This window comes from Microbacterium aurugineum (assembly GCF_023101205.1).
Taxonomy (GTDB): domain Bacteria; phylum Actinomycetota; class Actinomycetes; order Actinomycetales; family Microbacteriaceae; genus Microbacterium; species Microbacterium aurugineum.
On sequence record NZ_CP078078.1, the window covers coordinates 3,377,936 to 3,434,097 of the forward strand.

The window sequence follows — 56,162 nt, forward strand, 5'->3', positions numbered from 1 at the left end:
ACGCTCTCGCTCGCTTCGTGCGGGTTCGGCGGATCGTCCGGAGACAGCGGAGGCGGAGACGGTTCGACCACTCTCGACCTCCTCGTCCCGAGCTACTCCGACGGCACCAAGGCGAACTGGGAGACGGTGATCGACGGGTTCGAGAAGGCCAACCCCGACATCAAGGTCAAGCTCGAGGTGCAGTCGTGGGACAACCTCGAGAAGGTCGTCTCCACCAAGATCCAGGCCGGCGAGGCACCGGACATCTACAACGGCGGTCCGTTCGCCGGGTTCGTCGGCGACGAGCTGCTCTACCCCGTGAAGGACGTCGTCTCGGAGGAGACCTACTCCGACTTCCAGGACTCGTTCCTGAAGAACGCCGAGGTCGACGGCACCGCGTACGCTCTGCCGCTGATCGCATCCGCCCGCGCCCTGTTCGTCAACAACGCCCTGCTCGACCAGGCCGGTGTCGAGGCTCCGACCGACTGGGACTCGCTGCTGGATGCCGCGACCAAGGTGTCCGCGCTCGGCGGCGGCGTCGCCGGTTACGGGATGCCGCTCGGGTCCGAAGAGGCACAGGCCGAGGCGGCCGTGTGGCTGTGGGGTGGCGGCGGATCGTTCGGCGATGCGTCCGAGATCACGATCGACACCCCGGAGAACCTCGTGGGTGCCGAGCAGATCAAGAAGATGATCGACGCCGGCGCGACGCAGGCCGACCCCGGCTCGACGCAGCGTTCTCCGCTGATGGACATCTTCATCCAGGGCAAGATCGGCATGCAGGTCGGCCTCCCGCCGACGGTCGGCCAGATCGCCGAGGGCAACCCCGACCTGGACTACTCCATCGTCCCGATCCCGACGAAGGACGGCTCGCCGTTCACGCTCGGCGTCATGGACCAGCTGATGGCGTTCCAGAACGACGATGACAAGAAGGAAGCGATCACCAAGTTCTTCGACTACTACTACTCGGCCGACGTGTACGTGCCGTGGGTGCAGGCCGAGGGCTTCCTCCCCGTCACCAAGTCCGGTGCCGAGCAGCTCTCCGGCGAGGAGGCTCTCAAGCCGTTCCTCGACGTGCTGCCCGACGCCCAGTTCTACCCGTCGACCAACCCGAAGTGGTCCGCCGCCGACGGTGCGTTCAAGTCGCTGTTCGGCCAGCTTCAGACGAAGCCGGCACAGGACGTGCTGACCGAGATCCAGGCGCAGGTCGACGCGGGCTGAGCCCGCTGACAGGAGAGGTTCGGGTACCCGAATGAGCCAGAAGACAGAGTCCTCGAACCTCGCGGGGGCGGCCACCGGCCGCCCCCGCACCCGGAAGACCCCGGATGCCCTTCGCGGCAGGCCGGGTGGAAAGGACCTTCTCCAGGCGCTGCCCTGGATCGCCCCCGCACTGCTGCTGATCATCGGCGTGGTCTTCTTCCCCGCCGGGGTGATGTTCTTCAACTCGACGCGCGACATCTCCCTGTCCGGCCTCGACAAGGGATCCGTCGGCTTCGACAACTTCGTCACCGTCTTCACGTTCGCCGAGTTCTGGCCGATCTTCTTCCGCACGATCGTCTGGGTCGTCTCGGTCGTGCTGTTCACGGTCGTCATCTCGCTCGGACTCGCGCAGATCCTGAACAAGGCCTTCCCCGGACGCCAGCTCGTGCGCATGGCCGTCATCGTCCCGTGGGCGGCGTCGGTCGTCATGACGACGATGGTGTTCTACTACAGCCTCGAGCCGTACTTCGGCATCTTCAACAAGTTCCTCTACGACATCGGGCTCTCCGACGATGCCGTCGGATACGGGTGGACGAAGAACCCCACGACGGCCTTCCTCTGGTCGATCGTGATCGCGATCTTCGTGTCGCTGCCCTTCACGACCTACACCATCCTCGCGGGCCTGCAGTCCGTCCCGGCCGACGCGATCGAGGCGGCGAAGATGGACGGAGCCGGCCCCGCCCGCACCTACTGGTCGATCGTCCTGCCGCAGCTGCGCAGCGCGCTGGCGGTCGCCGTCCTGATCAACATCATCAACGTGTTCAACTCGCTGCCGATCCTGAAGGTGATGACCGGCTCGATCCCCGGTTACGGCGCCGACACGATCATGACGCTGATCTTCAAGTACATCGAACTGCAGAAGAAGGTGGATGTCGCCAGCGCGCTCTCCGTCGTCGCCTTCCTCATCGTCATCGTGATCGTCGCCGCGTACGTGAAGATCGTCAAGCCCATGAAGGAGGTCTGATCATGACCGTGACCGAGACCGCCCTCGTGACCACCGCCGGCTCCTCGCCCGCACCGCGCATCCCCGGCCGCAAGCGCCGCTACACCGAAGACCAGGTCACGCTGCCCCGTGTCATCCTCCGCACCGTGGCCGGGTTCCTCGTGCTCGCGATCTTCGTGCTGCCGTACCTGATCATGTTCTTCGGCTCGGTGAAGACGAAGCCGCAGATCCGCTCCGTCGACCCCACGTATCTGCCGACGGAGTGGCACTGGGAGAACTACATCACCATGTGGTCCACCCCCGAGACGCCGCTGCCGTACAACCTGATCTCGACGATCATCATCGCCGTGTTCGCGACGCTGCTCGTCCTGCTGGTCGCCCTGCCTGCCGCGTACTACACCGCCCGGTTCAAGTTCCCCGGCCGCATGGTGTTCCTGTTCCTGGTCATCATCACCCAGATGCTGCAGCCCGCGGTGCTCACCTCGGGCCTGTTCCGGCAGTTCACGACCCTCGGGCTCGGCGACACCTGGGCCGCCATGATCTTCATCAACGCCGCGTTCAACCTGTCGTTCGCGGTGTGGATCATGCACTCCTTCTTCGCCGGCATCCCCAAGGAGGTCGACGAAGCCGCCCAGATCGACGGCGCCGGACGCTTCACCGTGCTCTTCAAGATCAACCTGCCGCTCGTGTGGCCGGGCATCGTCACGGCGATCGTGTTCACGTTCGTCGCCTGCTGGAACGAATTCGCGGCCTCGCTCGTGATCCTCTCGACCGACAAGAACCAGCCGCTCTCCGTCGCGCTCACCAAGTTCGTCGGTCAGTACGAGACCAGCTGGCAGTACGTGTTCGGAGTCTCGATCGTCGCGATCCTGCCCGTGGTCATCCTGTTCATGCTCATCGAGAAGCGCCTCGTCGGCGGCCTCACCGCCGGCAGCGTGAAGTAGGAGCCCCCGCGAAGCGGTCCCGTCCGGAGCGGTCCTCCCGGAGCGGTCCTCCCGGAATGAAGGAGTTCTCACGGTATGAAGGAGTGCATATGGAATCCGCTCCTTCATTCCGTGAGAACTCCTTCACAACGAGAGGGACATCGGTCACAACGAGAGGGGCATCGGGGATGAAGAAAGCGACGAGCGGAGTCTCCGTCTTCGCAGCCCTCGCGATCGTGCTGGTCGGATGCACCGCGATCGAGCCCGCGCCCGCAGCGACACCGACACCCTCGGGTTCGACCACCGTCGAGCTGATCATGAACGGCCCCGCGGTCACCGGCACCGGGCCGACCGCCCCGTACCCCGGCATCGACTTCCCCCTGCAGGAAGGCATGCACTCGGTGACGATCGACATCGAGTGCGCCGGCGGCGGACTCTTCCACGCCGAGCTCGGTGACTCGATGGCGCTCGGACAGGCTCCCCTCCGCGGCACGTGCGACGGCACCACATCCCTGGTCTGGCCGATCACCGAGGCCACGGGACCGACCTTCACGATCTGGGTCCCCGACGGTGTCGAGTGGACCGCGACACCGCACTTCTCCACGGCGGAGTTCGTCCGTGATGAGAAGATCACAGCCGAGTGTGAGGCGTTCGGGAACGTCTACAGCGCGCTGTGGAACGCCGATGCCGGATACACGACCTACCAGGCGTTCGACGAGACGGAGTGGAAGACCCGCGTCGAAGCGGCCGCGGTGGAACTCGAGTCGCTCGTGAAGGCATCCGATACGGGGATGGCCGACTCGTTCGCCGAGGTTCTGGCCGCGATGCAGGGTGAGAAGTCGGCTCCCGGCGCCTGGCTTTCCGAGACCAACCTGCTCGACCCGATCACCGACACCTGCAACAAGAACCACAGTCAGATGATCCTGCGCGCGGAGTTCGGTGGCTGACGGCTGCTCGCCCGCGGAAGAGGAGAATGGGGACATGACTCCTCTCGGACGGATCGGTCAGGTCGTCGCGACCACATCACTCGGCGCCATCGGAGCCATCCATCTGCTGTGGGCCTCCGGCGCGTCCTGGCCGGCGTCGAGCCGGAAGCGGCTGGCGCGACAGGTCATCGGCAGCGATGAGATGCCTTCAGCTGGCGCATGCCTCGTGGTCGGTGGAGGAATGCTCACCGGGAGCGCGATCATCGCCGGCGCAGGGGGAACTCACACGCTCGCCAAAGCCGCACGCGTGGCGGCGGCCCTGGCGTTCCTCCTCCGCGGCACGATGGACGGGGCTCGAGTGACCGCACTTCTCGGGCGGCCGGGTCCCCATCGCCGATTCGTCGAGCTCGATCGGCGCATCTACCGTCCGCTGTGCCTCATCACCAGCGCCGCGATCACCCTCGCGGTGCGGGGAGACCGACGACGCTGACATCGAGGGGCGTTCAGAGGCTCGATGCGGATGCGGCGCGCAGCTGCTCCGGGTTCCAGCGCACGCCGAGCGCCGACGTGAGCGCGGCCTGAGCGGCGCCGGCCGCGAGCGACACCCGAGGGTCGGCGTAGCGGACCGGGACCTGCGCCGTGCCGCGGGAGGGGTACTCCGTCTCGCGGCGGACCCGGTCGAGGAAGCGCGGCCCGAGCTCGGTCGCCGGCCCGCCGATCACGACCTCGGTCGGGTCGAGCAGGGCGCTGATGAGCTTGACGGCCCTCGCGAGCGCGCGGGCCCCCTCGTCGAGATGGCGTTCGTCCGCGCGGGCGGCGAGAGCACGGATCTCGGATGCGTCCATCGCATCGGTGAACTCGTCCCCGATCATCGCGCCCAAGGCTGCCGCGGACTCGAGACAGCCGCGCTGTCCGCACCGGCAGATACGCGCCGCCTCACCGAAGACGACTTGCACGTGCCCGATCTCGCCGGCGCGATCCCGTGGACCGGGCGCGAGTTCGCCGTTCAGGGTCACCGCGGCGCCCACGCCGCCGCCGAGGTGGATGAAGAGCCGGTATCCGGACGGGGATTCCTCCATCCCGGCTTCGGCGATGGCCTCGGCGTCGACGTCGTTGACGAGCAGCACGGGCGCCCCCAGCACGCGCTCGAACCTCTCGGCGAGGGGCACGTCCTCCCACTTGAGCTGCACGCTCTCGAGCACCGAGCGCCCGTCCGTCGTGCCGGGGAGCTGGATCCCCGCAGCGAGCACCCGCGGTCCGAACTCGGCGGCCACCGCAGCCACGGCGTCGTCGAGTGCGCGGTCACGGGTCTCGGGAGTGTAGTCCGCGCGACGGACGTCGACCTCGGTACCGTCGAGCGCCACGAGGGCGATGTATGCGTGCAGGGGTTGGATCACCAGGACGAGGATCAGGTGGTGACTCGCATCGACGCTCAGCGTGGTCGCCCGCTTGCCACCGGTGCTCGCGGCCTGCTCCCCTTCGACGATCAGTCGGTTCTCGATGAGCTCGGCGACGAGGGATGACGCCGTGGCTGCGGTCAGACCCGTCGCTCTCGCGATCCCCGCGCGCGTCTGGGTGCCCGGGTTGCGGAAGACGAGTTGCAGCGCGCGCCGGAGGTTCGCGCGCCGCACCGACGCTTGGGTGTCGAGGCCCTCATCCGTGCTCAGCATGTGCGTCCGTTCCGGAGCTCGCTCGTGGCGAGCGGTTGACAGATCGTGGCGTGATCCGTAGTCTCTCCGTAAGTTTATTCATTGAACTTAGTTGGTCGATGAATCTCACAAAGGCTCCGGACGGGCGAGTGCTGCACACACCGTCGCCCGTCCGGCACCTCTCTCAGCGGCTCTCCGCCGCTTCCGTGTGGTGGCGGATGACCTCCGCCACCACGAAGTTGAACCACTTCTCCGCGAACTCGGGGTCGAGATGCGCCTCCTCTGCGAGAGCGCGCAGACGGGCGACCTGCTGCTCCTCCCGATTCGGGTCGGACGCCGGCATCTCGTGCTCCGCTTTCAGCTGCCCCACCTGCTGGGTCGCACGGAAGCGTTCGGCCAGCATGAAGATGAGTGCGGCGTCGATGTTGTCGATGGTGGCGCGAAGTCGGAGCAGTTCGGCCTTCGGGTCCTCGGCGGCGGTCATGCCCCTACTCTAGAGCCGTCGAACACCCGGATTCCGACCCGCGGCACCGCTATCGTGAGCACATGAGCAACGAAGAGTCGCCGGCGCCCACCCCCCTCGATGACACCGCGCCCGCCCGGAAAGCACCGCGCACCGACGCCGCAGCCGCGAGCGCCGACTCTCCCACCGCAGAGCCCGCCGCGACCGGCGCAGCGCGCCCCGTGGTCATCGAGCCGATGACGCCGAGTCGCTCGTTCTGGACGCGCATCGACCGTCCGTTCGTCTTCGGCTTCCTCGTGACGCTCGGCGGACTCGGCGCGCTGGTGATCGGCCTCGCCCTGACGAGCCTGTCCACCGTGCTCATCTACATCGCACTCGCCCTCTTCGGCGCGCTCGGACTCGACCCGGCCGTCCGGTTCCTCGAGCGTCGCGGCCTCTCCCGCTCGATCTCCGTCGTCATCACGATCCTCGCGCTCATCCTCGTGTTTGCCGTCGTGCTGTGGATGATCATCCCGATCGTCGTCGAGCAGATCGCGAGCTTCGTCCGTTCCGTCCCCGGGATGATCCAGGACTTCACCCGCAGCGACATCTACGCCACGCTCGACGCGCAGTTCGGCGATCAGTTCCAGGATCTGGTCGCCGAGGTCCAGAAGTTCCTGACCGACTTCGGCAACCTCGCGACGATCGGCGGCGGTGCTCTCGCGGTCGGCGCGTCGATCGCGACCGGCATCTCGGGCGCCATCGTCGTGCTCGTGCTCACGCTCTACTTCCTCGCGACCCTGCCCGCCATGAAGCAGGGTCTGCTGCGTCTGGCGCCGGCCCGTGACCGCGCTCGTGCGAGCGACATCACCGAACAGATCACGGACTCGGTGGGCGGATACGTGATGGGGATGGTCGTGCTGGCCTTCTGCAACGCGATCCTCGCCCTGACCCTCTACTCCATCCTGGGCCTGCCCTTCCCGCCACTGATGGCGGCGATCGCCTTCTGTGTCACCCTGATCCCGCTGGTCGGATCGGTGCTGTTCTGGATCATCGGCACCGGGCTCGCGCTCTTCACCAACCCGATCGCGGCGCTGATCTTCGCAGCGATCTACCTCATCTACATGCAGATCGAGGCCTACGTGCTGACGCCGCGAGTGATGAACCGGGCGGTCGCGGTCCCGGGGTCGCTGGTCGTGATCGGCGCCCTCGCCGGTGGCACGCTGCTCGGCCTCCTCGGGGCGCTCGTGGCCGTGCCCGTCACCGCTTCGATCCTCATCATCATCAAGCAGGTGCTGGTGCCGAAACAGGATGCCCGCATCTGACCCTCGCCCGTACGACGAAGCGCCCGGACCCCTGAAGGTCCGGGCGCTTCTGTCATCCGACTCAGATGAGGTCGTTGTCGGTCAGCCAGGCCTCGGCGATGTCGCTCGCCGACTTCTGGTCGACCGTGCTCTGCACGTTCAGACCGACGAGCTCTTCGGCGGTGAGCTTGGCGCTGATGGCGTTGATCACGTCGGCGACCTCGTCGGCGACGTCGCTCGAGACGATCGGCACGACGTTCGAGGCCAAGATGATGTTCTCCGGGTCTTCGAGCGCGACGATGTCTTCGGTCTGGAACGCGGGGTCGGCCGAGTAGATGTCTGCGACCTGGATCTCGCCGGCCAGCAGCGACTCCAGCGTGGTCGGGCCGGTCGCCGAGAACGCCAGGTCGACGCCGTAGACCTCCTTGGCGGCCGCGGGCCCGTACGGGCGCTGCTCGAACTCCGGTGCCGCACCGATCGTGACCGGGGTGGTCACCTTCGAGAGGTCACCGATCGAGGTGAGGCCGTTCTCCTCGGCGAAGCTCTTGAGCACCGTGTAGGTGTCCTGGTCCGAGGCCTCGGCGTATTCGAGAGCGGTCAGGCTGTCGGGCAGCGCGTCCTGCAGCGCGGCATAGACGTCTTCCGGGCTGGTGGCGGTCGCGCTGTCGTCGAGGTACTCGAGCAGGTTGCCCGTGTACTCCGGGAACACGTCGATCGCGCCGGACTCGACATCGGGCATGTAGGCGTCGCGCTGTCCGATGTTGAACTGCTCGTCGACGTCGAAGCCAGCAGCTTTGAGCGCCTGGGAGTAGATCTCGGCGATGATCTCGTTCGAGTAGTAGGCCTGGGAGCCGACGACGATCGTGTCGCCGCCGGAGCCCGCGTCATCGGTCGGAGCGTCGAGCGGGTTGCTGCTGGCGCACCCGCCGAGGACGAGCACCGCGGCGAGCGCGGCGCCACCGGCGAGGGCGAGTCGTGACTTACGTGCTGTGAACATGGGGAGTTCCTCTTCTCTGGGACAACGGGATGGGTGCTGTGGGACGGTGAGGGGTTGTGAGCGTGTCAGGCGGTGGCCGGCGCGGGTGAGGCTGCAGCGGTACGCGACCGGCGGGTCGTGGTCGGCGCTCGCACCCCGGCGGGGACGGCGGCATGCTGGAGGAGGGCGAAGATCAGATCGACCGCCAGCGCGAGGATGGCGACGAGGATCGCACCGCCGAGCACCTGGTCGAACTTGCGCAGGGGGATGCCCTGGATGATCGGCCAGCCGAGACCACCGAGGTTCACGTAGGCGGCGATCGTGACCGTGGCGATCACCTGCAGGAGGGCTGCGCGGATGCCACCGACCAGAAGGGGCAGCCCGAGGCGCACCTCGACCTTCCAGAACACCTGCCACTCGGTCATCCCCATCGCGCGCGCCGAGTCGAGCACACGGCGGTCGATGGCCTCGAGCCCGGTGTAGGCGCCAGCGAGGAGCGAGGGGATGGCCAGCAGCACGAACGTGATGATCGCGGCCTCGGGGATGCGGAGCACACCGAGCAGCAGCACGAGCAGCACGAGGAGTCCGAAGGACGGGATCGCGCGAGCCGCGCCGGAGACAGCGACAGCGATCTCGCGGCCGCGGCCGGTGTGACCGATGAGCCATCCGATCGGCACCGCGATGATGGCAGCGATCAGCACCGAGATCAGCGTGTAGTACATGTGCTGGCCGAACAGGATCGGCAGCGAGTACGGCCCCTCCCACCGGTCGGGGGAGAAGAGCCAGGCGATGGCGTCGGTGAACACGTTCATGCGGCGGTCCTCAGCGTGGCCGCCTGTCGTGCGGCTGACGGTGTCTTGGCGGCGCGCGTCCACGGCATCAGCGCGCGGCCGAGGAGCAGGAGCAACAGGTCGATCACCAGCGCGATCACCACGACCGCGATGACGCCCGCGAACACCTCCGCGAGGATGCGGCGCTGCAGACCGTTCTCGAAGAGGTAGCCGAGGTTCGTCACACCCACCAGGATGCCGACGGTGGCGAGGGAGATCGTGCTGACAGCCGCCACACGCAGCCCGGCGAGCACGACGGGTCCGGCGAGCGGGAAGTCGACGGTCCAGAACCGGCGGAACCCGCCGTAGCCCATCGCCGTGGCCGATTGCCGGATGGCCGGATCGACCGAGTCGAGGCCGTCCGAGACCGCACGCACCAGGATCGCGACCGCGTAGATGGTCAGACCGATGATGAGGTTGATCGGGCTGCGGGCGGGATACCCGGCGACGGACGGCAGGAGGATCAGCAGTGCGAGCGACGGGATCGTGTAGAGCAGACCGGTGAGGACGATGACCGGCCCTTTGACCAGCTGATAGCGCCAGGCGACCCACCCGAGCGGCACCGACAGCACGAAGCCGAGCACGATCGCGATCGCGCTCTGCTGCAGGTGGATGGCGGTCAGCTCGAGGATGAGACCGACGTTGTCGACGATCCAGTTCACGGAGCGCCCTTCGTCACGCTCTCCTCGCTCAGGAGCGCGTCGCTGACAGCATCGGGCACGTCGACGATCGAGCCCTGGGTGCGCCCCTCCGAGTCAACCACCACGGTGCCCCGCGGCGTCTGCTTGAGGTGCAGGGCGCGGCGACCGCGATCGGCGCCGATGAACGCCGAGACGAAGTCGTCCGCCGGGTTCTCGATGATCTCGCTCGGACTACCGACCTGCACGATGCGCGCGCCCTTGTCGAGGATGACGACCTGGTCGCCGAGCAGGAACGCCTCGTCGATGTCGTGCGTGACGAAGACGACGGTCTTGTCGAGCTCGCTCTGCAGGCGCAGGGTCTCCTGTTGCAGGTCGGCCCGCACGATGGGGTCGACCGCGCCGAAGGGCTCGTCCATGAGCAGGATGTTCGGATCGGCGGCGAGTCCGCGGGCGACACCCACACGCTGCTGCTGGCCGCCGGAGAGCTGGCTCGGGTAGCGCTCGGCCAGCGCCTGGTCGAGGCCGACCGTGTCGAGCAGGTCGCGCGCCCGCTGGTGGGCCGCAGCCCGCTTCACCCCGGTCAGCCGAAGCACCGTGGCCACGTTGTCGATGACCGTGAAGTGCGGCATGAGCCCGGAGTTCTGCATGACGTAGCCGATGCGTCGGCGCAGAGCCACCGGGTCGCCTTCGAGCACGCTCTCCCCGTCGATCTCGACGTCGCCGGAGGTGGGCTCGACCATGCGGTTGATCATGCGGAGCAGGGTGGTCTTGCCACAGCCGGACGAGCCGACGAACACGGTGGTCTTGCGTGACGGCAGCACGAGGCTGAAGTCATCGACGGCGAGTGCACCGCCGGGGAACCGTTTGGTGACGTTGCGGAACTCGATCATGGGCTGGTCTCCAGTCGGTCGATCGATGTGCGAGCGGACGAGTCTTGGCTCTTCTGGTGGTTACGGGCCGACCTCGACGCGCGGATCGAACGCCACGAATCCGGAGAAGTCTTTGCCGACACGATCGAAGGCCGACGGATAAGGAGTCGGATACGACCAGGCGTAGTCGGTGTGCAGCTCGCCGTCGGTCTGCACGGAGTAGTACTGAGCCGCGCCCTTCCAGGGACAGGTGTAGGGCGTGGGGCTCTCGACGAGCACCCCGGGTGTGATGGATGCGGGCGGGAAGTACCAGTTCCCTTCGATGCGGGCGAGATCGCTCTCGTCGGCCTCGGCGATGACGGTTCCTGCGAGTACAGCCTTCATGGTCCTGCCTCCTCGGATGTGTGTTCGAGCGTATAAGACGGTGGGGACATCGGGCTCGAGGGTTGCGCGCGGGCCGTCAATGTGAGAAACAATCCCGAAACTGTTCGGCCTGCCCGCGAAAACGGATTGCCCGCCACGATGGTCGGACTCAGGCGGAATCGCGCCCGTAGCCCTCCAGGAGTCGCAACCAGATCTCACTGACGGTCGGGTACGACGGCACCGCATGCCAGAGACGGGCGATCGGCACCTCGCCGACGATCGCCACGGTGGCGGCGTGCACGAGTTCCGCCACCTCGGGGCCGACGAAGGTCGCACCGATCACGACATCGCGATCGGTGTCGATCACGAGCCGCGCCTGCCCCTCGAAACCGTCTTCGTAGAGGCTCGCCCCCGCGATCCACCCCAGGTCGTAGTCGATCGCCTTCACGGTGATTCCTGCCTCGACCGCCTGCGCCTCGGTCAGACCGACGGAGCCGACCTCGGGGATCGAGAACGTGACCTGTGGGACGGCAGCCTGGTCGGCGGTCGCGACGTGACGACCCCAGGGGCTGTCATCCACATCGTCGCCCTGGGCACGCGCGACGATGACGTCGCCTGCCGCCCTCGCCTGGTACTTGCCCTGGTGGGTGAGGAGCACGCGCCCGTTCACATCACCGACCGCATACAGCCAGTCGGATCCGGGGACCCGGAGGGTGTCGTCCGTCTCGATCCAGCGGCCGGGCTCCAGGCCCACGACGTCGAGGCCGATGTCTCCGCTGCGCGGCGAACGACCCGTCGCGGCGAGAACCTCGGTCGCGATGATCTTCTCACCGCCGTCGAGCGTCACGGTCACGCCGTCGGCGCCACGGTGCACGGATACCGTGCCCGTGTCGGTGCGCACGTCGACGCCGAGCTCCTTGAGACCGGCTGCGACCCGTTCCCCGGCGAAGGGCTCCATACCCCCGAGAAGACCGCTGCGGGCGATGACGGTGACCTGCGAGCCGAGTGCCGCGTATGCCGTGGCCATCTCGACCGCGACCACGCCTCCGCCGATCACGGCCAGGCGCTCCGGCAGCTCCTCGGCACTGGTCGCCTCTCGACTCGTCCAGGGTGCGGACTCACGGAGCCCGTCGATGGGCGGGATGACGGCGTCCGATCCGGTGCTGATCGCCACCGCATGTCGGGCACGGAGCACGCGCGTCGCCCCGTCGGCATCCGTCACGGTCACCTCCCGCTCACCCGTCAGCCGACCGTGCCCGCGCGCCAGATCGATCCCGGCGGAGTCGAGCCACTTGACCTGCCCGTCATCGGACCAGTTGCTGGTGAAGGAGTCGCGTCGTTCGAAGACCGCCCGCACATCGAGCTTCCCGGTCACCGCCTGCGAGGCGCCCGCCACGTGCTGCGCTGCCCGCAACGCCTGTGCCGAACGCAACAGCGCCTTCGACGGCATGCACGCCCAGTAGGAGCATTCACCTCCGACGAGCTCGCTCTCCACGATGATCGCGGTGAGTCCGCCCTGCACGGCGCGGTCGGCGACGTTCTCGCCCACCGGACCTCCGCCCAGCACGATCAGGTCGTATTCGTCGGTCTTCTGCGCTGCGTTCATGCCTGGCACCTCTCCGTCGGCCGGTTCCGTCGCCCAGTCTCGCTCAAGACCAACGCCGAGTCACGGGTGAGTTGTTCCCTCCGGCGTGGCGCGGGCGGGGTGCGGCGGTCAGGCAGCTCAGGCGGTCGCGAGCTCCCGACCCCGGCGGGAGTCGGCGAAAGCGCGGGGATATGCCCGGCGCAGGGTGACGACGATCAGCGTGGCCGCGGTCACCTTGATGAGGTCGCCCGGGAGGAAGGCCAGGCTCGACAGAGCAGTCAGGTCGAGCGGAACTCCGGTCACGAGTGCCTGGACCGGGATGCCGAACGCGTAGACGACGAACACGCCGCCGACCAGAGCGGCCACCGCGCACCGCCACCAGGTGAACCGTCCGGTGCGCATGAGCAACCCGATCACCACGACGCCGGCGATCCAGCCGATCAGGTAGCCCACGGTCGGTCCGACGAAGACACCCAGGCCCCCGCGTCCGCCTGCGAGCACGGGGAGTCCGACCGCGGCGAGCGCCAGCACGAGGGCGATCGACCAGGGCGCGACGCGCGGACCGAGCACAAGACCCGCGAGCATGACGCCGAGCGTCTGCCCGGTGATGGGCACGCCGCCGGGGAGCGGCACGACAACCGTTCCCAGCACGATGATGAGGGCGGCGAACACGGCCACCCGACCGAGGGTCGCACTGGAGTCACGGGTCGATGCGGTCATCGCTCATCCTTCCTGAACGGTGTTCACCTGAACACCGTTCATCAGCGTACGGATGTAGCTACCCCCGCGCAAATCACCACCCCGCAGTCACCAACACGACCTTCCCTCGCTGACGCCGTTGCGCGATGGCATCATGTGGGCCCGCAGCATCCTCCAGCGGGTAGTCGCGTCCCGGCTCATGACGCACCCTGCTCCCGCGATTCGTCTTCGGCGGATTCGACACGGACCCTCGGGGAGAGGACCGCCGCCGCGAAGGCCACGACCGCAGCCAGCACGAACACGCCGAGGAACGGGTCGGCGCCCGCGAGCGCGGTGAACAGCGTGCCCGTGACGGCCAGGGCCAGGGCGCTGCCGAACGAGTCGGCGACCGTCATCGCCCCGCTGTTGAAGCCCTGATTCTCCGGCGTGGACATCGCGAGCGTGAGGGCGCTGGTGCGCGGACTCATCAGCCCCATCCCCATACCCGCGATGACCCAGGCGAGCGCAATCAGCAGAGCGTCTCCCCGGAAGCCCGCGGTCGCGACGGTCAGCACGATGCCGGCGAACACGAGGCCCGTCCCGAGCCGCACGGCCGTCACGCTCGAGAGGCGCGCGCCCAGCCGCCCCTGGACGGTCGCGGCGAGGGACCACGCGAGCGCACCGCCGGTCAGCGCGAGTCCTGCCAGAGTCGGCGACAGTTCGTACCTATCGGTGAGCAGGTAGGGCAGGTAGACCTGCGCACCGAAGAACGCGGCGGCCGCGACCCCGCGGACGAGGATGACGGACGGAAGCCCTCGGCGCGCCCGAAACGTCCCGCGCGGGACCAGCGGCCGCACCGCGACGAGGGCGACCACGATAGCAAGGACAGCGAGAGCGGAGCCGAACCCGGGGATGTCGCCGACCAGATTCAGCGCGAGAACAGCAACGGCCGCGAGCACCGACCATCCGAGTCGCCCGAACGCCCAGGGAGTCGTCGCATCGCCGTGGTTCGCGAGCCCGCGAAGTGCGGGCACGACCATCAGCAGCGCCACCAGCACCAGGATGACCACGCCGAGGAAGACCCAGTGCCAGCTCCAGAGTTCGGTGACGGCACCCGCGACCGTCGGGCCGATCAGTGAGGGGATGACCCAGGCCGCGGCGAAGCCGGCGAAGATCGCCGGATGGAGCTCGTGCGGGTAGACGCGGGCGACCACCACGTACAGGGCCACCATCAACCCTCCGCTGCCGAGGCCCTGGGCGAACCTCCCCGCGACGAGGATCTCCATGCTCGGCGCGAGGCCGGCGATCAGCAGTCCGACGATGAACAGGGCGACCGCGGTGTACAACGGAGCGACCGGTCCGCGACGATCCGCCCAATTCCCGGCGAGCACCATGCCGATGACCCCGGTGGCGAGAGGTCCGGCGAAAGCGAGCGCATACAGCCGTTCTCCGCCGAGATCGGCGCTCACGGTCGGCATCACCGTGGTGACCGCCAGGGATTCGAACGCGCCGAGGAACACGAGCGCGCAGGCGCCGATCGTGATCCAGACGTAGTCACGGCTCAAGATGCGAGGTGCGGCCGCGCCCGGCGTCGACACCTGCTCGGTCTTCGAGGTCATGATGATGACCGTAGAACCTCAAGTAAGGTCGAGGTCAAGCGCCGGTTCGCCGACGAGGGTTCAGCCGCCGAGCAGGACCTCATGGAGGGCGTGCCACACGCCCTCCACGTTCGGTTCCATGACGGTCAACGCGGTGACGTCAGCTCCGGGAAGAGGAGGTCGACGGCGCTCGGCATCGTCTCAGCGCACCGGAAGGAAATGCGTCGGCGTCGGCACCTGCGCCTCATGGCGGATACCGAGGGGCGCGCCCGTGCGCTCATCGAGGTCGAGCAGGGTGATGGTATCGGAGCGCTGCCCCGCGACCAGCAACTTGCCCTCATGCACCAGGTGGTGGCGCGGCCAGTCGACCCCCGCGTCGGCGAGCGCCACGGACTCCAGGGCCTCACCCCCGCCGCGCACGCGCAGGACCGCGATCGTGTTGCTTCCGCGCAGGGCCGTGTAGAGGAAGTGTCCGTCGCGGCTGCGGGCGAGTTCGGCGGGGAAGTCTGTGCCCACCTGGGCGATCGGACTCGACAGCGTCGACGACACGACGCTCCACGTGCGGTCGGACGCCTCGGCGAGCGTGAACACCTCGCACGAGTACTCGGTCACCACGTGCAGGTGCCCGCTGGGGTGCAGCACCATGTGCCGCGGCCCGGTGCCGAGTGGCAGCACGACCTCGTGGTCGAGCACGAGCCCGCTGCCGACCTGCCGCCAGAACCGCACGAGGTCGAACCCGAGGTCGGTCGTGGCGATGCGCCCGTCGGGAAGGAACACGGCGGCATGCGCGTGCGAGACACGGTCACCGCCCACCCCGTACGGGTCGACCGCGGCGATGCCGTCACCGGGAGTGGGCGGCACCCCGGGGGCCGTGTCGTCGCCGAACAGTGCCGCGCGGAGTTCCGCCGCCGCATCCGGCCGTGCGGGGACGATCCGCCCGTCCGCATCGAGGCCGAGCCGCACCACGCGGCCGTCGCCGTAGCAACTGGCGACCAGGGCGGAGCCGTTCGCAGCGACCGCGACGTGACACACGTACTGGCCCACCGCCGCCGGTGCACCCATCGGGGAGAGAGCGCCGTCCCCCGTGCGCACGAACGCCTGCACGGCGGAGTCGCCCTCGAGCGCCGCGTAGACGACGTCGAGCGTCGGATGCTGCGCCAGCCACGACGGCGAAGGGGCCTCTGCGACCACGCCCCGGTACGCGAGCGTGGTGGCCTCCCGGCCTGCATCCCCCGCGAGCAGACCGATGCCGTCGGCAGAACCGTCCATGCCGGGGCCGTAGCCGCCGAGCCAGAATCGCGTCACGACAGGCCGGATCAGTCGAGCAGGTCGTGGCGGACGATGACCTGGTCGCGCTCGGGGCCGACACCGATCACCGAGATGCGGGTATTGCTCATCTTCTCAAGCGCCAGCACGTAGTCCTGTGCGTTCTGCGGCAGATCCTCGAAGGTGCGGGCGACGGAGATGTCCTCGTTCCAACCCGGGAAGTACTCCAGGATCGGCTTCGCGTGGTGGAAGTCGGTCTGGTTGACGGGCACCTCGTCGAAACGCTCGCCATCGACGTCGTAGGCGACGCACACCGGGATCTCGTCGAGTCCGGTCAGGATGTCGAGCTTGGTGAGCACGAGGTCGGTGATGCCGTTGATGCGCGTCGCGTATCGGGTGATCGGCGCGTCGTACCAGCCGACCCGACGCGGACGCCCGGTGGTGGTGCCGAACTCGAAGCCCTGCTTGCGCAGCCAGTCGCCCTGCTCGTCGAAGAGTTCTGTCGGGAAGGGGCCCGATCCGACGCGGGTCGTGTACGCCTTGACGATGCCGACGATGCGGTCGAGCGCACCGGGGCCGACGCCCGCACCCGTCGCGGCTCCGCCTGCGGTCGCCGACGACGAGGTCACGAACGGATAGGTGCCGTGGTCGATGTCGAGCATCGTGGCCTGACCGCCTTCGAACACGACGACTTCGCCACGATCGAGGGCCTCCGCGATCAGGTAGCCCGTGTCGGCGACAAGGGGGCGCAGGCGGTCCGCGTACGACAGCAGATCATCGACGACCTCGTCGGCGGTGATCGCGCGACGGTTGAAGATCTTCACCAGCAGGTGGTTCTTCTGATCCAGAGCGCCTTCGACCTTCTGGCGCAGGATGTTCTCGTCGAAGATGTCCTGCACACGGATACCGACGCGGTTGATCTTGTCGGCGTAGGCCGGACCGATGCCTCGACCGGTGGTGCCGATCATCCGCTTTCCGAGGAAACGCTCGGTGACCTTATCGAGCGTGCGGTGGTACTGCGTGATGATGTGCGCGTTGGCGCTGACCTTGAGACGCGAGACGTCGATGCCCCGGGCGGCGAGCGCCTCCAGCTCGAAGAACAGGACCTCGAGGTCGACGACGACGCCGTTGCCGATCACGGGAGTCACGCCCGGAGAGAGGATGCCGGAGGGCAGCAGGTGCAGCGCGTACTTCTCGTCTCCCACGACGACGGTGTGCCCGGCGTTGTTGCCGCCGTTGAACTTCACCACCCAGTCGGTGCGCTCACCGAGCAGATCGGTGGCCTTGCCCTTTCCTTCGTCGCCCCACTGCACGCCGACGATAACGATTCCTGGCATGGGTAACCCCCTGGCTTTCGCCGGGTTTGCACCGGCCGATGAGCTGGCCCTCTTCGGGCCGTCCCATCCTATCGGGAGCCTCTCGGCCCGCCCTCCGAGTGCGATATGTCACCTCCGGAGGCGTCTGAAGGTGACATATCGCACTCTGCAGGGGCGGGGGGCGGGGGGCGGGGGGCGGGGGGCGGGGGTGGCGGAAAACGTGCGGATCATGGCGCTCCGGCGGCTCGTCCGGTGTCGGAAGCCCCTGCCAGGATCGAAGGATGTCACGAGCAGCATCCGGCGAGCCCGGTATCCGCACGACCACCGAGGCGCCGAAGAGTCAGGGCGCGCTCGTGCTCGTCGCCGCGCTGGTCACGGTGGTGCTGTGGGCCTCGGCGTTCATCGGCATCCGTGGTGCGGGCCCTCACTACGACCCGGGCGCTCTGGCGCTGCTGCGGATGGCGGTCGGCACCGTGGTGCTGACGATCATCGCCGTGCGGCACGGGATCCGCATCCCCGCCCGTCGCCACTGGCTCCTCGTGGCGGTGTGGGGCATCGGCTGGTTCTGCGTCTACAACCTGGCCCTCAACAGCGCTGAGTTGACACTCGATGCGGGGACGGCCGCGATGGTGGTGAACCTCGCGCCGCTCATGGTCGTCGTCTTCAGCGGACTCTTCCTCCGCGAAGGCTTCCCGAAGCCCCTCATCATCGGCGCCCCGATCGCGTTCCTCGGGGTCGTGCTGATCGGCATGAACTCCTCCACCAGCGCCGGCCCTGACATCACCGGTCTGTTGCTCGCCCTGCTCGCAGCCGTCATGTACGCCGGGTGCACGCTCGTGCAGAAGCGCCTGCTCACCTCCGGCGTCGATCCGACCACCCTGACCTGGCTCGGTGCGGGCGTCGGCACCGTCGCGCTACTGCCCTGGGTCGGCAGCCTCATCGACTCCCTGCAGACCGCACCGCTGGACGCGACGCTGTGGGTCGTCTACCTCGGCATCTTCCCCACGGCGATCGCCTTCACCACCTGGGCCTACGTCCTGCAGCGCAGCACCGCGGGACAGACCTCCGCCACCACCTACGTCGTGCCCGCGATCGCGATCCTGATGTCGTGGGCGATCCTCGGCGAGGTGCCGACGCCGCTGATGTTCCTCGGTGGAGCCCTCTGCCTGCTCGGCGTCCTCATCACGCGACTGCGGTGGCGTCGCCGCACCTGATGCCGAGAACCGCCGGGGCGAGTGACTACAGTTACGACCGGAGGCGAAATGACGACCTGGTGGCCCTACGCGCGACTCGCGGCATCTGTTCTCGCGGTGGCTGCCATCGTCGCCCAACTGGTGCGGACGCTCGAGATCGCCATGCTCTCGGAGACCGAGTGGGGCTCTCACCTCCCCACGGTGATCGTGAACTTCTTCAGCTTCTTCACGATCCTCTCCAACGTCCTCGCAGCCGTCGCGCTCGTCATCGGGGGCCTCTGGGGCATCCTCAAGCGGAAGACCACGAGCCCCGAACCGCGCTGGCTCGCTCTGATCCTGGTCTGCGCGAGCACCTACGCCATCGTCACAGGGATCGTCTACAACACACTGCTCCGCGGGATCGAGCTGCCGCAGGGGGCGACGGTCCCCTGGTCCAACGAGGTGCTGCACGTGATCGTGCCGCTGATCATGCTCCTCGATCTGCTCTTCGCGCCTCGACGCCGCGCGCTGGGCTGGAGCGCCGTGGGGGCCACCGCCGTCTTCCCCCTCGTGTGGGTCGCGTACACGATGATCCGCGCGAACCTGGTGATCTCGCCGGCGACCGGGCAGCCCTACTGGTACCCGTATCCCTTCCTGAACCCGCACACCGTCCCGGGCGGCTACCTCGGGGTCTCCGCCTACATCGTCGGCATCGCGATCGCGATCATCGCCGTGGCCGCCGGCGTCGTCTGGATCGGCAGGCGCCGCGGCACCACCCCGATCGACTCCTGACCTGCCTCTGACGCCTCCGCCCCTCGCACCCGGAGTGGGCGGAGGGGCAGAGGCGTCAACAGAGACTCAGGTGGTGGCGAGCGCCTCACGATCGTCGTCGCGAGGCTGACCCTCGATGATCCGCGCCGTCTCGGTGGCATCCGGGTCCACGTCGAGGTAGCGCTCGAGCGAGTCGTCGAGCTCTTCCAGCCACGGCGTGTGATGCACGACCGCGAGGGTGCCGGTCATGACCGACTCGTACGTGCGGTCGCGGTAGCCCATGATGTCGTCCTTCTTGTCGCGCTTCCACGCGAGGAAGATCTCGACCACCCGGTCGATGTCGAACTCCGGGTAGTCCGTGAGCTGCAGCAGATCGCGGATGTAGTCCGCCTGGAAGCGGATCTCCGCCGCGGCCGAATCGATCTGTCCGAAGCGCGTGCGCCACTCGGCGATCGATGCCGCCCGCTCCTGCTCGTCGGGCAGGGACAGACGACCGAGGATCAGGTCACGCACGTACCAGGCCTGCGCATCGAACATGTTGAACGTGAACCACTGGTCCTGCGCGCCGAGGTAGGCCAGGCGCGGATTGCCCTGCCAGAGCACTCCGCGGTACAGCCCATCGGGGTACACGTTGTTCGGCGAGGAGAGGGCGAGGTCGTCCGGCAGAAACGGGTACTTGTGCAGGTAGCCGGTGCAGAGGATGACCGCGTCGACCTGCTTCGAGGTGCCGTCGGCGAAGAACGCGGTGCTGCCCTCGAAGCGTTCGAGGACCGGCCGCTCCTCGATGCCCTCGGGCCAGTCGTACCCCATCGGCGCGGAGCGGAAGCTCGCCGTCACCGAACGGGCCCCCATCTTGAACGCCTGGCTGCCGATGTCCTCCGCGGAGTAGCTCGCGCCGATCACCAGCACATCCTTGTCTTCGAAGGCCTCGGCGCCTCGGAAGTCATGGGCATGACTGATGTACCCCGGGAACGTCTCGATACCGGGGAACTCCGGCACGTTCGGGAAGGAGAAGTGTCCGCTCGCGACGATCACGCGGTCGAACTCCTCCACGGACGATTCGCCGGAGGGCAGGTGCTCGCTGGTGAGGGTGAAGACTTCGCGCTCGTCGTCGAACTCCACCCAGCGGACCACGGTCTGGAAGCGGATCAGGTCGCGCACGTCGGTCTTCTCCAGGCGACCGGCGATGTAGTCCCACAGCACCGGGCGCGGCGGGTAGGAGGAGATCGGGCGACCGAAGTGCTCGTCGAAGCTGTAATCCGCGAACTCCAGCGCCTCCTTCGGGCCGTTCGACCACAGGTTGCGGTACATGCTCGAATGCACCGGCTCGCCGAACTCGTCCAGTCCGGTGCGCCAGGTGAAGTTCCACTGCCCGCCCCAGTCGGCCTGCTTCTCGAAGCAGACCAGCTCGGGGATGTCGGCTCCCGCACGGGCTGCGGACTCGAAGGCCCTCAGCTGCGCCATCCCCGAGGGTCCGGCTCCGATGATCGCTACTCGTTCTCTACTCGTCACGTATTGTCCTCATACTCTTCAGTCATGTATCGGCACGGCCGCTTCCGAGCGAGGAACAGTTCTGTCCTGGTGGGAGCGGAGAAGCTCGACCTGCCCGGAAAGCGGCTGCTCTTCGACGTTAGCAGTGTCCGCCACCGGCACCCGGGGGTCGCGCCTGCCCGCCACCTGCAGAATCCTCGGACGGATGCATGACCTGGGCCCGGCGGGTCGTCCTGCATCCGTCATCCGGTCATGCAGGTGGACACAGCGATTACGCTGGTGCGCGGGGGATGGCCGCGACGCGCGTCCCTGAACGAGGGAGCCTACAGATGACCGAGTCCTCCACGCCCGACCCGCGGACGATCGCCGCACCGCCGCCTCCGCCCGCCCCCGCGCAGGCCCCTGCACCGCCGGCACCGGCCCCGGCGTCTGCCACGCCCGCCGCCCCTGCCGCACCCGCCGCACCTGCCGCACCCGCAGCGACGAAGGCCGCGCCGACCGACGCCGAGCTCAGGAGAGCCGCCGAGGTGCTGCGGATCATCTCCGACTCCTACTCCGCCAAGATGGTCGGCCAGGATCGGCTGCGCACGAGCCTCCTCGTCTCCCTCATCGCCGGCGGTCACATCCTGCTGGAGAGCGTTCCCGGCCTGGCGAAGACCACGGCCGCCAGCACTCTCGCCGACACCGTGAAAGCGCAGTTCAAGCGCATCCAGTGCACGCCCGACCTGCTTCCCAGCGACATCACCGGCAACCAGATCTACGACGCGGCGACGGGCTCCTTCCGCACCGTGCTCGGTCCGGTGCACGCGAACTTCGTGCTGCTCGACGAGATCAACCGCTCCAGCGCCAAGACCCAGAGCGCCATGCTCGAGGCGATGCAGGAGCATCAGACCACGATCGGCGGCGAGGTCCATCACCTGCCGAAGCCGTTCCTCGTGATCGCGACGCAGAACCCGATCGAGCAGGAGGGCACCTACGAGCTGCCCGAGGCGCAGATGGACCGCTTCCTGCTCAAGGAGATCGTCGAGTACCCGAGCCCCGCCGAAGAGCTCGAGGTCCTCAGCCGCATCGATTCCGGTGTGCTCGACCCCGACCGCCACGTGAGCAGCACCGTCAGCCTCGACGACGTGCACCTGCTGCAGGACGTCGCGAGCCGCATCTACGTCGACCCCGCGATCCGGAACTACATCGTGTCCATCGCCTACGTCACCAGGAACCCGGTGCCGTACATCGGCGAGGAGCGCGCGCGCTTCATCAAGTACGGCGCGAGCCCCCGGGCGAGCATCGCGTTCCTGCAGGCTTCGCGGGCACTGGCTCTACTCAAGGGGCGCGCGCACGTGCTGCCCGAAGACATCCGGGAGCTGCGGCACCTCGTGCTCCGCCACCGCGTGCTCCTGACGTTCGAGGCCGACGCCGAGGGCATCCGCAGCGAGGAGATCATCGACCAGATCTTCGCGTCGGTCCCCACTCCCTGACCCGTTCATGGCCAGCCTGATCACGCAGGTGAAGAGCAAGCTCTTCATCCACTCGACGCGCAAGTCGCTGCACGCGCTGGACGGCGCCTACGCGTCGCTGCTGCACGGGCGGAGCCTCGACTTCGAAGACCTGCGCAAGTACGAGTACGGCGATCAGGTGCGCGACATCGACTGGCGGGCGACCGCGCGGCTGGGCACTCCCCTGGTCAAGCGCTCGCGCGCCACACGGATGCACACCGTGTTGTTCGCCGTCGACACCGGCCGCTCGATGTCGGCCCTCGCCGCCGACGAACGCTCGAAGAAGGAGCTGGCGATCCTCGCCACGGGGATGCTCGGCGTGCTGACGCTGCGCCACGGCGACGATTTCACCACGGTCTACGGCGACTCCGCGAAGGTGCGTCGGCTCGCGCCGGGCCGCAGCGAGGGGGCGCTCGAACATGCCCTGCGCACTATCGACCGCGCGATCGACGAGAGCTCGGCACCGAGCGACCGGGATGCACTGCTGTCGTTCATCACGCGCACGATCTCGCGCCGGATGATCGTGGTCGTCGTCACCGATGAGGCCCCCGTGACGAGCGAGACCGAGCGGATGCTGCGGCGCCTGCGCGTGCAGCACGACGTCCTGTGGCTCACCCTGCGCGACGCCGACCCCGTGCTCGACCACGCGACCGGGCGGATCCGCAGCGACGTGGACAGCCGCTGGCAGGTGCCGGACTTCGTGCAGGGCGACCGTGGCATCGTGCGAGAGCTGACCGCACAGCGCGACGCCGACGCCGCGCACCTCGCCGAGCTCCTCACGCGGATGGAGATCAGCCACGCCTTCCTGGACGGACAGGACGACGCCGTCACGCAGCTCCTGCAGCTGCTGAATCGGAGGTCGAATGCCCGGCTCTGACGAGCTCTACCCGCCCGCACAGTACGGCTGGGGATGGATGCTGCTCGCGATCGGCATCCTGCTCCTGCTGATCGCGGGGGCCTGGCTCCTGATCCTCCTCACGCGCCCCCGGCGCACCCTGTCCGTCGGCGAGCAGAATGCCGGACAGGCACCCCTGATCGTCGACGTGCTCTCGCAGCTGCGCACCGAGTACCTGACGCGCATCCAGCAGATCGAGACCGACTACCGCGAGCGCCGCCTCTCCTCGCGGCAGGCGAACCTCGAGCTCAGCCGCGTCGTGCGGGCGTTCGTCAACGAGTACAGCGGCTTGGAGGCTCCCGTCCTCGCGCTCGATGACCTCGTGGCACGGGGCGTCCATCCCGCGCTCATCGATGCGATGGGCAGGCACTACTACCCGAGCATCTTCCGGCAGGGACCCGCGATCGATCCGGTCGCCGGTGCCGAGGCCGCCCGGACGGTGGTGCGCTCATGGCACTAGCGAATCCCTGGGTGCTCTTCGCCGCCGCGGCGGTCGTGCTGATCGCGGTGGCGATCGGCCTCGTCCTCGGTCTGCGCCGGAGCAGCCGTGGTCGCGCGGCGGACACGGCCCGGATCGCCCGCGCCGAACGGCTCCGCACGCTGCCCACCTTCCGTCAGGCGCTGGCGCGGCGGGCGGTGGCGCTCTCGGGCATCCTCGCCCTGGGCGCGGTCACGGCGCTCGTGGCGGGGGTGGTGTCCGCCCGACCGATGTCGGCGCAGACCGTCCAACCGGTCAACACGAGCCGCGACATCATGCTGTGCCTCGATGTCTCCGGATCCATGACCGAGGTCGACGTCGAAGTGCTGACCGTGTTCGACGAGCTGCTGGACGGCTTCGAAGGTGAGCGGATCGGGCTGACGATCTTCAACAGCTCACCGGTGCAGATCTTCCCGCTCACCGACGACTACGACTTCATCCGCGAGCACCTCGAGAGCATGACCCGGAGCTTCGACTACGGCGACCAGGTCCCGGAGCACTGGCTCGGCACACTCAACGGCGACGGCGCCTCGCTGATCGGCGACGGCCTCGCCGCCTGCACGATGGGCTTCGACCACCCGGACGATGACCGCTCGCGCTCGGTGATCTTCGCCACCGACAACGAGATCAACGGCGCCTCGATCGTCACGCTCGACGAAGCGGCTGCCTACGCGGCGTCGAAGGGCGTGCGCGTGTTCGCCCTGAACCCGGTGCAGGGCAAGGACGCGGCGGTGAGCGCGGAGCTCACGGCCGCCGCCGAAGCCACCGGTGGCGCCGCATTCGGCCTGCGCGACACGACGACCGTCTCCGATATCGTCACCCAGGTGCAGGAGCAGGAGGCCACCGAGCTGAGGGGAGAGGCGCAGGTGGTCTGGACCGACACCCCGGACCTCTGGATCGCTCTGCTCTCGATCTGCCTCCTCGCCTTCGTCGTGGTGCTGTGGAGGGTGCGACTGTGATCTTCCATCCCGTACTCGCTCCGTTGCTGATCGCCCTGATCTGCCTCCCGATCATCGCCCTGGTCGTGTGGATCCTGGTGCGACCGGCGAAGGCGACGGCGGCTGCCTCGTCCGCACCGGGCTCCCTCGCCGGACACCGCGCCCTGTGGGCCATGCGCCTGGTGCTGGTGCTCGCCTGCGTCGTGATGCTGCTGCGCCCCGGCATCCCGGGCGGCGCCACCCAGACGCTCGCGACCGACACCGACATCGTGCTCGTCATCGACACCACGGCGAGCATCGTCGCCGAGGACTGGGGCGACGGGGAACCTCGACTCGACGGCATCCGCGACGACGTGCGCGCGCTGGTCGAGGAGTACCCGGGCGCGCGCTTCGCCCTGATCACCTCGGATGCCGCCGCCGAGTTGCGGATGCCCCTCACCACCGACACGACGGCCCTCCTGGGTTCGCTGGACGTGCTGCGCCCCGAGGTCACCAGCCAGTCGCGCGGGAGTTCGATCGGCATCGCCGCGCCGCTGCTCGCGGAGACACTCACCTCGGCGGCCCAATCCTCACCCGACCGGTCGCGGATGGTCTTCTACTTCGGTGACGGCGAGCAGACCGTCGACACCCCGCCGGAATCGTTCAGCGCGAGCGAGAAGTACACCGATGCGGGCGGCGTCTTCGGCTACGGCACGACCGAGGGCGGACCGATGCGCATCACCACGGGGGATCTCTCGGACAGCGGGACCGGCTATATCCAATACCAGGGGTCCGACGCCCTCTCCGTGATCGACGAAGGGAACCTGGAGAGGATCGCCGACCAGCTCGGGGTGGACTACCAGCGTCGGACCGCGGACGCCGAAGCCGTACTGCCCGAGGCGCCGTCGACGACGACCGACTACGCCGAGTCCGGAGAGGTCGGCAACGCCATCGAGTTGTACTGGGTCGCGGCGCTCGTCATCCTCCTCATCCTCGGCGTCGAGCTCGCCCGCGCCACGATGCTGATCGCGCAGCTGCGGCGACTGCGCGCGCCCCGGGAATCCCTCCGGCAACCGGGAGGCACCTCGTGACGATGACGAACGATGCCGCCGCCGCACTCCTGCGGTCGAATCGGCGACGCCGCCGCGTCCGTCGATGGGTCGCCATCGGCACCCTTCCGCTCACTCTCGCCGCGCTGTTCTTCGTGGGCAAGCTGCTGAGCATGTACGCGTTCGCGCACCAGGCGATCACCGCCTACGTGGTCGACGACTTCGCGGGCTCGGAGGCGGCGGCGCGCGGACAGAGCTTCCTCAACTGGTTCGAGCCGTACAAGGCCCCCTTCAACATCGGCACGGCGCTCGGAGCGGCCGAACAGCTGCCGCAGGCGAGGGCGGAGCTCGAAGAGGCGCTCCGCCTGGCCACCGGGCTCGAAGTGTGCGGGGTGCGGATCAACCTGGCTCTCGTCGTCGAGCGCATGGGCGACGCCGCACGCGCCGGCGGCGATGGCGCGACCGCGGCCCAGCTCTACGGTGAAGCCCTGGCGATCACCGCCGAGACGCCGGAGGAGTGTCACAGCGAGGAGGCGCAGGAGCAGTCGTCCGATCCTCAGCGCGACATGTCCGACACGCTCGACAGCACCGAGGACCGCCTGAAGCAGAAGCAGCAGGAGCAGGATCAGCAGCAGCCCCCGCCTCCGCAGCCGAACGAGGACGAGCAGCCGTCCGAGGACAAGCTCCAGGATCTTCAGGACAAGCTCGAGCAGGGCACCCAGGAGCGCGACCAGCAGCTGGGCGAGGATCCCGGCGGGTCGGGAACGGAAAAGCCGTGGTGATGGATCACGAGAAGCAGAGGGCCCGCTACCTCGCGGGGACCGAAGGTGCGCCCCCGGTCCCCCCTCCCGGCGGGTACCGCGGCGCACGCCGCGAGGCCTTCGTGCCCTCCCCCCCTGCCGCGGTCTCCGTCTCCGTCGAGGAGGAGCCGAAGAAGCCCGCCAACGCTCTCGGGTGGACGGCCCTCACCGTGGCGGTCCTGTTCGCCCTGACGCTGCTGGGCACACTGCTGGCCGGCAGCACCGACATCCTCTACAGCGTCACGATGGTGACCGCTCAGCTCGTCGTGGTCGCCACGGTCATCGCCGCTCTGCTCTCACCGCGGGGACGCCTGCTGGGGGCGATCGCCCTGGTCGTCACGATCCTGTTCAACGTCGCCACCGTCGGCGGGATGAGCGCCCTGCAGACGTCGGCCTCCGGCAACTACGAGGGCATGAAGTCCGCCGAGCAGAAGCACGCGGAGGCGTATCCCGGGATCAAGGGCACGGATCCGCAGCAGACGCTTGCACAGCAGTCCCTGGAAGACGTGCGGGCACAGTCGGAGTCGCTCTTCGCCGACATCCGTGCGCGGCTCACCGACGAGTTCGGGTACACCTGGGTCGCGGTGGGCGACGAAGACCTGCGGCCGGAGCGCAACGGGTACGGCGGGGAGTCGATGCTGGTGGAGTACACCTCTCAGGGCTGGGCCACCGAGCAGCCGATCCAGGACGACGATCGCAAGTACGCGGTGATGGCCGTCATCAACGAGGTGGTCATCGAACACGGGCTGTGGGAGCTGTACTCGTTCAACGACCCCGCCATCTCCGGCATCGACCCGGGGATGATCACGAAGCTGTACGGCAGCGACGACCCCCGCTCGCAGCACACGTGGGAGTACTACACCGAGAACTACCCGGATCCGCTGCGCTTCTACGCCGACATCCACGACCTCTCGAACGATCAGGACGGCGGATTCCTCGCGGCACGCAAGGCGCAGCAGGCCCGCACCGGGGAGCCGCTCGAGGGCCTTCAGCTGTTCGTGCTCGCGAGTGGGGTGCTCAGCGACGCCGATCGCGAGGAGTTCGAGACGCGGCTGCAGGACTACCCGGGCTACGAGTAGCCGAGGCGCAGGGTCCTCAGGCGCTGAGGGTCAGCAGCATCCGGGCGAGCACGTAGCGGGCGTGTCCGCGGGAGGTCCGCGGGTCGTAGCCAAGAATCACCACGAGCGCCGCCATCCGCTCCTGCACGCTGGAGTGGTGTCTTCCCAGGCGCACCGCCGCCGCCCGCACGCTCTGCTCCTCGATGACGGCGTCGAGCAGTTCGCGGCTTCGGTCGTCGAGCGCGGCGAGCGCGGCCGCATCCGGGTGGAGGGGGCCGGCGTCCGCGGCCTCCGCGACGAGCAGGAGCCCTCCGAGGTCGGCGGCATCGACGACCGGTTCCGCGGGATCGGTGAGCCGGACTGCCACCAGAGCGGAAGACCACGATCGCGGAAGCTGCTCTCCCGTGCCGGCGACCCCGAGACCCAGCCGCAGCTCCGCACCGTCGGGCCAGGCGTCCCGCGCCTCGGTGGAGGCATCCAGGATCGTCGCCCGCGTGAGTCCGTGCCGGGTGGCGACCACGGCGGACGGATGCTGCGGCAGGGGTGCCGGGTCAGGAGGAGAGGCGACCATCCGCAGTGTCTCGTCGGTGAGACGAAGGCGCGGCAGTGCGGCGGCCCTCTCATCGGCGCCGGCGTAGGAGCTGATCGCCAGTTCGACGGCGCTCTCCGGTCCCACCGCGCGACGTGCCCGGATGATGCCGAGCGCGAGGCTGAGCCGTTCCAGGATCATCGCGTCGTTGGTGTGGGGATCGCCGTCGCGCTCGATCCAGGCGACGGCGTCCGGGCCGCTCTCCCGGATGAGCCAGGCGGGCGACGGCTCGATGGGGTCGATGCGCACCCCGTCCGCGCGCACGCGCACGATCTGCCGGCCGTCGCGGTGTCCCGCGGTCGCGCCGCTGAGCACCGCGGCACCCCGCAGCATGCTCTCGACGCCGACGGAACGGGCCACGAGGGCGTCGAAGTACGTGACGACCTTGAGCGTCTCGCTGGCATCCGGGTCGAGGGCGGTGAGCCGCCCCAGCAGGTCTTGCATGTCGGGCTCCATCGCGCGGGGATTCCACCCTACGGGGTCGACGTGCCGTGCTCCCGTCGCACTCTCTGCCGCCCCGAGGGCCGGAAACGGGCAGGGAGTGCGACGGGAGGGGTCCGGGCACGGAATCCGGACTCAGGAGAGCAGGCGGTTCACCCAGTTGTCGCGGGCCGCGAGCATGGCCTGCGCGACGGCGGCGTGCGGGGCGAACATGTCGAAGCCGTGGAACCCTCCGGCCCAGACGTGCAGTTCGGCCTGGACGCCGGCTTCCCACAGCTTCGTGGCGTACGCGACGTCCTCGTCGCGGAACACCTCGGCGCTGCCGCAGTCGATGAACGCGGGCGGGAGGCCGGAGAGGTCGGTGGCGCGGGCGGGTGCCGCGTAGATCGACACGTCGTCCGTGCCCTTGCGGTCGCCGAGGAGCGCCGACCATCCGGTGACGTTCGAGCCGCGGTCCCAGACGCCGATCCCATCGATCTGATGCGTCGACACCGACGCATCACGATCGTCGAGCATCGGGTAGATGAGCAGCTGACCGATCAGCTCAGGACCCTTCCGGTCACGGGCGAGGAGGGCGGTGCCCGCCGCCAGCCCGCCCCCGGCGCTGCCGCCACCGATCAGCAGCCGCGACGTGTCGATGCCGAGCTCGTCGGCGTGCTCCGCGGTCCACCGCAGCCCCGCGTAGCAGTCCTCGACGGGATAGGGGTCGGGGAACTCCGGAGCGAGTCGGTATTCGACCGTGACGATGACTCCGTTGAATCGCTCCGCCCAGTCGAGGAATCCGACCACGCCGAGCCAGCGGTTGCCGATGATCATGCCGCCGCCGTGCGTGTGGAAGAACCCGGGGCCGGTGCCCGTGCGTCCTTCCTTCTCGATCACGGAGACGACGATCTCATCGCCCTCGTGTCCGGCGATCGTGACGTCCCGCCGCGTGAAGCCCCGCTCCGCGAGCGCCGCGAAGATCTCCTCATCCCCGCTCACGGGCGACTGCCGGAGCAGCGGGATCATCTCGGGCGTCAGCGTGGGTGGCAGCTGGTCGCCGACGAGGGCGAGCGCGGCTTCGAGCTCGGGATCGAAGGGCGGTCGTGCCAGGGTCGTGTCCGTCATCAGAACTCCTTTGTCCTCGGCCGCCGTCGCGGCGGCGTCTCGCCAGACTCGCGCACGCGAAACCCGAGGATAACCCGCCACCCGAGGCCGATCCGACGCATTCCGTCCGCCGGGTGGCGGGTGCCTCCCCTCCCCGGTGGAGGTGTCCCTTGAACACGCTTCCCCCCGTGGATAGCCTGGCGCCACAGGGAAAGGAAGGCGCGGATGATCCGAGTTCTCGATGAACAGCAGTCCGCCGAGTTGCTGCGCACCACCACGATCGGCCGCATCGGTTTCGTGCACGACGGCCGCGTGCAGATCCTGCCCGTGAACTACGTCGTCTCCGGCCACGACCTGCTTCTCCGCACCGCGCCCGAGGGACTGCTGGCCGAGCTGACGCACGAGCCGGCGGACGTCTCGTTCGAGGTGGACTATCACGACCCCCTCGGCAGCACCGCCTGGAGCGTCCTGATGCACGGGCCGCTGTCCCGGGTGCCCGAGGAGAAGGCGGCCGGCGCCGGAGCTCGCGTGACCCCGTGGGCCGGGAGCGAACGGGACCTCCCCCTGGCGTTCCACATCGAGCACATCACGGGGCGCATCGTCCGTCGAGACCAGGAGCACGGAGAGACCTGATCGCCGGCGGCGGGGTGTTCGCCGCGCGTCGTCAGCTCGCCAGGGCCAGCCCTGCGGCGAGCGCGAACCCCAGCACGGTCGCGAGGCCCGTGGACTCCTTCGCCTTCGACTGCGCCTCGGGGATCATCGAGTCCACGAGCATCACCAACAGCGCACCGGCCGCGAAGCCGCTCGCCGCCGAGCGGAAGTCATCCCCGGTCACGCTCGCCAGCCCGAATCCGGCAACCGTCGCGAGCGCGCAGATCACGGCGACGCCCGCCCACAGCAGGAGCACCCGAGACTTCGCCATCCCGCCTTCGAGCAGGTCAGCGGCCGAGCCGATCGATTCGGGAAGGTTCGACACCAGGATGGCGACCACGAGCGCGATGCTGACCGGCTCCCCCGAGGCGAGGCCGATCCCGAGCACGAGCTGCTCCGGGATGCCGTCGAGCAGCGCTCCGACCGCGAGCTGGCCGCCGCCCGCCTCGGCCTTGGTCTTCGCGGCACGGGCGTCGAGGATGCGATCGGCGATGTAGTAGCTGATCGCTCCGGCCGCGACACCGATCACCAGGGGGATGGGGCCGGCGAGATCCAGCCCCTCCTCCCAGAGCTCGAACGCGATCGACGCCATCAGCGCGCCCGCGCCGAAGCCCAGGACGATACCGAGCCACCGCGGCGGCCACTTCCGGAGCAGCGCGAGCACCGCACCGATGAACAGCGGTGCCGCCGCGACCGCACCCCACAGGATTGCTCCACCCATGTCCGCCATGTCCGACCTCCGTCGGCCCACTCTTGCACCTCTGGGGCCTCCCCGCCGCTCCGACTTCGGCCAAAACGGAGACGTGTCGTGCGTCCGTCGGCGAGTCGCGCCTCGACACGCCGCCCCGCGCCCGCCACTCCTCCGTTTTCGCCTCCGGAGGCCGAGGACGTCACTCAGTCGGAGTAGTTCGCGTTCGGGGTGACGAACGTCGCGGTGTATTCCTCGGTGCACGGAGTCAGGACGTACACCTTCCCCCAGCCCCCGCCCAGGAGCAACGGATCGTCCTGCTGGAAGCGCGTGTGCCGTTCGCCCGCCCCGATGATGACCCCGCCTGCATCGTCCGTCCGCCACCTCGCCTTCCCCGCGACCGGGATCACGTCTCCGTCGAGACACACGCGCCCGTCATCGAGCGTCCGCTCGTCCGACCCCAGCATCAGCGCCGACACCTCAGCGACGCCGTCTTCATGGAGAGTGAACCCGGTGTGTTCCGGGGCCCTCTTCGAAGCCGTGATACGTCGCCGGGAAAGTCAGATGCGCGCCCATGTCCTGCCGCGCGAGCGTCGATCCGCGGAAGCTCTGAAACGCCACGACGAGAAGCACTGCGAGGATCACGCCTCCTGCGACGAACCACCACAGTCCACGGAACCGCGCTCTCTGCATGCGAGCACTGTATCGACGCTGCCTGCGCGTCCGCCGCCGATATGAAGCACTCGTTTGCCACCATTCGAATGGTACGGTCATGGCATGAGAGCAACCATGGACAAGGCAGGGCGGATCGTGATCCCGGCCGCGCTCCGTGAGCGCGTCGGATTGATCCCCGGCCCGGTCGATCTCCTCCTCGACGGCAACGCCATCCGGATCGAGATCGACGCTCCGGACAACCTCATCGAGAAGGATGGTCGTCTCGTCATCACAGGCGGCCCGACACTCACCGTGGACGAGATCCGGGAGCTCCGACTTGCCGATCAGCGCTGATCTCCTCCTCGACACCAGTGCCGCGATCGCGCTGGTCCATGACCGGCACCCGGCACACGAACGGATGCTCGAACTCACCCACGGTCGCGTCATCGGGCTCGCCGGGCACGCGGCCGCCGAGACGTACTCGGTGCTGACGCGCCTGCCGGGCGCCGCCCGCGTCAGCCCCGGTCGCGCGCAGGAGATCATCGACCGGTCGTTCCCCGCCTCCGCACCGCTTTCGCCGACGACGGCGGCGGCTGCGGTCACCACCTTCGCCGAGGCGGGCATCGCAGGGGGCTCGGTGTACGACGGACTCGTGGGCCTGGCCGCACGGGATGCCGCCGTCCCGCTCCTCACGTGCGACCGTCGCGCCCTGGGCACGTATGCCGCGCTCCGGGTGGAGGTCCTCCTCGCCTGAGGGTGGCATCCCCACCGTCATGCGGGACAGGGCGACACGCCGCCCGCGGATAGACTGGGAGCCATGTCCAAGGTCCTCCAGTCCCTGCCCGTCGGCGAGCGCGTCGGCATCGCCTTCTCCGGAGGACTCGACACCTCCGTCGCCGTCGCGTGGATGCGCGAGAAGGGCGCCGTGCCCTTCACGTACACGGGCGACCTCGGCCAGTACGACGAAGACGACATCGAATCGATCCCCGGCCGCGCGCTGGAGTACGGCGCGGAGGCCTCGCGCCTGATCGACTGCAAGACCGCCCTGGTCGAAGAGGGCTTCGTCGCCCTCTCCTGCGGCGCGTTCCACATCCGCTCCGGCGGCAAGACCTACTTCAACACGACGCCCCTCGGTCGCGCCGTCACCGGCACCATGCTGGTGCGCGCCATGAAGGAGGACGGCGTCGACATCTGGGGCGATGGCTCCACTTACAAGGGCAACGACATCGAGCGGTTCTACCGCTACGGCCTGCTCGCCAACCCGCGTCTGCGCATCTACAAGCCGTGGCTCGACGCCGACTTCGTCACCGAGCTGGGCGGCCGCAAGGAGATGAGCGACTGGCTGGTCGCGCGCGACTTCCCGTACCGCGACTCCGCCGAGAAGGCCTACTCGACCGACGCCAACATCTGGGGCGCGACGCACGAGGCGAAGACGCTCGAGCACCTGGACGTCTCGCTCGAGACCGTCGACCCGATCATGGGCGTGAAGTTCTGGGACCCCTCCGTCGCGATCGAGACCGAAGACGTCACCGTCACCTTCGAGTCCGGTCGTCCGGTCGCGATCAACGGCGTCGAGTACAGCGACCCGGTCGCCCTCGTCATGGAGGCGAACACCATCGGCGGACGCCACGGCCTGGGCATGAGCGACCAGATCGAGAACCGCATCATCGAGGCCAAGTCCCGCGGTATCTACGAGGCCCCGGGCATGTCGCTGCTGTTCATCGCCTACGAGCGCCTGGTCAACGGCATCCTGAACGAGGACACGCTCGCCACCTACCACGAGCAGGGCCGCCGCCTCGGTCGCCTCATGTACGAGGGCCGCTGGTTGGAGCCGCAGTCGCTCATGCTGCGCGAGTCGATCCAGCGCTGGGTCGGCCTCACCATCTCGGGCACCGTGACGATCCGTCTGCGCCGCGGAGACGACTGGACCATCCTCGACACCGTCTCCCCGAACCTCTCCTACGGTCCGGAGAAGCTGTCGATGGAGCGGGTCGGCGATGCCGCATTCGGACCGGTCGACCGCATCGGCCAGCTCACCATGCGCAACCTCGACATCGCCGATTCGCGCGCACGTCTGGAGCAGTACGCGGGACTCGGCCTCGTGGGGGGCGCGACCGGCGAGCTCGTGGGTCGCGTGACGGCCGGCGAGTCGAGCGAGATCACCGAGTCGGTCCACGGGTCGATCTCCGAAGCCGATGAGACCCTGGCGGATGCCGTCGACTCCGCCTCCGAGGGTGCGGCCTTCGACTCCGGCACCGACTGATCCCGGACGCCTGACCCGGACTCCTGCCTCGGGCGCCTGACCCGGACTCCTGACTCGGGCGCCTGACCCGGACTCCACCTGACGCGGAGCCCAGCACGCACACGGGTCTGCGCCGCACCTGCATGATCCGGCGACGGATGCATGACCGGTCCATCCGGATCGCTCATGCATCCGGGGAACAGTCATGCATGTGGGACGAGCCATAGCTGCCGGACCGAGCCATACCTGCCGGTCCGAGCCATCCCCGCGGGGCCGAGCTATGCCCGCGGGGCGGGGATCCTGAGAGCCGACTTCGAATCCACCCCCTATCTTGCACACTACTGTGCATGATCGTATCCTGGACCGATGACAACTCGTGCACCCCGTCGCGACGCCGTCGAGAATCGCGCCGTCATCCTCGCCGCCGCACGGTCGACCCTGGCGGTCGACCCGTATGCCTCGATCGATGTCATCGCACGCACCGCGGGCCTCTCCCGTCGCACGCTCTACGGGCACTTCGACGATCGCGACGCCCTGATCCGCGAGCTCATCTCGACCGGAGCACAACGATTCAACTCGATCGCCGCCTCGATCTATGACGAGGATGCCCGGATCACCCTCGCCCGCCTCGCCGCGCGGCTCTGGCACGAGGCGGCGCACGTGCACCTCGCTGCGGCACTCGCGCTCGATGAGACGCATGTGGAACACACCGCGGCGGCACTCGCACCCCTGCGTCGCACCGTCGCCGACCTCGTGCGCCGCGGCCAGGAGGACGGGAGCTTCCGCACCGACCTCGCCGCGCCGACGCTCGCACGCTTGATCGAGGAGATGGCCCGCACCGTCGTCTCGCGCACGGATGCCACCAGCTCCGACGCGGCCGACGTCGCCGTGCGCACCGTGCTGAGCATCGCCGGGCTCTCCTGGCGTGAGATCGATGACCTCCTCACCGCTCACCCCGACATCGACGCCACCGCTCCCGCAGATCGGACGGCCCGCGCATGAAGATCGCCCTGCAGGAGGTGAGCAAAGGACGCGGCGGCGAGGCGCTTCCGGCGACGTCGTTGGAATTCCACACCGGTGCCGTGCGCTTCGCCCTCGCCGAGACCGAACAGCGCCCGACCGTGCTCGGACTGATCGCGAGCGGCCGCATGCGCCCTGACACCGGACGGGTGAGCATCGACGGTACAGCCGACCCGAAGGCGCTGCGCCGGCACCTCGCGCTGGTCGATGCCCCGGATGTCAGCGATCCACATCCCGACATCACGCTCGCCGGCGTCGTGGGCGAAGAGCTCATGTTCGCCGGCGTCGGCGCCACACCACTGCACGCACGGCGCTGGCTCGCCCAATTGGGATTCAGTGAGCTCGCCTCGGTCCCGATCGGGAACATCGATCCTGCCGCCCGCGTACGCATCCTGTGCGAACTCGCCGTGTTGCGCGAAGGCGTCGAGGGCCTGGTCCTCGTCTCCCCCGACCGGCACGGCGGACGTCCGGACGGCTGGTGGCGCATCGCCGGGGAGTTCGCCGACCGTGGCTACGCGATGCTCGTGATCGTCGGCGGCTCGGCAGCGGTCGCTCTGGAGCGGATGCACGAGTTCGAGGCGATCAACGCCTCCGGCCCCGTCCAGCCACTTCCCACACCCACACCCGACCCCGCGCCAGACCCCGAACCCGACCCCGAACCCGAACCCGAACCCGAACCCGAACCCGAACCAGAACCAGAACCAGAACTGGTGGCCGACACGCCAGAGGTCGGACCGGACGGGGCAGAAGGTCCTGCATTTGGCGTGTCGGCGGACGCCACGAACCATGACGCGGACACCCCGCTTCCCCTGCACGAGGACCCCACAGAGAACGGAGGTGGGCGATGAAGGTTCCCGCCATGATCGCCGCCGAGCTGCGGCGACTGACTGCGAGCAGGATGGGGATCCTCGCCCTGGTCGCGCTGATCTGCGTGCCGATCCTCTACGGCGGCCTCTACCTCTGGGCGAACCAGGACCCGTACGCCAAGTTCCCCGAGGTTCCCGTCGCTCTGGTCGTCGACGACGACGGTGCGCCCGCCCCCACCAGCGGCACCGAGCCGTCGACCGGCGAAGACGTGAACTACGGCGAGGATGTGGCCGAGAACCTCCTCGAGGGCAACGCCTTCGACTGGCAGCGGATGACGGCGGACGATGCCTCCGAGGCACTGCGGACGGGTGCCGTCGACTTCACCGTGACCATTCCGGCGGACTTCTCCACCGCGCTGACCTCCGCCGCCGGCACGGACCCCCACCAAGCACGGATCGTCCTCGAGACCAACGACGCGAACAACTATCTCGCCTCATCGATGGGCACCCAGGCCGTCGAGAAGATCCGCAGCTCGGTGGCTGAGATGGTCGGGAGCCAGGCGGCCGAGCGACTGCTCACCGGGCTCAGCGACGTGCGTGACAACCTCGTCACCGCGACGGAGGGGGCCACGCAGCTCGCGGACGGCGCGGGGACGGCCGCGACGGGGAGCTCCACGCTGGCAGACGGCACCGCCAAACTCGCTGACGGCACCGCTCAGCTCGCGGCGGGAGCGCAGACACTCGCGAGCGGCGCACAGCAGGTCAGTGCGGGCAACCGCCAGTTGGCGGACGTCGCCGACCGCGCCGGCGCGGCAGTCCAGCAGGCGACCAACGCCCTCCCGCAGGTGCGCACCGACATCGCGAACGCCCTGACGGAGCGGGGTCTCACCCCGGAGGAGATCGACCAGGTCCTGGCCACGCTCGACCCGCTGGGCTCCCGCCTGGAGGAGGGCAACGCGCAGGTGCAGAGCGCGGTCGGCAAAGTCGACCAGCTCGCCGACGGCGCCGCATCCCTGGCGTCCGGTGCCGCCGATCTCGCATCGGGGGCCGGCACGGTCGCGACCGGAGCTTCGGCCGCGAACACCGGCGCGGTCCAACTGCGGGACGGGCTCGCGACGCTCGCATCCGGAACGACGGAGCTGCGCGACGGGCTGTCCGCCGGTGTCGACGCGATCCCGTCCTCGACACCGGAGCTGCGGACACTGCAGGCCGACACGATCGCGGACCCCGTGAAGGTGTCGAGCGACAAGGTCGCCTCCGCGGAGGACTACGGCGCCGGCCTCGCACCGTTCTTCGCCGCGCTCTCCGCGTGGATCGGCATCTACGCACTGTTCCTGATCGTGAAGCCGATCTCTCGGCGCGCGATCACCGCCCTGCACTCGCCCATCCGCATCACGCTGGCCGGGTGGCTGACCCCCGCGATGCTGGGCGCCGTGCAGATGGTCGGGCTCATGGGCATCCTGGCGATCACCCTCGGCTTCACCTTCGACCACCCGCTCGGCACCCTCGGCGTGATGATGTTCGCCTCGGCCACCTTCGCGGCGATCATCCTCGCCCTCAATGTCTGGCTCGGGTCGGTCGGGCAGTTCCTCGGCCTGGTGCTGATGGTGCTGCAGCTGGTCACCGCGGGAGGGACGTTCCCCTGGCAGACGCTGCCCGGCCCCCTCGCCGCCCTCCATCACGTCCTCCCCCTGGGCTACGTGGTCGACGCGATGAGGCAGCTCATGTACGGCGGAGACTACGCACGCGCCGGGTGGGATCTGGTGGTCCTCGGAGCCTGGCTCGCCGGTGCGCTGCTGCTGGCGATGATCGGGGTGACGCGCATGACCCACCGGCGAACCCTGCGCGACCTGCAACCGAGCTTGATCGGCTGACGATCCCGGGCGTTCGTCGCGGGACACGCCGTGACGAGCGCCCGGCCGGATATGATGCGAAGGCGCGACCCTGATACGCGCACTGGGGCTCTATGGGACTGAGTTCCACATGTCTACCCGAAAGAGTTCTCGACGATGACGACCGATTCACAGGCATCCGCCGCACCCGCACGCCCCTCCCTGGGAGTCCGGATCGGACGCATCGCGTTCCTGGTGGTGGCCGCTGTCGTCGTGGTCGCCGTGGCCGCGGCGTTCTTCGTGACCTGGACGATCCAACGCTCCTTCCCGCAGACAGCCGGCACACTGGAGCTCGATGGGCTCCAGGCCGAGGTCACGGTGCAGCGAGACGCCCGCGGCATCCCGACGATCACGGCGGACTCCACCGACGACCTCTTCTATGCCCAGGGCTTCGTGCACGCCCAGGACCGGTTCTTCGAGATGGACTTCCGCCGCCACGTGACCGCGGGCCGAGTCGCGGAGATGTTCGGGGAGTCGCAGGCCGCGACCGATGCGTTCCTGCGCACCCTCGGCTGGCGCGACGTCGCCGAGGCCGAGGTCGAGGCGATGGACGACACCACGCGCGGTTACTACGAGGCCTACGCCGACGGGGTCAACGCCTACCTCGCTTCCCGCTCCGGAGCGGAGCTGTCGCTTGAATATGCAGTTCTCGGCATACAGAACCCGGACTACGCACCCGAGCCGTGGGAACCCGCCGACTCGGTCGCCTGGCTCAAGGCGATGGCCTGGGACCTCCGGGGCAACATCGAGAACGAGACCGAGCGCTCGCTCCTCGCCGCCGAGTCGAGCGAGGCCGACGAGACGACCACCGAGACCGGCGACCTGCTCGCGCAGCTCTACCCCGACTATCCGTTCGACGAGAATCCGGTGATCGTCCCCAAGATCTCCACGGTGCCGACTCTCGACACCGGCGCGGAGCCCGCCGCCTACACGCTCCCCGAGACCGAGGGCCAGATCCAGCAGGCGACCACGACGATCGAGTGGACCGAGACGTCGAGCGTCATCGAGGCGGCGAGCGAACTCGTCGGCGATGTGGGCGAGGGGATCGGCTCGAACTCCTGGGTGGTCTCCGGCGACCTCACCGAGAGCGGTGCACCGTTGCTGGCGAATGATCCGCACCTCGGCGCCTCCCTCCCTTCGGTCTGGTACCAGGTGCAGCTCACCTGCTCGACCGTGGACGACGACTGCCCGTTCGACGTCAGCGGCTTCTCGTTCTCGGGATTGCCCGGCATCGTGATCGGGCACAACAGCCAGGTCGCCTGGGGCTTCACCAACCTCACGACAGATGTCACCGACCTCTACGTCGAGCGCGTCGTCGGCGACGAGTACTGGCGCGACGGGAAGCTGGTACCGCTCGAGCAGCGCACCGAGACGATCAAGGTCGCCGGCTCCGACGACATCGAGTTGACCATCCGCTCGACCGTGCACGGGCCGATCATCTCGGGGCTCACCGACGACTTCACAGCGATCGCCGACGACCCCGCACCCGCCCTCGACGCCGGTGGTGCCACCACTCCCGCGCCCGGCGCAGAGGACGACGCCGAGTACGCGGTCAGCCTGCGCTGGACCGCCCTCGACCCGGGCACGACAGCGACCGCGATCTTCGCCCTGGGCACTGCGCAGGACTTCGAGGACTTCCGCTACGCCGCGTCCCTCTTCGACGTGCCGGCCCAGAACCTGATCTACGCCGACACGGAGGGCAACATCGGCTACCAGACGCCCGGCCGACTCCCGATCCGGGGCGCCGGCGACGGGTGGATGCCGCAGCCAGGATGGGACAGCAGCTACGACTGGACCGGGTACATCCCGTTCGAGGAACTGCCGGTGTCGTACAACCCCAGCTCGGGGTACATCGTGACCGCGAACAACGCGATCGTGGCGGATGACTACTCCTACTTCCTCTCCCGCGACTGGGACTACGGGTACCGGGCGGCGCGCATCGCGCACCTGATCGAACGACGCGCGGCGGCCGCTCCGCTGACCGCCCAGGACATGCGCGACATCCAGATGGACAACGAGATGTGGATCGGCAAGCACCTCGTGACCGTGATGGGCGACGTCGAGGTGAGCGGAGCCGGACCGAAGGACGCCGTGGAACTGCTGACGACATGGGACGCCCAGAACTCGGCATCCTCCGCCGCGGCCGCCTATGCCAACGTGCTCTGGTCGAACCTCGTGCAGAACATCTTCGCCGAACGTGAACAGCCGCTCCCCATCGACGGACAGGGCAGGCTCTTCACGGTGGTGGCCGACTTGTTCGAGGACCCGTCCGACCCGCTGTGGACCAACACAGCGCTCGGCGTCGACGGGATGGACTCCATGCTGAAGCTCTCGGCGGAACAGGCCTACGAGGAGCTCTCCGCGCTGCAGGGTGAAGACGTCCTGCGGTGGAACTGGGGCGACCTCCACGCGATCACCCTCACGAGCGACACCCTCGGCTCCTCCGGCATCGCACCGATCGAAGCGCTGTTCAACCGGGGCCCGTTCCCCGTGGGCGGCGGAGCGTCCGTGGTGAACGCGACCGGATGGGCGCTCGGCGTCTCGTACGCGACGACGACGGTGCCCTCGATGCGCATGGTCGTCGACCTCTCGGACTTCGATGCGTCGACCTGGAACCACCTCACCGGGGCGTCCGGCCACGCCTTCCACGCGAACTACACCGACCAGACCGAGGACTGGGCCGCCGGCGTGCAGACGCCGTGGGCCTTCACCGAGAAGGCCGTCACAGGGGCGACCGTCGACACCCTGGTGCTGACCCCGGCCGGCTGAACGGTCGCGAGCGGCGGCGCCGGAAGCGGCGCCACAGGGTGCTCGGCTAGCGTGGGTGGGTGCCATCCAGTTACCTCGCCCCGAAGGGCACTCCCGCCACGCTCCTGGAGTTCGAGCACGGGGGTGCGACGCTCATCGCAGAGACGTTCGGGGAAGGCCCCCACACCTATCTGCTCCTGCACGGCATCGGCATGGGACGCAGCGTCTACCTCGACATCGTGCAGCGGCTCGAGGGGCGCGTGATCGCACTCGACCTCCCCGGATTCGGTGAGGCGCCCGAACCGACGCGCACCCTCACCATGGAGCGGCACGCCGACCTGGTCGCGGCCTATCTGACGCACGTGGGGGCGAGTCCGGTCATCGTGATCGGCCACTCGATGGGAAGTCAGATCGCGGCCGAGCTCGCGGCGCGGCATCCCTCCCTCGTCGAAGGCGTGGTGCTGGCCGGCCCCACGGTGAACAAGGCGGCGCGCAACGTCGGCGCCCAGGCGCGGTACCTGCTGCTCGACCTGATCGGCGAACGCCCGTTGGTGCTCTGGCGCGGGGCGAGGGAGTACCTGCGCGGCGGCCCGCACCTGATCCGGAAGATGCGCGCGACCATCGTGCACGAGCCCGAAGACGCGTTCGTCCGCATCGAGTGCCCCGTGCTCGTGCTCCGCGGTGAGAGCGACCCGTTGGCGCCGCTGAGCTGGTGCCGCGAAATCCTCGACGCCATCCCCGGCGCCGCCCTCGAAGTCATCCCCGACCACGGTCACGGCACCCTGATCAGCGACTCCGAGCCCGCAGCCCGGCTGATCCACGAGTTCGCCGCCCGCCTCTGACCCCTCACCGACCGTCGGCGTTCACAACTCCTCAAGATCGGCGTGCCGGCCGCGTCCAAACCCTGCGCAGGGAGGATTCACCTCACTTCTTGAGGAGTTGTGAACGCGCAGCGTTCCGGAAGTGCGGGCCCAGACTCTGCACGACCGCATCAACCGCCTCGCGCAGAGCGGAATCTCTGCGCAAGATGTCTGAGGCGAGGGGACGGATGGTGATGTACCCCTTCGTCGCGGCAGCCAGATCGCGCCGACGATCGTCGACCTGTTTCTCCCAGCCCTCGTGGAACTCCCTGCTGTCGCACTCGATGATGCGCCACCCCTCGACGAGGAAATCCACTCGCCCCACTCCGTCGATCGCCACCTGGGTCTCGTAGGCGATTCCCAGCGTCCGCAGGATGAGCCTCATGAACGTCTCCGGCCCCGACTCCGCTGACGAGTCGACGAGAGTGAGCAGGATCCTGAAGCGCACCGGCAACCGTTCGAAGACACGCGCGACCTCCTCCCCCGTCATCAGACCGTGGTGCAGGATGCTGTCGAGTGTGGCGACGGCAGCCCGTGGGTGCTGACAGCGGACCGCTTGCATCAGTGCATCGCCGAGAGATGCCGCATGCAACGGTTCGGGATCGCCGGACCATGTGTTCCAGTGGAGCAGTGTGTGCTTCGACCGAGGGGGCCTCACTCGAGAGGATCCCGGTCGCACATGCACGTGCAGCACCCCTCGCAGATGGACGAAGACTCCGATCTCGACGAGAAGGGAGACACACGACAGACGACCGCCGATCCGCACGGCCTCAGCCACCTCGGCAGACACCGGTTCGATCGCGTACCGGTCTCTGCGGAGGCGCCGAAGTCGACCACCCTCGACAGCGCGAACGATGTCGCGCGACGTCATTCCCGATGCCACCAGGTCGGCGCGCGAGAAGACGGTCACGGCGTAGAACCGAGCAGTGCGTTGACGGACGGTCATAGGTCGCATCCGGGAAGCTTGACGGACCGGCGCGGCGAGCGGGGCAGACTGCGCGGAATGGGGATGGTTTTCCCCGATGCGGTCCCTGGGGAGGAACAGTCAGGCGCCGATGACACCCACCCCGCCGTTCACAACTCCTCAAGAACATGCAGATTCGGCAGGAAGTGCTGCGAATCCGACCCCTCCGAGCTCGGATCTAGGGAGTTGTGAACACTCGACGGCTCTGCCCGGCCGGCGCGACACCGGCCCGGCCGGCGCGACACCCGGGGGGTCAGCCGGCGGCGGGCGGGGTCTGCTTCGACTCGGCGAGCTCGTCCACGACGAGGCCCCGCTGCTCGATGGTTCCGTTGCGATAGGCCTGCCGCCCGACCATGTGCGCCGAGAGCGGAGCGGTCGCGAACTGCATCAGCACGATCGGCGCGATGAGCACGAGACCGACCAGGATGCCGCCGATCGACCGCTGAGACAGGGCGATGGCGATGCAGATGAGCAGGAGTCCGAGGACCTGTGGCTTGGTGGCCGCGTGCAGACGGGAGGGCACATCCCGGAAGTGCAGCAGTCCGACCGCCGCCGACAGGCACAGCACGGCGCCGAGCAGGATGAGCACCAGGACCGCCACGTCGACGACGGCATCCGGGATCATGAGACCGAACACGTTCATGGTGTCGTGTTGTCCCTTCTCGCGACGAACCGGGCCACCGCGATCGACCCGAACACTCCGATGGCCGCGATGATGAGGAGGACGGGGATGTTCCGGGTGTGACCGTTGATCGCCATCTCCGCACCGATCACGCACATCACCTCGGTGAGGAGCACGTCGGAGGCGACGGCGCGGTCGAGGATCGACGGTCCGCGCACGATACGGATCAGGGCGAGGATCGCGGCGATGCCGAAGACGACCATGATCAGCAGGAGCAGGATGTTCATCGGACACCGCCCTTCGCTCCGAGTCCGGCCCGCTCGTCGGCCTTGAGTGCACGGTACTGCGCGGGGTCGCCGAGCGCACGCACGATCCTGCGCTCCCACCGGAGCACCCCGGCGCGCTGCTTCTCCACGTCGTCGGTCGTCCGGACGCCGATGACGTGCAGGTACAGGATGCGTCGGTCTCGATCAGTCTCGACGACCAGCGAACCGGGGATCAGTGAGGACACCACGGCGACGTGCGTCATCACCAGGTCGTCGGCGTAGCGCAGGGGCACCGCGACGATGGCTGTGCCCGGCTGGCGGCGGAAGTCGAACACCTGCACCGTGACCGAGAGCGCGCCGTTGAGCACGGCGAAGAGGAACTGCACGACGAAGAGCGCCGCGTACCAGAGGTTGACTCGACCGGAGAGGGCGACGGTGGGCAGCCGGAAGACGCGGGTGACGAAGATCGCGACGATCAGTCCGGTGAGGAAGGACAGCACGGTGAACTGCGCCCACAACAGCATCCAGAGCACGACGAGCCACGCCAGGAAGGGCAGCTGCACCCGGATGTCGCGCCAGAGATGACGTCGGGTCTCGCGCACCATCAGCCCACCTCCTCTTCCAGCTGCACCAGGCTCACCGGCTGCAGCAGGGCGGCACCGATACGGTCGCACAGGGCGTAGAGGGGACCGGCGAAGACGGTGAGGGCGAGGGTGACCGCGACCATCCCCCCGGTCGCGACCGTCATGATCTTCGGGATGCGACGCCGCTCCTGCTGCTCGTCGGCGGCCGGGGCGTTGCCGAGGTAGGAGATGCGACCCTCGGTCTCGGTGGAGTCCTCCTCCTCACGCCAGAACGCGAGGTTCCAGGCGCGCATGAGGGCGTACAGCGTGAGGAGCGAGGTGATGATGCCACCGAAGATCAGCACGAGCATGAGCGGGGTGCCGACGGAGGCCGCCGCCTCGAACAGTGCGAACTTGCCGATGAACCCCGAGAACGGTGGCAGGCCACCGAGGTTGATCGCGGGCACGAAGTACAGCACGGCGATCACGGGGGCGACCTTGAGGAGTCCCTTGACCCGCAGGATCGATGTGCTGCCCGCTCGACGTTCCACGAGGCCGACCGCGAGGAACAGGGTCGTCTGCACGACGATGTGGTGGACGATGTAGTACACCGTCGCACCGATCGCGGCCGGCGTCGCGATCGCGAGACCGAAGATCATGTAGCCGACATGGCTGACCAGGGTGAAAGACAGGATTCGTTTGAGCTCCGCCTGCGCGACCGCACCCAGCACCCCGACGATCATGGTGGCGAGCGCGATGATGAGCAGCAGGGTGTCGATGCTGTTCGAGGCGAAGAGCTGCGTCTCGGTGCGGATCAGCGCGTACACGCCGACCTTGGTCAACAGGCCTGCGAACACGGCGGTGACCGGGGCGGGCGCGGTCGGGTACGAGTCCGGCAGCCAGAAGGACACCGGGAAGATGGCCGCCTTGATGCCGAATGCCACGACCAGCATCAGGTGCAGCACCAGCTGCGTCTCCTGCGGGAGCTCCGACATCCGCTCGGCGATCTGCGCCATGTTGACCGTGCCGAGCGCACCGTAGATCATCGCGATCGACGCCAGGAACAGGATCGACGACACCAGCGAGACGACGATGTAGACCGCGCCGGTGCGGATCCGGGACTCGGTGCTGCCGAGGGTGATCAGGACGTACGAGGCGACGAGCAGGATCTCGAAGCCGACGTAGAGGTTGAAGAGGTCGCCCGCGATGAAGGCGTTGAAGATACCGGCGGCCAGGATCAGGTAGGACGGGTTGAAGATCGAGATCGGCGTCTCGTCGGTGCCGTCGGCCGCACCCTGGCCGACCGAGAAGAGCAGGACCGCGACCAGCACGATGCTCGAGATCAGCACCAGAAGCGCGGCGAGCCGGTCGACGTAGAGCACGATGCCGAACGGGACGGGCCAGCCGCCGACGGACACCGCGAGCGGCTCACCTCCGTCGACCACCACGAGGAGGATGGCGGCGATCACCGAGACCGCGGCGAGCGTCGCGACGGTGACGACGACCTGGAGCCGTGGGTTCCGGCCGAAGACGAGCGTGACCGCGGCTCCCAGGAGCGGCAGGGCGACGAGGAGCGGGACGAGGGCGGTCATGGCTTGCCCTCCTCGTTCTGTCCGTGGTCGTGACGTTCGTCGTGGTCTGCGTCGCCACCCCAATCGGTGGGCGCATCGAAGGGTGCGTCGTCGTGGATGGCGGAGTGATCACGCATGTGCAGCACCGTGATCGGCGACGTCTGCACCCCGACGAAGTCCGTGGTCGCCTCGTCGTCGTCGGTCTCGGACTCGTCGTCCATGAGGTCTTCGTCGGCGTCGGTGCGCTCGCGGAGCGCGATGTCGGCCTCGTCGTCCTCGACGGTGTCGGCTTGGCCGAGCTGCCAGGAGCGGTAGATGAGGGCGAGGAGGAAGGCCGAGACCGCGAACGTGATCACGATGGCGGTGAGGGTGAGCGCCTGCGGGAGCGGGTCGCTCATCTCGCCTTCGGTACCGAAGAACGGAGCGTTGCCCGGCACTCCCATCACGATCAGGAGCAGCAGGTTGGTCGCGTTGCCGAGCAGCAGGAAGCCGATCAGCACGCGGGTCAGGCTGCGCTCCAGCATCGCGTACACGCCGCAGGCGAAGAGCACGGCCATGATGATGATCAGGGTGAGGGAGACGTCCATCAGCGGCTCCTCCCCTCACGGGAGAGGAAGCCTTCGGGGCCCGGTGTGGACCGGAGGGCAGCCTGCCGATCGACCTCGGCGCCGAGGCTGCGCAGGACGTCGAGGACCAGACCGATCACGACCAGGTACACGCCCACGTCGAAGATGGTCGAGGTGACGAACTCCATGTGCCCGATGCCGGGGATCTCCCATTCCCAGAAGGTGCTGGTCAGCGGTGCGAGGCCGAAGAAGAGCGGCACGACCGCGGTGCCGACGGCGAGGATCAACCCGGTACCCAGGAGTCGCCCGGCGTCGGTGGGCGCCGCGGCGCCGAGCTCCCACCGGCCACCGGCGATATATCGCATGACCAAAGCCATACCGGCGACGAGTCCTCCGGCGAAGCCTCCGCCCGGAAGGTTGTGCCCGGAGAACAGCAGGAAGATCGAGACCACGATGATCGTGTGGAACAGGATTCGGACGATCACCTCGAGCAGGATCGAGCGGTTCTCGGGCTTCATCCTCTGTCCGCCGACGAGCCAGGCACGCGGGCTGCTCTCGTTCTCGGATGTCTGGAAGCGGATGCCCTCGGTGGTCTCGACGAGCGGGCGGCTGCGGGCGGCCTTGCGGGTGGCCCGCGGCAGATTCTTCGTGCCCGCCAGAAGGTCGGCCCGGTGCGTGACGAACACCAGGGAAGCCACACCCGTCGCGGCCAGCACGAGCACCGAGAGCTCGCCCATCGTGTCCCAGCCGCGCAGGTCGACCAGCGCCACATTGACCACGTTCTTGCCGTGGCCGATCTCGTAGGCGATCTCGGGGAAGATCTCCGAGATCGGGTCGGCGATCCGGGACTGGGTCGCCACGACGGCGATGAAGGCCATCGTGACGCCGACGCCGATCGCGAGGAGCGCACGCGGAACCCGGCCGACGGAGGCGTTGTGCTCGCCCATCCGTGCGGGGAGGCGACGGAGCACGAGCGCGAACGTGACCATCGTGACGGTCTCGATGAGGATCTGCGTGAGAGCGAGATCCGGGGCACCGCTCGTGGCGAAGAGGACCACCATCCCCAGGCCGGTGACCGACACCAGGACCACTCCCGTGTAGCGCTTCTGCGCACGGACCGCGAAGACTCCGGCGATCGCCATGATCGGTGCCACGACGATCTGGGCGGGGGTGTGCCATGCCGACAGGTTGTAGCGATCGATGTCACTCGCGATGAGCGCTGTCACCTCTGCGGAGACGAACACCACGAAGATGGTGCCGACGTACACCGGCAGGGATCCTCGCTGGGTGAGCGTGGTGCTCAGGACCGACAGGCGGTCGACGCCGCGCATGACGAGGTAGTACACGTCCGCCGCCGTGAAGCGCAGCAGGCGGGCCTTGCGATCCCACCCGGTCTTGCGGCTGAGCAGGAAGAGCCCGATGCCGAGCAGGATCGAGAGGATCGAGATGCCCAGTGCAGGTTCGAAGCCGTGCCAGAGGGCGAGATGCCCCGGACCCTCGACGGCTTCTCCGGCGTGGTCGAGCCCGGGGCTCGCGGTGAGCGCGTACCCCTGCAGGGCGACGTCGAGCGCAGGGGCGCCGATTCCCGCCGCGAGGGTGACACCGGCGAGGATGATCGGCGCCGACAGGAATCCCACCGGAGGGTCGGGCCAGGCGGTGTCCGGGAGCTGCTGTCCCTGCTCATCACGCTTCTTCCAGAAGGCCCCCCAGAGGAAGCGGGCCCCATATGCCGCAGTCAGCATGGAACCGAGGACCACCCCGATGAGCGCGACCAGACCCCACGGGGATCCTCCCAGCGCATCGTCGAGAAGAGCGGTGAGGGTCGATTCCTTCGCGACGAAACCGATGGTCGGAGCGATGCCGACCATCGAGGCGATGGAGATGAATGCCGCCGTCGCCATGACGGGAGCCTGGCGTCCGACACCGGAGAGCTCGGTGATGTCTCGCGTGGAGAGCTGACGGTCGATGACGCCGACGATCAGGAACAGGGCCGACTTGAACAGCGCGTGACCGATGACCAGGGCGAGGCCCGCGAGTGCCGCGGCCTGGGTGCCGTAGCCGACGACCACCGCGAAGAAGCCGAGCTGGCTGACCGTGCCGAACGCGAGGATGCGCTTGAGGTCGGTCTCACGCAGCGCCTGGATGCCGCCGATCAGCATCGTCAGGATGCCGAGGGTGATGACGATGGGGCGCCACGGCGCGCTGAACGCGAAGATCGGGGCGAACCGGGCGATCAGATAGATACCTGCCTTCACCATCGCCGCCGCGTGCAGATAGGCGCTGACGGGAGTGGGCGCGGCCATCGCGCCGGGAAGCCAGAAGTGGAACGGGAACAGCGCCGACTTGCTGATCGCTCCGACCAGCAGCATGACGATCGCGGCATCCACGATCGGTCCGGACGGCGCGATCTCGAGGATCTCGCGGATGCTCGAAGTGCCGGTGTCGACGACCAGCAGCACGACTCCGACGAACATCACGAGTCCGCCGAGCGTGGTCACGAGGAGTGCTTGGAGCGCCGCGCGTCGGCTGGCGGCACGGCGCCGGTAGTGACCGATGAGGAGGTAGGAGAGGATGCTCGTCAGTTCCCAGAACATGACCAGCATCACGAGGTCGTCGGTCAGGACGAGACCATACATCGCGCCGGCGAAACCCAGCAGCACCCCGGCGAACTGACCGATGCCCGCGGTGTCATCGTGGAAGTACCACCGGCAGTAGAGCAGCACGAGGGCGCCGACCCCCGTGACGATGAGCGTGAGCACCCAGCCGAGCACGTCCATGTTCATGGACAGGTTGAGGCCGAGTTGCGGGATCCAGGCGACCGACTCGAACGGAACTGGACCATCGAGGACCTGTGGCGTCATCACCAGCGCATGCACGAAAGCGGCAGCCGGGACGAGAGCCGCGATCGCGAACGCCTGAGCTCCGAGCCAGCGCACCAGAACGGGCATCAACAGCGACCCGAGGAGGAACACGGCGAGGAGCGTCAGCATATACGCGGCTCCCTCGGGGGTCGTCGGCCCCACAGCTCTCGCGGGGGTCTCGCGTCCAGTTTACCGGCGGGAGGCGCACCGCGCGGTTCTCCCTCTGCACGAACGTGCAAGAGTGGTCGCATGCGGGCGTGGGTGCGGGAGCTGGCCGGTGGGGTCGGAGCCCTCGGGCTGGCACTGATCACCGCCGCGCAGGTCGCTGCGTCCGCGCGATCCGAGTTGCTGTTCCGTGACGCGGATTCCCTGGTCGTGGCGATGTTCGCACGGTCCGTCCTCTCCGGGCAGCCGATGGACTGGGCGATGTCGAGCGTGCTGTTCCTCCCCGAGACCGCGGTGTTCGCCGGCCTCGACACGATCCTGCCGTTCGAGGTGGACGGTCTGTTGGCCGTGAGCGCCGTGGTGAACCTGCTCGCCCTGTACGGAGCCGTTCGCGTCGTCGCCGGCCGTCGGTCCGAGCGATCGGCGCCCGTCACGTGGTCGTTGCTGAGCGTCGCCGCCTTCACCGTGCTCGCCATGACCGCAGTATCGGCGTCTCGGGATGCGCTCGAGCTCGCGTCCTTGACGTTGACGACGACCTACTATGCCGCGACCGTCGTCGCCGTCGTGCTCTCGGTCGGACTGGTCCGGCGGGTGTTGGACCGGGGGTCGGGCGGCGCCGTCCCGCTGATCGCGCTCGGCGCCACAGCCCTCGTGTCGACCCTGTCGAATCCTCTCTACGCGGTGTGGGCGACGACGCCGATCGCCCTGCTGCTCGCCCTGCTCCTGATCCGAACGACGCAGAGGGCCCGGATCGGCGCGGTGCTCGCCGCCCTTCTCGCCGGGACGATGCTCGGACTCCTCGGACGTATTCCATTGGCGGCATGGATCGCCAACACCGGTGCCGGCTACGTGCAGCCCGAACGGTGGTCCGAGTCTCTGCAGTACTACGGCGCGCTGCTGATCGGCCGACTGTCGACCCCCGGCGGGATCATCGCCGGACTGCTCGTCCTCGCGCTCTTCGTGCTCGCCGGCTTCCGCACGGCACGGGCCTCAGACGACGGCACCCGCTTCGTCGCCACGATCGCCTGGCTCATGCCGGTCCTCGTCGCGGTCGGGGCGATCGCGGTCGGCACTCACGCGTCCCGCTACCTGCAACCCCTCGCCTTCGCACCCGTGCTCGCGCTCGTCGCATCGCCTCGCATCGTGCGGATGCCGGTACGGGTCCGTCCGATCCTCGCGGCCGCGTCCGTCGCGCTGCTGGTGGCGGGCGGCGCAGCAAGCGTCCCTCGGCTCGCCGCCGCCGCTCAGGTCACAGACCCCGACCTGGCCTGCGTGACCGAGTGGATCGACGCGTCCGGCCGCACCGGCGCCGGTCAGTTCTGGACCGTCCGCCTGCCGAAGCTGCATCTGCAGGATCCCGCCCGACTCGTCCAGGTGGATCACGAACTGCGGGGCTACGCCTGGCTCGTGAACCGGCACGACTTCGACGTCGGCGAGGTGACGTTCCTGCTGGAGGACGCGCAGACCCTCCCGTGGATCCTGCCGCTCCCGGCCGTGCCCGAGGAAGTGGTCGACTGCGGCCGCTATCGCATCCTCGATTTCGGCGAGACCGCTCTCCCGCTCGGACCGCAGCGCAGTTGACCCGGACCGTGCCCGGTCAGCGCGGGGCGGGGCCCGTCGTGGTGCCGGCGTGGAAACGGCAGGTGAGATGCTGCGTGATGCCGGGTTCGCCCCGGAGCATGCGTGCGATCTGCTCCCCCGCTGCCCGCCCCTTCTCGACAGCCGGCTGCACGCTGGTCGTGAGGCTGAGGTCTCCGAGACCGTCGAGCGCGATGCCATCGAATCCGGCGACGGAGAGGTCCTCCGGCACGCGGAGTCCCGCCTCCTCCGCGGCGCGGATCACCCCCACCGCGAGCAGATCGCTCTGCGCGAGCACGGCTGTCGGCCGGGTGGCGGGATCGGCGAGGAGCATCCTTCCCACCAGCACCCCTTCGTCGATGAGGCTTCCGGCGGCGGATATCGCGAGGGCGTCGGGGAAGATCTCTCGCGTCCCGGCGAGCCGATGGATCGTGACATCGACGGTGGCGTTCGCGAGCCGCTCGGGAGTGATCGCCGTCCGTTCGCGTTCGGTGTCGAGGGGAAGCGTGACCAGGGCGACGTCGCGGTGGCCGAGGTCCCGCACATGGCGCGCGATGTCGGCGGAGGCTGCCGCGTTGTCCAGAGTGATGCGCGGGATCGACTCCCCCGCGTCTCCCTCGATCACGACGACGGGGAGGCCGCGTCCGACGACGATCTCGAGTGAGGATCTCGTGCGCGCCGAACAGCCGATCAGCACGACCGCATCCACCGGCGCATCGGCGATACCCGCACCCTCTTCCCCCGGCTCGTCGCGCATCAGCAGGATCCCCGCACTGAGTTCGGCCAGCCCGTCGGTGAGTCCGTCCATCAAGGCGGTCGTGACCGGGTCGAGGAAGGCCGCGCGGAGATGACCTTCGAGCACGACCGCGACGATGCCGCTGCGTCCTCGCCGCAGGGATGCCGCTCGCGGGTCGGGGCCGGCGTATCCGAGGTCGGCCGCGGCGGCGAGGACCCGCTCCCGAGTCGCGGGGGCCACCTTCGCCTTGCCGCTGAAGACGACCGAGGCGGTGGAGGTCGCCACACCCGCCTCGCGCGCGACGTCAGCGATCGTGGGCCGACGTGGCGTCTCCTGACTGCTCATACTTCGAGGATAGCTCCCTTCGTTTCCGAATTGTCGAATCGATTCGATAGGCTGTGCGGCATGGATTCAGCCCTCACCCGATCGCAGTTCGTCCGCTGGCGTGCGGCGATCTTCGCCATCTTCCTGGCGAGCGGCCTCTCGATCGCGACCTGGGCGTCGCGCGTGCCCGGGATCAAGCAGGCACTTGATCTCGACAACGCGCAGGTCGGCCTGATCCTGCTCGGCATGGGCATCGCGTCGATCGTCGGCATCTCGACCGGCCCTGCTGTGATGGCACGCACCGGAGCGCGACGGGGGATGCTCCTGACGATGCTGACGTTCGCCACCGGCATCGTGCTCGTCGGGTTGGGCGCGAACGTATTCGGCTCCGTCACGGTGGTCCTGATCGGCATGGCGCTGTTCGGCTTCGGCAACGGCTCGGTCGACGTGATGATGAACGTCGAGGCGACGGCGATCGAGCAGCAGATGAAGCGCACGATCCTTCCCGTGTTCCACGCCTTCTTCAGTTTCGGCACGGTCATCGGCGCGGCGATCGGCGCGCTGGCGGCCCAGCTCAGGATCGACGTCGCCACGCACGCCACCGTCATCGGCGTACTGATCGCCGTGATCGCGGTGGTCTGCTTCTTCCAGGTGCCGTCACGAGAGGCAGCTCTCGACCCGACGGATCACGAGAAGCCGCCGTTCCGCGCACGCATGCACACCGCGTTGGAGGCATGGCGCGAGCCTCGGACTTACCTGCTCGGCATGGTGATGCTCGGGATGTCGTTCGCCGAGGGAGGCGCGAACGACTGGATCGCGCTGGGCACCGAACAGGGGCACGGCTTCGCGGAGGGCACGGGGGCGGTATCCCTCGCGGTGTTCTCGATCGGGATGACGACGGTGCGACTGTTCGGCGGGCCGCTGGTCGACCGCTTCGGTCGCGTCCTGGTGCTGCGCATCCTCGCCGTCGCCGCGGCGTCCGGCATCCTGCTGTTCATCCTCGCGCCGACCTTCCCTCTCGTGCTCGTCGGTGCGGCGCTGTGGGGGGTCGGTGCATCGCTCGGCTTCCCCCTGGGCATGTCCGCGGCCGCAGACGATCCGGCCAAGGCCGCGGCGCGGGTGAGCGCCGCCGCCACGATCGGCTACGTCGCCTTCCTCGGCGGCCCGCCCGTCCTCGGGGTCATCAGCGAGCACATCGGTCTGCTCAACACGCTGTTCATCCTGGTCGGGCTGGTCGTGCTGTCGGGGCTGTTCTCCGGAGCCGCCCGTCCACTCCGCGAAGACGAGAAGACACCGGTGGCGCGCACGGAGCAGGGCTGAGGCTCAGCCCTCGCGCCCACGCACCAGAGCGGCCGCGTGGGAACGGCTGCGCGCGCCGAGTTTCGTGAGCACGTTGGACACATGCGTCTTGACGGTGGGCACCGAGATGCGCAGTCGCGCCGCGAGCTGAGCGTTCGACCACCCCTGGAGGATGCCGTCGAGCACCTCTTGCTCGCGCACGGTGAGGTCGTCCTGCGCCCGCCTGCCCGGCGCCTGCGTTCCCGGTGCCGGATGATCGGTGCTCCGGACGACCGCGGCGAGCGCTCGTCTGGTCACCCGCGGATCCAGCGCCCCCTCCCCCGCAGCCACCGAGCGCACTGCCTGGACGAGGGTCGGCGCATCGACCGTCTTGAGGAGGAAGCCCACGGCGCCGGCACGGATCGCCCCGAACACGAGCTCGTCCTCATCGAAGCTCGTCAGCACCAGGACGTCCCCGAAACCGCGCTCGACGATCTCCCTGGTCGCGGAGATCCCGTCGCGACCCGGCATCCGCAGATCCATGAGCACCACGTCGGGTCGCAGTGCAGCCGCGTTCCGGACGGCCACGTCACCGTCCGCCGCTTCCCCGACCACGGTGATGCCTTGCGCCTCGAGCATGATGCGCAGACCGGCTCTGATCGCCCCGTGGTCGTCGGCCAGCAGCACCGTGGGGGCCGTCACGCTCGCACCTCGACCGGGATGCGGCCTTCGACGGACCATCCGTCCGCGACCCGGCCGGCCGAGAATTCACCGCCCAGTGCACCGACACGTTCCCGCAGCAGTTGCAGTCCCCATCCCTCGTCGCCGTGCGCGGCTGCCGCACTGGCGACCCCTCCTCGCGAGTGCACCCCGACGCGGACCCCGGCTCCGTCCCCCTCGATCGTGATGTCGACCTCGGCACCACTCGCGTGCCGGATGCAGTTCGTGAGGGCTTCGCGCACGATGCGGACAACGGCCTGCTCGGGGCCGGCACCGAGGTCGGGAAGCTCGCCGGCGGTGAAGCGGATGCGGAGACCCGTCCGCTCCGCCTCCTGCACGATGCCCGCCAGGTCGGACCAGCGCGGTGTCGGGGTGAGACTCCCGTTTCCGCGACGCAGGACCGAGATCATGGACCGCAGGGCGCCGTGGGCGTCGAGACCTGCATCGCGGACAGCCCGCAGCGCATCCCGGTCCGTCGTGCGGTCGGGCTCCATCGACAGCGCGGCCTCGGCACGGATCGCCATCGCCATGACGTGGCCGGCCACCACGTCGTGCAGCTCCCGTGCCATGGTCTCCCGTTCGCGCTGCACGGCCTCGACGCGGTCCCTCTCCGCGACGGCGGCGGCTTCTTCCGCGCGCTGGCGGTGCAGCTCCGCGAGCTCATGGGCTTGGGACACGGCGACGGCCCACCAGTAGTCCGTGCCGAAGATCGCGCCGAACTGCACGCCGATGAGGAAGGCGACGGGGAATCGCACGTCGGTGAAGAGCCAGGCAGCCAGGAAGAGGAGGATCGTCGACGCCCCCAGCAGCCCGAGCAGTACGCGGCGCCCGTGCGGTCCGGCGAGGAACGCCGCCGTCCACAGCACGTCCAGCAGCACGACGAGGGTGCCGAGGCCGCCGACGGTGAGCAGATCGATGACGAAGAGCAGCGTCACCAGGACGAGCACCGTCGTCGGCATCCGCCTCTTGGCCAGCGCGAGCGCGCATGCCGGCAGCGCGAGCACCAAAGACCACCAGGGTGAGAACGGCTCGGGGAGAATCGAGAACGGCCCCCAGATACCGCGGAAGCCGAGCGCGGCCATCACGATCGCGAGAAGGGCCATGCCAACAGGATCGGTCCACCAGCGGTGACGGCGATACCAGGCGCCGAATCCGCCGTCGACCTGCTCATGCATGCCCTCATGCAATCACGGTGCGCGTGCCGGCGCATCCGACGAAGGGATGAGGAGGGCGGCGAGAACGGTACTTTCGCCCGATCCGTCACGGCTGCACATCGGCGAGCGTGAAGCCATGGAACTCTTCGGCGGGCTGCCGCTCCCCCTTTCTCTCGCGCTCCTGGCGCTGATCGACGGACTGAGTGTCGGCACTCTCCTCATCCCGGTCTTCCTCCTCCTGCATCCGGGACGGATCCGTGCCGGTCGCATCCTCCTCTACCTCGCCACGATCGCCACGTTCTATCTGCTCGTCGGTCTCCTGTTCCTCTGGGGATTGGTGAACCTCGTCGACGTGGCTTCCGCCTTCCTCGCGTCTCCGGCCGGGCTCATCATCCGTCTCCTCGTGGGAGGCGGGCTCCTGATCACGGCATTCGTGATGCCGACGGGCGACAAGACGGCGAAGAGCGGGTCCACCGAGACGATCGCTCGGCCGAGCACGCCCGCCGCACAGGAGGAGACCGGCGGCCGGTCGCCGATGACACCCGACCCACCCACCGCGACGACGACGGCCGGCACCCGCCCCGGACGCATCACGCGGTGGCGGGAGCGTCTGCTCGATCCGCGCACCCGGGGGACCGCGGTGATGGCGGTGGCGATCGCCGCGGGTGTCGTGGAGATCGCCACGATGCTCCCCTACATCGTCGCGATGACGATGCTCGCGGATGCCGGGATCGACACCCCGCTGCGTGTGATGTCGCTCGTCGGATACTGCGCGCTGATGATCCTGCCCGCGATCATCCTGCTCCTCCTCCGCCTCGTCGCCGCGCCTCTGGTGCAACGACCGCTCGAGCGCTTCGCCGCGTGGATGCAGCGCACCGGCGCCGAGAACACCGCCTGGATCATCGGCATCATCGGATTCCTGATCGCGCGTTCCGCCGCCAGCGAGCTCGGGCTCTTCTAGCCATCGGCTCGTTCCCGGCCGCCGCCGTAGACGGTGCGTCGAGGCACCTTCCCGACGAAGTAGGCTCGACGGGTGCGTCTCGTCATCGCCCGCTGCTCGGTCGACTACACCGGTCGGCTCAATGCCCATCTCCCGCTCGCCACGCGTCTGCTCGTGCACAAGGGAGACGGGAGTCTGCTCGTGCACTCCGACGGTGGAAGCTACAAGCCGCTGAACTGGATGAGCCCGCCGTGCTCGCTGTCGAGCGAGGTTCCCGGCGAGGAAGAAGCGAGCGCCGGCGTCGTCGAGGTGTGGCGCGTGACGCACAAGAAGACCGGTGACGCACTGCGCGTGCAGATCTACGAGATCATCCACGACACGTCCCACGAGCTGGGCGTCGACCCCGGACTGCAGAAGGACGGCGTCGAGGCCGACCTGCAGCGGCTCCTCGCCGAACAGGTCGAACGCATCTCGGAGGGCGCGACGCTGGTGCGCCGCGAGTACCCCA

The 56,162-nt window shown here is 68.6% G+C and carries 55 protein-coding genes (2 of these 55 running past the window's edge); 28 read left to right on the forward strand and 27 right to left on the reverse strand.

The features are described 5' to 3' along the window. From KV397_RS16200 to KV397_RS16220, 5 genes are all read left to right on the forward strand, one after another. Positions 1-1,197, forward strand: the 3' portion of a protein-coding gene (locus tag KV397_RS16200; protein WP_047521759.1) for an extracellular solute-binding protein. It extends 48 nt beyond the left edge of the window; the window shows 1,197 of its 1,245 coding nt (coding positions 49-1,245); the start codon falls outside the window, past its left edge; it ends in the stop codon at positions 1,195-1,197. Between the two features lie 31 nt (positions 1,198-1,228). Then, on the forward strand, positions 1,229-2,200 hold the full coding sequence (locus tag KV397_RS16205; RefSeq protein WP_131492884.1) for a carbohydrate ABC transporter permease: 972 nt from the start codon (positions 1,229-1,231) through the stop codon (positions 2,198-2,200). A gap of 2 nt (positions 2,201-2,202) precedes the next feature. Beyond that, a complete protein-coding gene (locus KV397_RS16210) occupies positions 2,203-3,123 on the forward strand; it encodes a carbohydrate ABC transporter permease (RefSeq protein WP_194239318.1) in 921 nt (306 codons plus the stop codon). Between the two features lie 167 nt (positions 3,124-3,290). Then, the gene (locus KV397_RS16215; protein ID WP_261811746.1) at positions 3,291-4,049 is read left to right on the forward strand and encodes a hypothetical protein; all 759 of its coding nucleotides are present in this window, start codon (positions 3,291-3,293) and stop codon (positions 4,047-4,049) included. A 34-nt stretch (positions 4,050-4,083) separates the two neighbouring features. Beyond that, complete coding sequence (locus KV397_RS16220; protein WP_261811747.1) at positions 4,084-4,518, forward strand: DUF3995 domain-containing protein; 435 nt, start codon at positions 4,084-4,086, stop codon at positions 4,516-4,518. 13 nt (positions 4,519-4,531) lie between these two features. On the opposite strand, the gene KV397_RS16225 is transcribed toward KV397_RS16220, so the two are convergent. Together KV397_RS16225 and KV397_RS16230 are read right to left on the reverse strand one after the other, a co-directional pair. Continuing rightward, complete coding sequence (locus KV397_RS16225; RefSeq protein WP_131492889.1) at positions 4,532-5,698, reverse strand: ROK family protein; 1,167 nt, start codon at positions 5,696-5,698, stop codon at positions 4,532-4,534. A 163-nt stretch (positions 5,699-5,861) separates the two neighbouring features. Beyond that, a complete protein-coding gene (locus KV397_RS16230; RefSeq protein WP_047521753.1) occupies positions 5,862-6,161 on the reverse strand; it encodes a chorismate mutase in 300 nt (99 codons plus the stop codon). A gap of 62 nt (positions 6,162-6,223) precedes the next feature. On the opposite strand from KV397_RS16230, the gene KV397_RS16235 reads away from it, so the two are divergent. After that, positions 6,224-7,444: an AI-2E family transporter gene (locus tag KV397_RS16235; protein WP_261811748.1), complete on the forward strand. Its 1,221-nt coding sequence runs from the start codon at positions 6,224-6,226 to the stop codon at positions 7,442-7,444. Positions 7,445-7,505: 61 nt separating this feature from the next. Here the strand turns inward: KV397_RS16235 and KV397_RS16240 are convergent, their stop codons facing one another. From KV397_RS16240 to KV397_RS16285, 10 genes are all read right to left on the reverse strand, one after another. Beyond that, entirely contained in the window at positions 7,506-8,420 is a 915-nt protein-coding gene (locus tag KV397_RS16240) for an ABC transporter substrate-binding protein (protein ID WP_261811749.1), read from the reverse strand. 65 nt (positions 8,421-8,485) lie between these two features. Next, a complete protein-coding gene (locus tag KV397_RS16245) occupies positions 8,486-9,211 on the reverse strand; it encodes an ABC transporter permease (protein ID WP_134352645.1) in 726 nt (241 codons plus the stop codon). Beyond that, positions 9,208-9,891, reverse strand: coding sequence for an ABC transporter permease (locus KV397_RS16250; RefSeq protein ID WP_232762977.1), 684 nt, complete (start codon positions 9,889-9,891; stop codon positions 9,208-9,210). The genes KV397_RS16245 and KV397_RS16250 overlap by 4 nt, the downstream gene beginning before the upstream one ends. Next, entirely contained in the window at positions 9,888-10,760 is an 873-nt protein-coding gene (locus tag KV397_RS16255; protein ID WP_047521744.1) for an ABC transporter ATP-binding protein, read from the reverse strand. Before KV397_RS16255 ends, KV397_RS16250 begins: the two co-directional genes overlap by 4 nt. A gap of 60 nt (positions 10,761-10,820) precedes the next feature. Beyond that, complete coding sequence (locus tag KV397_RS16260) at positions 10,821-11,123, reverse strand: DUF427 domain-containing protein (RefSeq protein WP_046748074.1); 303 nt, start codon at positions 11,121-11,123, stop codon at positions 10,821-10,823. A gap of 148 nt (positions 11,124-11,271) precedes the next feature. Then, positions 11,272-12,708 (reverse strand): dihydrolipoyl dehydrogenase family protein, encoded by a 1,437-nt coding sequence (locus KV397_RS16265; protein ID WP_261811750.1) that lies wholly within the window; start codon positions 12,706-12,708, stop codon positions 11,272-11,274. A 117-nt stretch (positions 12,709-12,825) separates the two neighbouring features. Then, positions 12,826-13,407, reverse strand: a complete 582-nt coding sequence (locus tag KV397_RS16270) for a biotin transporter BioY (RefSeq protein WP_131492898.1) — start codon at positions 13,405-13,407, stop codon at positions 12,826-12,828. A gap of 176 nt (positions 13,408-13,583) precedes the next feature. Next, positions 13,584-14,984 carry an MFS transporter gene (locus tag KV397_RS16275; protein ID WP_261811751.1) on the reverse strand — a complete coding sequence of 467 codons (1,401 nt, stop codon included), beginning with the start codon at positions 14,982-14,984 and terminating at the stop codon, positions 13,584-13,586. 180 nt (positions 14,985-15,164) lie between these two features. Beyond that, the gene (locus tag KV397_RS16280; protein WP_261811752.1) at positions 15,165-16,268 is read right to left on the reverse strand and encodes a lactonase family protein; all 1,104 of its coding nucleotides are present in this window, start codon (positions 16,266-16,268) and stop codon (positions 15,165-15,167) included. An 11-nt stretch (positions 16,269-16,279) separates the two neighbouring features. Continuing rightward, a complete protein-coding gene (locus KV397_RS16285; RefSeq protein ID WP_047521732.1) occupies positions 16,280-17,566 on the reverse strand; it encodes an adenylosuccinate synthase in 1,287 nt (428 codons plus the stop codon). Between the two features lie 260 nt (positions 17,567-17,826). Here KV397_RS16285 and KV397_RS16290 point away from each other — a divergent pair, with 260 nt between their 5' ends. Then, positions 17,827-18,759 carry a DMT family transporter gene (locus KV397_RS16290; protein WP_261811753.1) on the forward strand — a complete coding sequence of 311 codons (933 nt, stop codon included), beginning with the start codon at positions 17,827-17,829 and terminating at the stop codon, positions 18,757-18,759. Between the two features lie 48 nt (positions 18,760-18,807). Further along, positions 18,808-19,509 (forward strand): Pr6Pr family membrane protein, encoded by a 702-nt coding sequence (locus tag KV397_RS16295; RefSeq protein ID WP_261811754.1) that lies wholly within the window; start codon positions 18,808-18,810, stop codon positions 19,507-19,509. Between the two features lie 66 nt (positions 19,510-19,575). Here KV397_RS16295 and KV397_RS16300 read toward each other — a convergent pair whose 3' ends face one another. Further along, positions 19,576-21,000, reverse strand: a complete 1,425-nt coding sequence (locus KV397_RS16300) for an NAD(P)-binding domain-containing protein (protein WP_261811755.1) — start codon at positions 20,998-21,000, stop codon at positions 19,576-19,578. Positions 21,001-21,308: 308 nt separating this feature from the next. On the opposite strand from KV397_RS16300, the gene KV397_RS16305 reads away from it, so the two are divergent. The 7 genes from KV397_RS16305 to KV397_RS16335 are packed head-to-tail and all read left to right on the forward strand — an operon-like array spanning position 21,309 to position 27,690. Then, on the forward strand, positions 21,309-22,454 hold the full coding sequence (locus KV397_RS16305) for an AAA family ATPase (RefSeq protein WP_261811756.1): 1,146 nt from the start codon (positions 21,309-21,311) through the stop codon (positions 22,452-22,454). 7 nt (positions 22,455-22,461) lie between these two features. Then, a complete protein-coding gene (locus KV397_RS16310) occupies positions 22,462-23,349 on the forward strand; it encodes a DUF58 domain-containing protein (protein ID WP_261811757.1) in 888 nt (295 codons plus the stop codon). Further along, positions 23,336-23,827 carry a hypothetical protein gene (locus KV397_RS16315; protein WP_261811758.1) on the forward strand — a complete coding sequence of 164 codons (492 nt, stop codon included), beginning with the start codon at positions 23,336-23,338 and terminating at the stop codon, positions 23,825-23,827. The genes KV397_RS16310 and KV397_RS16315 overlap by 14 nt, the downstream gene beginning before the upstream one ends. Then, entirely contained in the window at positions 23,818-24,804 is a 987-nt protein-coding gene (locus KV397_RS16320; RefSeq protein ID WP_244093553.1) for a VWA domain-containing protein, read from the forward strand. Before KV397_RS16315 ends, KV397_RS16320 begins: the two co-directional genes overlap by 10 nt. Further along, positions 24,801-25,853 (forward strand): VWA domain-containing protein, encoded by a 1,053-nt coding sequence (locus KV397_RS16325; RefSeq protein WP_261811759.1) that lies wholly within the window; start codon positions 24,801-24,803, stop codon positions 25,851-25,853. Before KV397_RS16320 ends, KV397_RS16325 begins: the two co-directional genes overlap by 4 nt. A gap of 2 nt (positions 25,854-25,855) precedes the next feature. Then, positions 25,856-26,593, forward strand: a complete 738-nt coding sequence (locus KV397_RS16330) for a hypothetical protein (RefSeq protein ID WP_261812679.1) — start codon at positions 25,856-25,858, stop codon at positions 26,591-26,593. Next, positions 26,593-27,690: a hypothetical protein gene (locus KV397_RS16335; protein WP_153243279.1), complete on the forward strand. Its 1,098-nt coding sequence runs from the start codon at positions 26,593-26,595 to the stop codon at positions 27,688-27,690. The genes KV397_RS16330 and KV397_RS16335 overlap by 1 nt, the downstream gene beginning before the upstream one ends. A 16-nt stretch (positions 27,691-27,706) precedes the next feature. On the opposite strand, the gene KV397_RS16340 is transcribed toward KV397_RS16335, so the two are convergent. Both KV397_RS16340 and KV397_RS16345 read right to left on the reverse strand, forming a co-directional pair. Continuing rightward, complete coding sequence (locus KV397_RS16340; RefSeq protein ID WP_261811760.1) at positions 27,707-28,702, reverse strand: hypothetical protein; 996 nt, start codon at positions 28,700-28,702, stop codon at positions 27,707-27,709. A 132-nt stretch (positions 28,703-28,834) separates the two neighbouring features. Then, positions 28,835-29,806 (reverse strand): alpha/beta hydrolase, encoded by a 972-nt coding sequence (locus KV397_RS16345; RefSeq protein ID WP_153243277.1) that lies wholly within the window; start codon positions 29,804-29,806, stop codon positions 28,835-28,837. A 204-nt stretch (positions 29,807-30,010) separates the two neighbouring features. On the opposite strand from KV397_RS16345, the gene KV397_RS16350 reads away from it, so the two are divergent. After that, a complete protein-coding gene (locus tag KV397_RS16350) occupies positions 30,011-30,418 on the forward strand; it encodes a pyridoxamine 5'-phosphate oxidase family protein (RefSeq protein WP_153243276.1) in 408 nt (135 codons plus the stop codon). Positions 30,419-30,449: 31 nt separating this feature from the next. Here KV397_RS16350 and KV397_RS16355 read toward each other — a convergent pair whose 3' ends face one another. After that, a complete protein-coding gene (locus KV397_RS16355) occupies positions 30,450-31,166 on the reverse strand; it encodes a ZIP family metal transporter (protein ID WP_227991905.1) in 717 nt (238 codons plus the stop codon). 164 nt (positions 31,167-31,330) lie between these two features. Further along, positions 31,331-31,591 carry a hypothetical protein gene (locus tag KV397_RS16360; RefSeq protein ID WP_261811761.1) on the reverse strand — a complete coding sequence of 87 codons (261 nt, stop codon included), beginning with the start codon at positions 31,589-31,591 and terminating at the stop codon, positions 31,331-31,333. Positions 31,592-31,901: 310 nt separating this feature from the next. Here KV397_RS16360 and KV397_RS16365 point away from each other — a divergent pair, with 310 nt between their 5' ends. From KV397_RS16365 to KV397_RS16400, 8 genes are all read left to right on the forward strand, one after another. Beyond that, on the forward strand, positions 31,902-32,132 hold the full coding sequence (locus tag KV397_RS16365; RefSeq protein ID WP_261811762.1) for an AbrB/MazE/SpoVT family DNA-binding domain-containing protein: 231 nt from the start codon (positions 31,902-31,904) through the stop codon (positions 32,130-32,132). Then, the gene (locus tag KV397_RS16370) at positions 32,116-32,532 is read left to right on the forward strand and encodes a PIN domain-containing protein (protein ID WP_261811763.1); all 417 of its coding nucleotides are present in this window, start codon (positions 32,116-32,118) and stop codon (positions 32,530-32,532) included. The genes KV397_RS16365 and KV397_RS16370 overlap by 17 nt, the downstream gene beginning before the upstream one ends. A gap of 63 nt (positions 32,533-32,595) precedes the next feature. Then, the gene (argG, locus tag KV397_RS16375; protein WP_131491599.1) at positions 32,596-34,041 is read left to right on the forward strand and encodes an argininosuccinate synthase; all 1,446 of its coding nucleotides are present in this window, start codon (positions 32,596-32,598) and stop codon (positions 34,039-34,041) included. A gap of 345 nt (positions 34,042-34,386) precedes the next feature. Further along, the gene (locus KV397_RS16380) at positions 34,387-35,022 is read left to right on the forward strand and encodes a TetR/AcrR family transcriptional regulator (protein ID WP_261811764.1); all 636 of its coding nucleotides are present in this window, start codon (positions 34,387-34,389) and stop codon (positions 35,020-35,022) included. Next, positions 35,019-35,888: a hypothetical protein gene (locus tag KV397_RS16385; RefSeq protein WP_261811765.1), complete on the forward strand. Its 870-nt coding sequence runs from the start codon at positions 35,019-35,021 to the stop codon at positions 35,886-35,888. The genes KV397_RS16380 and KV397_RS16385 overlap by 4 nt, the downstream gene beginning before the upstream one ends. Beyond that, positions 35,885-37,720, forward strand: a complete 1,836-nt coding sequence (locus tag KV397_RS16390) for a YhgE/Pip family protein (RefSeq protein WP_261811766.1) — start codon at positions 35,885-35,887, stop codon at positions 37,718-37,720. Before KV397_RS16385 ends, KV397_RS16390 begins: the two co-directional genes overlap by 4 nt. A 135-nt stretch (positions 37,721-37,855) precedes the next feature. Continuing rightward, positions 37,856-40,507, forward strand: coding sequence for a penicillin acylase family protein (locus KV397_RS16395; protein ID WP_261811767.1), 2,652 nt, complete (start codon positions 37,856-37,858; stop codon positions 40,505-40,507). Between the two features lie 59 nt (positions 40,508-40,566). Next, positions 40,567-41,328 carry an alpha/beta fold hydrolase gene (locus tag KV397_RS16400; RefSeq protein WP_047523443.1) on the forward strand — a complete coding sequence of 254 codons (762 nt, stop codon included), beginning with the start codon at positions 40,567-40,569 and terminating at the stop codon, positions 41,326-41,328. Positions 41,329-41,410: 82 nt separating this feature from the next. On the opposite strand, the gene KV397_RS16405 is transcribed toward KV397_RS16400, so the two are convergent. The 7 genes from KV397_RS16405 to KV397_RS16435 form a co-directional block, all read right to left on the reverse strand. Next, the gene (locus tag KV397_RS16405) at positions 41,411-42,292 is read right to left on the reverse strand and encodes a hypothetical protein (protein ID WP_261811768.1); all 882 of its coding nucleotides are present in this window, start codon (positions 42,290-42,292) and stop codon (positions 41,411-41,413) included. Between the two features lie 271 nt (positions 42,293-42,563). After that, positions 42,564-42,953 carry a monovalent cation/H(+) antiporter subunit G gene (mnhG, locus tag KV397_RS16410; protein ID WP_153243272.1) on the reverse strand — a complete coding sequence of 130 codons (390 nt, stop codon included), beginning with the start codon at positions 42,951-42,953 and terminating at the stop codon, positions 42,564-42,566. Beyond that, entirely contained in the window at positions 42,950-43,219 is a 270-nt protein-coding gene (locus KV397_RS16415; protein WP_047523448.1) for a monovalent cation/H+ antiporter complex subunit F, read from the reverse strand. The genes mnhG and KV397_RS16415 overlap by 4 nt, the downstream gene beginning before the upstream one ends. Next, on the reverse strand, positions 43,216-43,803 hold the full coding sequence (locus KV397_RS16420) for a Na+/H+ antiporter subunit E (RefSeq protein ID WP_047523452.1): 588 nt from the start codon (positions 43,801-43,803) through the stop codon (positions 43,216-43,218). The genes KV397_RS16415 and KV397_RS16420 overlap by 4 nt, the downstream gene beginning before the upstream one ends. Beyond that, positions 43,803-45,353 carry a Na+/H+ antiporter subunit D gene (locus tag KV397_RS16425; protein ID WP_047523454.1) on the reverse strand — a complete coding sequence of 517 codons (1,551 nt, stop codon included), beginning with the start codon at positions 45,351-45,353 and terminating at the stop codon, positions 43,803-43,805. The genes KV397_RS16420 and KV397_RS16425 overlap by 1 nt, the downstream gene beginning before the upstream one ends. Beyond that, positions 45,350-45,919 (reverse strand): Na(+)/H(+) antiporter subunit C, encoded by a 570-nt coding sequence (locus KV397_RS16430; protein WP_052193689.1) that lies wholly within the window; start codon positions 45,917-45,919, stop codon positions 45,350-45,352. Before KV397_RS16430 ends, KV397_RS16425 begins: the two co-directional genes overlap by 4 nt. After that, positions 45,919-48,888 carry a Na+/H+ antiporter subunit A gene (locus tag KV397_RS16435; RefSeq protein WP_047523458.1) on the reverse strand — a complete coding sequence of 990 codons (2,970 nt, stop codon included), beginning with the start codon at positions 48,886-48,888 and terminating at the stop codon, positions 45,919-45,921. The genes KV397_RS16430 and KV397_RS16435 overlap by 1 nt, the downstream gene beginning before the upstream one ends. Positions 48,889-49,008: 120 nt before the next feature. Here KV397_RS16435 and KV397_RS16440 point away from each other — a divergent pair, with 120 nt between their 5' ends. Further along, positions 49,009-50,505: a hypothetical protein gene (locus tag KV397_RS16440; RefSeq protein ID WP_261811769.1), complete on the forward strand. Its 1,497-nt coding sequence runs from the start codon at positions 49,009-49,011 to the stop codon at positions 50,503-50,505. Positions 50,506-50,521: 16 nt separating this feature from the next. Here the strand turns inward: KV397_RS16440 and KV397_RS16445 are convergent, their stop codons facing one another. Continuing rightward, positions 50,522-51,583, reverse strand: a complete 1,062-nt coding sequence (locus KV397_RS16445) for a LacI family DNA-binding transcriptional regulator (protein ID WP_261811770.1) — start codon at positions 51,581-51,583, stop codon at positions 50,522-50,524. 60 nt (positions 51,584-51,643) lie between these two features. Here KV397_RS16445 and KV397_RS16450 point away from each other — a divergent pair, with 60 nt between their 5' ends. After that, a complete protein-coding gene (locus KV397_RS16450; protein WP_153243265.1) occupies positions 51,644-52,882 on the forward strand; it encodes an MFS transporter in 1,239 nt (412 codons plus the stop codon). Positions 52,883-52,885: 3 nt separating this feature from the next. Here the strand turns inward: KV397_RS16450 and KV397_RS16455 are convergent, their stop codons facing one another. Both KV397_RS16455 and KV397_RS16460 read right to left on the reverse strand, forming a co-directional pair. Next, entirely contained in the window at positions 52,886-53,542 is a 657-nt protein-coding gene (locus KV397_RS16455; protein WP_232763009.1) for a response regulator, read from the reverse strand. Next, the gene (locus tag KV397_RS16460) at positions 53,539-54,735 is read right to left on the reverse strand and encodes a sensor histidine kinase (protein ID WP_248569937.1); all 1,197 of its coding nucleotides are present in this window, start codon (positions 54,733-54,735) and stop codon (positions 53,539-53,541) included. Before KV397_RS16460 ends, KV397_RS16455 begins: the two co-directional genes overlap by 4 nt. Positions 54,736-54,850: 115 nt before the next feature. Here KV397_RS16460 and KV397_RS16465 point away from each other — a divergent pair, with 115 nt between their 5' ends. Beyond that, positions 54,851-55,675 (forward strand): GAP family protein, encoded by an 825-nt coding sequence (locus KV397_RS16465; RefSeq protein ID WP_261811771.1) that lies wholly within the window; start codon positions 54,851-54,853, stop codon positions 55,673-55,675. A 72-nt stretch (positions 55,676-55,747) separates the two neighbouring features. Continuing rightward, a protein-coding gene (gene nucS / locus KV397_RS16470; RefSeq protein WP_047522024.1) for an endonuclease NucS crosses the window boundary here: on the forward strand, positions 55,748-56,162 show its 5' portion. Its footprint extends 281 nt past the window's final position; the window shows 415 of its 696 coding nt (coding positions 1-415); the start codon lies at positions 55,748-55,750; its stop codon lies beyond the right edge, outside the window.

What these genes read in the sequence shown, in the direction of transcription:
- KV397_RS16240 (WP_261811749.1), bottom strand. Translation starts at nt 8,420, where the DNA reads ATGTTCACAGCACGTAAGTCACGACTCGCCCTCGCCGGTGGCGCCGCG.
- KV397_RS16465 (WP_261811771.1), top strand. Translation starts at nt 54,851, where the DNA reads ATGGAACTCTTCGGCGGGCTGCCGCTCCCCCTTTCTCTCGCGCTCCTG.
- KV397_RS16435 (WP_047523458.1), bottom strand. Translation starts at nt 48,888, where the DNA reads ATGCTGACGCTCCTCGCCGTGTTCCTCCTCGGGTCGCTGTTGATGCCC.
- KV397_RS16270 (WP_131492898.1), bottom strand. Translation starts at nt 13,407, where the DNA reads ATGACCGCATCGACCCGTGACTCCAGTGCGACCCTCGGTCGGGTGGCC.
- KV397_RS16360 (WP_261811761.1), bottom strand. Translation starts at nt 31,591, where the DNA reads ATGCTGGGGTCGGACGAGCGGACGCTCGATGACGGGCGCGTGTGTCTC.
- KV397_RS16265 (WP_261811750.1), bottom strand. Translation starts at nt 12,708, where the DNA reads ATGAACGCAGCGCAGAAGACCGACGAATACGACCTGATCGTGCTGGGC.
- KV397_RS16445 (WP_261811770.1), bottom strand. Translation starts at nt 51,583, where the DNA reads ATGAGCAGTCAGGAGACGCCACGTCGGCCCACGATCGCTGACGTCGCG.
- KV397_RS16275 (WP_261811751.1), bottom strand. Translation starts at nt 14,984, where the DNA reads ATGACCTCGAAGACCGAGCAGGTGTCGACGCCGGGCGCGGCCGCACCT.
- KV397_RS16420 (WP_047523452.1), bottom strand. Translation starts at nt 43,803, where the DNA reads ATGGTGCGCGAGACCCGACGTCATCTCTGGCGCGACATCCGGGTGCAG.
- KV397_RS16430 (WP_052193689.1), bottom strand. Translation starts at nt 45,919, where the DNA reads ATGGACGTCTCCCTCACCCTGATCATCATCATGGCCGTGCTCTTCGCC.
- KV397_RS16220 (WP_261811747.1), top strand. Translation starts at nt 4,084, where the DNA reads ATGACTCCTCTCGGACGGATCGGTCAGGTCGTCGCGACCACATCACTC.
- KV397_RS16390 (WP_261811766.1), top strand. Translation starts at nt 35,885, where the DNA reads ATGAAGGTTCCCGCCATGATCGCCGCCGAGCTGCGGCGACTGACTGCG.
- KV397_RS16335 (WP_153243279.1), top strand. Translation starts at nt 26,593, where the DNA reads ATGGATCACGAGAAGCAGAGGGCCCGCTACCTCGCGGGGACCGAAGGT.
- argG (WP_131491599.1), top strand. Translation starts at nt 32,596, where the DNA reads ATGTCCAAGGTCCTCCAGTCCCTGCCCGTCGGCGAGCGCGTCGGCATC.
- KV397_RS16365 (WP_261811762.1), top strand. Translation starts at nt 31,902, where the DNA reads ATGAGAGCAACCATGGACAAGGCAGGGCGGATCGTGATCCCGGCCGCG.
- KV397_RS16460 (WP_248569937.1), bottom strand. Translation starts at nt 54,735, where the DNA reads ATGCATGAGCAGGTCGACGGCGGATTCGGCGCCTGGTATCGCCGTCAC.
- KV397_RS16320 (WP_244093553.1), top strand. Translation starts at nt 23,818, where the DNA reads ATGGCACTAGCGAATCCCTGGGTGCTCTTCGCCGCCGCGGCGGTCGTG.
- KV397_RS16290 (WP_261811753.1), top strand. Translation starts at nt 17,827, where the DNA reads ATGTCACGAGCAGCATCCGGCGAGCCCGGTATCCGCACGACCACCGAG.
- KV397_RS16380 (WP_261811764.1), top strand. Translation starts at nt 34,387, where the DNA reads ATGACAACTCGTGCACCCCGTCGCGACGCCGTCGAGAATCGCGCCGTC.
- KV397_RS16295 (WP_261811754.1), top strand. Translation starts at nt 18,808, where the DNA reads ATGACGACCTGGTGGCCCTACGCGCGACTCGCGGCATCTGTTCTCGCG.
- KV397_RS16310 (WP_261811757.1), top strand. Translation starts at nt 22,462, where the DNA reads ATGGCCAGCCTGATCACGCAGGTGAAGAGCAAGCTCTTCATCCACTCG.
- KV397_RS16355 (WP_227991905.1), bottom strand. Translation starts at nt 31,166, where the DNA reads ATGGCGGACATGGGTGGAGCAATCCTGTGGGGTGCGGTCGCGGCGGCA.
- KV397_RS16230 (WP_047521753.1), bottom strand. Translation starts at nt 6,161, where the DNA reads ATGACCGCCGCCGAGGACCCGAAGGCCGAACTGCTCCGACTTCGCGCC.
- KV397_RS16385 (WP_261811765.1), top strand. Translation starts at nt 35,019, where the DNA reads ATGAAGATCGCCCTGCAGGAGGTGAGCAAAGGACGCGGCGGCGAGGCG.
- KV397_RS16255 (WP_047521744.1), bottom strand. Translation starts at nt 10,760, where the DNA reads ATGATCGAGTTCCGCAACGTCACCAAACGGTTCCCCGGCGGTGCACTC.
- KV397_RS16440 (WP_261811769.1), top strand. Translation starts at nt 49,009, where the DNA reads ATGCGGGCGTGGGTGCGGGAGCTGGCCGGTGGGGTCGGAGCCCTCGGG.
- KV397_RS16260 (WP_046748074.1), bottom strand. Translation starts at nt 11,123, where the DNA reads ATGAAGGCTGTACTCGCAGGAACCGTCATCGCCGAGGCCGACGAGAGC.
- KV397_RS16285 (WP_047521732.1), bottom strand. Translation starts at nt 17,566, where the DNA reads ATGCCAGGAATCGTTATCGTCGGCGTGCAGTGGGGCGACGAAGGAAAG.
- KV397_RS16395 (WP_261811767.1), top strand. Translation starts at nt 37,856, where the DNA reads ATGACGACCGATTCACAGGCATCCGCCGCACCCGCACGCCCCTCCCTG.
- KV397_RS16235 (WP_261811748.1), top strand. Translation starts at nt 6,224, where the DNA reads ATGAGCAACGAAGAGTCGCCGGCGCCCACCCCCCTCGATGACACCGCG.
- KV397_RS16340 (WP_261811760.1), bottom strand. Translation starts at nt 28,702, where the DNA reads ATGCAAGACCTGCTGGGGCGGCTCACCGCCCTCGACCCGGATGCCAGC.
- KV397_RS16345 (WP_153243277.1), bottom strand. Translation starts at nt 29,806, where the DNA reads ATGACGGACACGACCCTGGCACGACCGCCCTTCGATCCCGAGCTCGAA.
- KV397_RS16305 (WP_261811756.1), top strand. Translation starts at nt 21,309, where the DNA reads ATGACCGAGTCCTCCACGCCCGACCCGCGGACGATCGCCGCACCGCCG.
- mnhG (WP_153243272.1), bottom strand. Translation starts at nt 42,953, where the DNA reads ATGAACGTGTTCGGTCTCATGATCCCGGATGCCGTCGTCGACGTGGCG.
- KV397_RS16415 (WP_047523448.1), bottom strand. Translation starts at nt 43,219, where the DNA reads ATGAACATCCTGCTCCTGCTGATCATGGTCGTCTTCGGCATCGCCGCG.
- KV397_RS16210 (WP_194239318.1), top strand. Translation starts at nt 2,203, where the DNA reads ATGACCGTGACCGAGACCGCCCTCGTGACCACCGCCGGCTCCTCGCCC.
- KV397_RS16315 (WP_261811758.1), top strand. Translation starts at nt 23,336, where the DNA reads ATGCCCGGCTCTGACGAGCTCTACCCGCCCGCACAGTACGGCTGGGGA.
- KV397_RS16450 (WP_153243265.1), top strand. Translation starts at nt 51,644, where the DNA reads ATGGATTCAGCCCTCACCCGATCGCAGTTCGTCCGCTGGCGTGCGGCG.
- KV397_RS16215 (WP_261811746.1), top strand. Translation starts at nt 3,291, where the DNA reads ATGAAGAAAGCGACGAGCGGAGTCTCCGTCTTCGCAGCCCTCGCGATC.
- KV397_RS16425 (WP_047523454.1), bottom strand. Translation starts at nt 45,353, where the DNA reads ATGACCGCCCTCGTCCCGCTCCTCGTCGCCCTGCCGCTCCTGGGAGCC.
- KV397_RS16205 (WP_131492884.1), top strand. Translation starts at nt 1,229, where the DNA reads ATGAGCCAGAAGACAGAGTCCTCGAACCTCGCGGGGGCGGCCACCGGC.
- KV397_RS16330 (WP_261812679.1), top strand. Translation starts at nt 25,856, where the DNA reads ATGACGAACGATGCCGCCGCCGCACTCCTGCGGTCGAATCGGCGACGC.
- KV397_RS16225 (WP_131492889.1), bottom strand. Translation starts at nt 5,698, where the DNA reads ATGCTGAGCACGGATGAGGGCCTCGACACCCAAGCGTCGGTGCGGCGC.
- KV397_RS16405 (WP_261811768.1), bottom strand. Translation starts at nt 42,292, where the DNA reads ATGACCGTCCGTCAACGCACTGCTCGGTTCTACGCCGTGACCGTCTTC.
- KV397_RS16350 (WP_153243276.1), top strand. Translation starts at nt 30,011, where the DNA reads ATGATCCGAGTTCTCGATGAACAGCAGTCCGCCGAGTTGCTGCGCACC.
- KV397_RS16245 (WP_134352645.1), bottom strand. Translation starts at nt 9,211, where the DNA reads ATGAACGTGTTCACCGACGCCATCGCCTGGCTCTTCTCCCCCGACCGG.